The sequence below is a fragment of the Bartonella sp. MR168JLCBS genome (assembly GCF_042194175.1).
In genome coordinates this window covers 57,672-99,632 of the sequence record NZ_JBHIMP010000007.1, presented here as the reverse complement: position 1 = coordinate 99,632, position 41,961 = coordinate 57,672, and the positions used below count along the sequence as shown (strand labels likewise).

The following is a 41,961-nucleotide window of genomic DNA, read 5'->3' as shown; positions in this document are numbered from 1 at the left end:
GTTTTGCTATTCGTGAAGGTGGTCGTACTGTTGGTGCCGGTATCGTCTCTAAGATCATTGAATAAATAATGCTTGTTAAAGGGATGTTAAAAGTGTTTTAGTTTTGAGAGTTAGGGGTATAGCTCAGTTGGTAGAGCGGCGGTCTCCAAAACCGCAGGTCGCGGGTTCAAGTCCTGCTGCCCCTGCCAAAGGGGAATAGAATTTTACATATAAGGGAGTGGATTTTGCTGCCTTTTTCGCTTTTTTTGATATAGGGCTTGTTTTTTTGTGTATGAAACGGTATTGAATAAGAAGTGAGGAAATTGCATAAGTCTGAAAGTTGGCTTTTGCATTTCTTTCTGTTTATTTTTTTGTATAAAACACAATAGGGCTAGAGAGAGTATAGTGTGACGATGGCATCTAAAACCAATCCGATTACCTTTTTGAAGCAGGTTTATGCAGAAACAATTAAAGTGAAATGGCCTACACGTCGTGAGACGGTTATTTCTACTGTTATGGTTTTGTTGGTAACTGCGTTGGCTTCAGCTTTCTTTTTTATTGTGGATCAGGTTATGAATTTTGGTGTTTGGCGGGTTATTGATCTTCTGAAATATCTTTTTAGTTGAGAATGTAAGGAAGTGTGACTGTGGCAGCTCGTTGGTATATTGTTCAGGCATATTCAAATTTTGAAAAGAAAGTAGCGGAAGCTATTGATAAGGAAGCAAAGCAAAAAGGACTTGATCATCTTTTTGAAAAGATTTTTGTTCCAACAGAGCGTGTTGTAGAGGTTCGTCGTGGACGTAAAGTTGATGCTGAGCGGAAATTTTTTCCTGGTTATGTTCTTGTTCGTGCTGAGTTAACAGATGAAGTTTATCATCTTATTAAGAATACGCCTAAAGTGACAGGTTTTTTAGGATCGGATTCGCGTCCTGTTCCCATTTCTGATCGAGAGGTTGAGCAAATTCTCAAACAAGTTCAAGAAAGGGTTGAGTCTCCAAAGTCTTCTGTATTGTTTGAGGTTGGAGAGCAGGTTCGTGTTGCTGATGGTCCTTTTGTTTCGTTTAATGGAATTGTTCAAGAGGTTGAAGAAGAGCGCTCTCGTCTTAAGGTTGAAGTGCTTATTTTTGGGCGTCCTACGCCTGTTGATTTGGAATTTGGTCAGGTTGAAAAACTCTGATTAAACTTAGAGTAGTTTTAATTACTTTAAGGAAGGAGTGGGAGGTGATTTATGGCTTTTGTCGGCTTAATGATCCGAACCACGTGACTGCGGCGGGTAATGGGCAAGATAAATTGTCAGTATACCAGTGAAATTAAAGGCAGATTGTTATGGCAAAAAAAAGTATAGGTCAGCTTAAGTTGCAGGTTCCTGCAGGAGCTGCTACTCCATCTCCACCGATTGGTCCAGCTCTTGGGCAACGCGGTATTAATATCATGGAATTTTGTAAGGCGTTTAATGCAGCTACACAAGAAATGGAAAAGGGGGCACCGATTCCAGTTGTTATTACGTATTACCAAGATAAGTCTTTCACATTTTCTCTCAAGACGCCTCCTGTATCATTCTTTTTAAAGAAGGAAGCAAACCTGAAATCTGGTTCAAAAGAGCCTGGTAAAGTGTCTGTAGGAAGCATTTCTCGCGATAAAATTCGTTCGATTGCGGAATCAAAAATGAAAGATCTTAATGCGAATGACATTGAGGCAGCAATGCGTATGGTTGAAGGTTCTGCTCGCTCGATGGGCTTGGAAGTGGTGGGCTAATATTATGGCAAAAGTAGCAAAAAGAATAAAAAATATCCGAAAAGATATTGATTTTAATGAACTTTACGCTTTAAAAGATGCCGTTTCAATGGTTAAGGAGCGTGCAGTTGCTAAGTTTGATGAAACAATCGAAATTTCAATGAACTTGGGTGTTGATCCTCGTCATGCTGATCAAATGGTTCGAGGAGTTGCTCATTTGCCTAATGGAACAGGAAGAAATATTCGTGTTGCCGTTTTTGCTCGTGGGGATAAGGCTGAGGAAGCTAAGGCGGCAGGAGCTGATATTGTAGGGGCTGAAGATTTGTTTGAAAGCATTAATGGAGGGACTATAGACTTCGATCGTTGTATTGCAACACCAGACATGATGCCTCTTGTTGGTCGTCTTGGTAAGATTCTTGGTCCGCGGAGTTTGATGCCGAATCCGAAAGTTGGTACTGTAACACTTGATGTTGCCGGTGCTGTCAAAGCTTCTAAAGGTGGTGCTGTTGAGTTTCGTGTGGAAAAAGCTGGTATTGTGCATGCTGGTATTGGTAAGGCTTCTTTTGGTGTTGAAAAAATCGTAGAAAATATAAAGGCCTTTGCAAGTGCAGTTATTAAAGCCAAACCGCAAGGTGCAAAAGGTGAGTATATTAAGCGCGTTGCTGTTTCTTCGACTATGGGAATTGGTGTTAAAGTTGATCCAGCAACGGTTCGTTCAGAGCTAGTGTAAGCTGATTTATAATTTTATTTTGGGGTATGTGAATATCAAAATTGTATTTAAAATGCTGGTTTTGATCAGCATTTAGCTATCTAAGCTTTATAGGGCTTAGGTTATACCGGAAGAAATTCCGGAATATCCTGTCCGAGATTGTAGGTGATGCTTTTAAGTATCTTAATCAAAAAAACCTGCATGAGACTGGGGTAAAAACTGAGAGTTAAAAGACTTAAAGGGTTTGAGCCAAGGTTGCCTTTGATCGTTATGCGTGAAAAAGGGGACAGGATCCTCATCGGTGACATGAAGTATTTTATGTTATCAAAGGTAACCAACAGGTTTGTTTTAAGCAAATCTGTTAAATGGAGAGAGACAGTGAATAGAGCGGAGAAACGCGAATTTGTTACATGGCTTAACGAGGCTTTTCGAAAGTCTGGTTCTGTTGTTGTTGCACATTATTCCGGTCTGACAGTTTCACAGATGAATGATCTACGTTCGAAAATGGGTGAAGCTGGCGGTGCCGTTAAAGTCGCCAAAAACCGTCTTGCTAAAATCGCTCTTCAGGGCACGGAATCTGAATCGATAGTGGGTTTGTTTACTGGACAAACACTTATTGCTTATTCAGAAGATCCAATCACAGCACCGAAAGTTGCTGTTGATTTTGCGAAAAGCAATGACAAATTTGTCATCCTTGGCGGTTCAATGGGTGCAACAAGTTTAACTGTAGATGCTGTGAAGTCATTGGCTTCATTGCCTTCATTAAACGAGTTGCGTGCAAAACTTGTGGGTATGATTTCTACCCCTGCGACCCGTATTGCACAGGTTGTTAATGCTCCTGCTGGTCAGGTTGCACGTGTCATTGGAGCATATGCCCAGAAGGATAAGGCGGCTTAAGGCTGTTTGTATTCACGTTTATGGAAGGGCTTTAATGCTTTTCTGTTTTTTTGGATAAGATTTAATAATGGTTCAAATCTTTTAATTGAAGGAATTTAAAAATGGCTGATCTAGAGAAGATCGTAGAAGACCTTTCTAATCTAACCCTTTTGGAAGCCGCTGAGCTTTCTAAGTTACTTGAAGAGAAGTGGGGAGTTTCGGCTGCTGCTCCTGTAGCTGTCGCTGCTGTTGCTGGTGCTGCTGCTCCAGCTGCTGAAGAAAAAACAGAATTTGATGTTATTCTTGTTGAAGGTGGCGCGCAAAAAATTAATGTTATTAAGGAAGTTCGTGCTCTTACTGGACTTGGTCTTAAAGAAGCTAAAGATCTGGTTGAAGGGGCACCTAAGCCTATTAAAGAGGGTGCTTCTAAAGAAGAAGCAGAAAAAATTAAATCTCAACTTGAAGCTGCTGGTGCTAAAGTAGAACTTAAGTAAATTTAATTTTATCGGCGGGCATTTATGTTCGCCGATTTTCTTTCTCTTAATACAAAGAGGAAAAATAATGAGTAAAAAAACCTTTTCCCAACGGTTTCGTAACAATAATGGGATAGGTTTGCACTATCCGTCCCTTCATCATAGAGTCAAAAAGATAAATGGCTTATGTTGATGGGGAAAGTTAAAGATGCTCAATATTGAGTATCAAGTGAACTGGTCTGCATATGCAGGTTAATGATATAAGGCTTTCAAGGTTGGTCTACCTTGAAGAGTAAAGATCAAGGAGCGACGATGGCTCAGACTCACGCAATGATGTCTCAATTCAATGGTCGTAAGCGCGTACGCAAATTTTTTGGTAAGATTCCTGAAGTAGCAGAAATGCCGAATCTTATTGAGGTTCAAAAAGCGTCATACGATCAGTTTCTCATGGTTGAGGAACCGAAAGGTGGACGACCAGATGAAGGTTTGCAAGCTGTTTTTAAATCGGTTTTTCCTATTTCAGATTTTTCCGGTACAGCTATGCTTGAGTTTGTTGGTTATGAATTTGATTTACCGAAATTTGATGTTGAGGAGTGCCGTCAACGTGATTTAACTTATGCTGCCCCATTAAAGGTCATATTACGTTTGATTGTTTTTGATGTTGATGAGGATACTGGCTCCAAAGATATCAAAGACATTAAAGAGCAAGGCGTTTATATGGGCGATATGCCTTTAATGACGACGAATGGTACCTTTATTGTTAATGGTACGGAACGTGTTATTGTTTCGCAGATGCATCGTTCTCCTGGTGTCTTTTTTGACCATGATAAAGGAAAGTCCCATTCATCAGGAAAGCTTCTTTTTGCTGCTCGTGTTATTCCGTATCGTGGTTCTTGGCTTGATATTGAGTTTGATGCTAAGGACATCATTTATGCACGTATTGATCGACGGCGCAAGATTCCTGTTACTAGTCTTTTGATGGCACTGGGTATGGATGCGTCAGATATTTTATCGACGTTTTATGATAAAGTGCCTTATGAGCGTGATGGAGAAGGATGGCGAGTTCCTTATTCTGTTGATCGCTTTAAAGGAATGAAGCTCATTTCTGACCTTATAGATGCAGATAGTGGTGAAGTCGTCGCGGAGGCTGGTAAAAAATTAACAGTTCGTACTGCGAAGTCTTTGGCAGAAAAAGGACTTAAAGCGGTTAAAGTTAGTGAAGATGATTTATTAGGTTGTTATCTAGCCGAAGATATCGTCAATTACGAAACAGGTGAAATTTACCTTGAAGCTGGTGATGAAATTGACGAAAAAGTATTAAAAGTTTTGCTTGATGTTAGTGCTGATCAAATCAATATCCTTGATATTGATCACATGAATATTGGCGCTTATATCCGCAATACTTTAAAGGTGGATAAAAATGAAAGTCGGCAGGATGCGTTATTTGATATTTACCGAGTGATGCGTCCAGGTGAGCCCCCAACAATCGATACAGCAGAAGCAATGTTCCATTCATTGTTTTTTGATCCAGAGCGTTATGATCTTTCAGCCGTTGGGCGTGTTAAGATGAATTTGCGTATGGATCTTGATTGTCCAGATACAGTTCGCATTTTACGCCAAGAGGATATTCTCGCTGTTGTTAAGATGTTGGTTGAATTGCGTGATGGTCGTGGCGAAATTGATGATATTGATAATCTTGGCAACCGTCGCGTTCGTTCCGTTGGGGAGTTAATGGAAAATCAATATCGCATTGGTCTTCTTCGTATGGAGCGTGCGATAAAAGAGCGTATGTCATCGGTTGAAATTGATACAGTTATGCCACAGGATTTGATCAATGCAAAGCCTGCTGCAGCAGCAGTTCGTGAGTTTTTTGGGTCTTCGCAATTGTCGCAGTTTATGGATCAAACTAATCCATTGTCGGAGATTACCCATAAGCGCCGTCTTTCTGCTCTTGGTCCAGGTGGTTTGACTCGTGAACGTGCGGGTTTTGAAGTCCGTGACGTACATCCTACGCATTATGGTCGTATTTGTCCCATTGAAACACCAGAAGGCCCCAATATTGGTCTGATTAACTCCTTAGCAACATTTGCGCGAGTTAACAAATATGGCTTTATTGAAAGCCCATATCGAAAAATTGTTGATGGAAAAGTCACAAAAGAAGTTATTTATCTTTCAGCGATGGAAGAAGCAAAGCATTATGTCGCTCAAGCTAATTCGTCATTAGATAGTGAAGGTCGTTTTACAGAAGAGTTTGTTGTTTGCCGTCATGCTGGTGAAGTTTTAATGGCGCCGCGTGATCATGTTGATTTGATGGATGTTTCACCAAAACAGTTGGTTTCAGTTGCAGCAGCGCTTATTCCTTTTTTGGAAAATGATGATGCGAATCGTGCGCTTATGGGATCGAACATGCAGCGTCAGGCAGTTCCTCTTGTACGTGCTGAAGCGCCATTTGTTGGGACGGGAATGGAAGCCATTGTTGCGCGCGATTCAGGAGCTGCTGTGAGTGCAAAACGTAGTGGTGTTGTTGATCAAGTCGATGCTACCCGTATTGTTATCCGTGCAACAGAAGATTTAGATCCTTCAAAATCAGGCGTTGATATTTACCGCCTACAGAAATTTCAGCGTTCTAATCAGTCCACTTGTATTAATCAGCGTCCTCTTGTACATGTCGGTGATAGGGTAGAGAAAGGTGATATCATTGCAGATGGTCCATCCACGGATCTTGGTGATTTAGCTCTTGGGCGGAATGTTCTCGTAGCCTTTATGCCTTGGAATGGATACAATTATGAAGATTCTATTTTGTTATCCGAGCGCATTGTTGCTGATGATGTTTTTACTTCAATTCATATTGAGGAATTTGAAGTTGCAGCACGCGATACAAAACTTGGGCCTGAGGAAATTACGCGCGACATTCCTAATGTTGCGGAAGAAGCGTTAAGAAATCTTGATGAAGCTGGCATTATTTATATTGGTGCTGAAGTTCAACCAGGTGATATTTTAGTTGGAAAGATTACCCCAAAAGGTGAAAGTCCCATGACGCCGGAAGAAAAGCTTCTGCGTGCAATTTTTGGGGAAAAGGCATCCGATGTTCGTGATACTTCTATGCGTATGCCTCCTGGAACTTTTGGTACTGTTGTTGAAGTTCGCGTTTTTAATCGCCATGGCGTGGAAAAAGATGAACGTGCGATGGCAATTGAGCGTGAAGAAATTGAGCGTTTAGCAAAAGACCGTGATGATGAGCAGTCTATTCTTGATCGCAATGTTTATGCGCGCCTTACTGATATGTTGACAGGTAAAGTTGCTGTAGAAGGTCCGAAAGGCTTTTCGGGCAGCAAAAAGCTTGATAGTACAGTAATGGGGCATTATCCACGATCCCAGTGGTGGCAATTTGCTGTTGAGGATGAAAAGCTTCAAAATGAAATTGAAGCTTTGCGCAAGCAATATGATGAATCAAAAGAAGCATTACAACGTCGCTTTATGGATAAAGTTGAAAAGGTCCAAAGAGGTGATGAAATGCCTCCTGGTGTCATGAAAATGGTGAAGGTTTTTGTGGCTGTGAAGCGCAAAATCCAACCAGGTGATAAGATGGCAGGACGTCACGGGAATAAGGGTGTTGTTTCACGTATTCTTCCCGTAGAAGATATGCCATTTCTTGAAGATGGGACTCATGCTGATATCGTCTTGAATCCGCTTGGTGTGCCTAGTCGTATGAATGTTGGACAAATTCTTGAGACGCATCTTGGTTGGGCATGTGCGGGGATGGGCAAGAAGATTGGTGATTTGTTAGAATTGTATCAAGAGACTGGGGATATATTGCCGTTGCGTCAGCGTATTGAAAATCTTATGCCTGATGATAATCAAAATGAACCAGTCCGTCAGTATGATAATGAAAGCCTTTACAAATTGGCATTACAGATGAAGAAAGGGGTTTCAATTGCAACGCCTGTTTTTGATGGAGCACATGAGTCTGATATTAACATGATGCTGGAGGACGCAGGCTTAGATAGTTCAGGGCAGGTTACGCTTTATGATGGTCGTACTGGAGAGCCTTTTGATCGTCCAGTAACGGTAGGATATATTTACATGTTGAAATTGCATCACCTTGTTGATGATAAGATTCATGCACGTTCTATTGGTCCCTATTCACTTGTTACGCAGCAGCCATTAGGAGGTAAGGCACAGTTTGGTGGTCAGCGTTTTGGTGAAATGGAGGTTTGGGCACTTGAAGCTTATGGTGCTGCATATACTTTGCAGGAGATGCTAACAGTAAAATCAGATGATGTGGCTGGTCGAACGAAAGTCTATGAGGCAATTGTGCGTGGTGATGATACATTTGAGGCGGGTATACCCGAAAGCTTTAATGTGTTGGTAAAAGAAATGCGCTCACTTGCTCTTAATGTGGAGCTTGATGATGCGCGCGAATTTATTGCACAGCGGGCATTGTCTGATACAGCAGAATAATAATTCAAGGAGCGCAGTAGAAAAAGACTGCGCTCTGATTGCTTTAAGAGTTTCAATAACCTTATTAAGGTTATACAGGTCATTTTTAAAAGTAAATGTATTTTAAAGAAGATCTGTTATAAAAAAATGAGATATTACAACAGGTTCTAAGAATCTTTGAAGGAGAACAGCATGAACCACGAGGTCATGAATCTTTTCAATCCTCAAGCGCCAGCGCAGACATTTGACTCTATTCGCATTTCTATTGCGAGTCCTGAGAAAATTTTGTCCTGGTCGTATGGTGAGATTAAGAAGCCTGAGACTATTAATTATAGGACTTTTAAACCAGAGCGTGATGGTCTTTTTTGTGCACGTATATTTGGCCCTATTAAAGACTATGAATGTCTATGTGGCAAATATAAACGCATGAAGTATAAGGGCATTATTTGTGAAAAATGCGGTGTAGAGGTTACTCTTTCGCGCGTACGTCGTGAGCGTATGGGGCATATTGAACTTGCGGCACCTGTTGCGCATATATGGTTTCTTAAATCATTACCAGGTCGTATTTCTACACTTTTAGATTTAACTTTAAAAGATATTGAGCGGGTTCTTTATTTTGAGAATTATATTGTAACCGAACCAGGATTGACATCTCTTAAGCTCCATCAGCTTCTTTCTGAAGAAGAATATATGCTTGCTATTGATGAGTTTGGAGAAGATCAGTTTACAGCTATGATTGGCGCTGAAGCTATTTACGAGCTTTTAGCTGGTATGGAGTTAAATAAAATCGCCAATGATTTGCGTCTCGAATTAGCTGAAACAACTTCAGAGTTAAAGCAGAAAAAACTGATTAAACGACTTAAAATCGTTGAAAATTTTCTTGAATCTGGAAATAAGCCAGAGTGGATGATTATGAAAACAATTCCGGTTATTCCACCGGATTTGCGTCCATTGGTTCCGCTTGATGGTGGGCGTTTTGCGACATCAGATCTGAATGATCTTTATCGGCGGGTTATTAATCGTAATAACCGCTTGAAACGGCTGATTGAATTGCGTGCTCCTGGAATTATCGTGCGCAATGAAAAGCGTATGGTACAAGAAGCTGTTGATGCATTGTTTGATAATGGACGGCGTGGGCGTGTGATTACTGGAGCCAATAAACGTCCTCTCAAGTCCCTATCAGATATGTTGAAGGGTAAGCAAGGACGTTTTCGTCAGAACTTACTTGGGAAGCGTGTTGATTACTCGGGGCGTTCTGTTATCGTGACGGGTCCTGAATTAAAATTGCATCAATGTGGTCTTCCCAAAAAAATGGCTCTTGAATTGTTTAAGCCTTTTATTTATGCGCGGCTTGATGCAAAAGGCTATTCATCAACGGTAAAGCAGGCAAAGAAGCTTGTTGAAAAAGAACATCCAGAAGTTTGGGATATCTTGGATGAGGTTATTCGTGAACACCCTGTTTTACTCAACCGTGCGCCAACATTGCACCGTTTGGGGATTCAGGCTTTTGAACCTATCTTAATTGAAGGCAAAGCTATTCAACTTCATCCACTGGTGTGTACTGCTTTTAATGCGGATTTTGATGGAGATCAGATGGCGGTTCACGTTCCGCTTTCTCTTGAAGCACAGCTTGAAGCTCGTGTTTTGATGATGTCGACCAATAATATTCTTCATCCGGCCAATGGTGCCCCAATTATTGTTCCCTCACAGGATATGGTCCTTGGTCTTTATTATCTTTCAATTGTTTCTGAAAAAGAACCAGGTGAAGGAATGGCTTTTTCTGACATAGGTGAGCTTCATTATGCCTTGGAAAATAAGGTTGTAACGCTTCATACGAAGATTAAAGGCCGTGTTAAGAATATGGGGAAGGATGGAAAAGAAGTTTCTAAACTTTATGATACGACACCTGGTCGTTTGATTATCGGTGAGCTTTTGCCAAGAAATTCGGATATCTCATTTGATATTGTCAATCAAGAAATGACGAAAAAGAATATTTCTAAAATGATTGATCATGTTTATCGGCACTGTGGACAAAAAGAGACGGTTATTTTTTGCGACCGTATTATGCAGCTTGGCTTTTCTTATGCTTGTCGTGCAGGAATTTCATTCGGTAAGGATGATATGGTTATTCCTGATAGTAAGTCGCGTTTAGTTGCAGAGACAGAAGCTTTGGCTAAGGAGTATGAACAGCAATATAATGATGGTTTGATTACACAAGGTGAAAAATACAATAAGGTTGTAGATGCTTGGGGTAAATGTACAGATCGCGTTGCAGATGAAATGATGAAACGTATTCAAGCCGTCGATTTTGATCCTAAAACAGGTCGTCAACGGCCGATGAATTCGATCTATATGATGTCGCATTCTGGGGCACGTGGTTCTGCTAACCAGATGAGACAATTGGCCGGTATGCGTGGATTAATGGCAAAACCATCGGGTGAAATTATTGAAACCCCCATTATTTCAAATTTTAAAGAAGGTCTAACTGTTAATGAATACTTCAATTCCACGCATGGTGCACGTAAAGGACTTGCTGATACTGCGTTAAAGACGGCGAACTCTGGTTATTTAACACGGCGTCTTGTTGATGTTGCACAGGATGCTATTATTTCAGCAGTTGATTGTGGTACCGCAAAAGGGCTTACCATGCAGCCAATTGTTGATGCAGGACAAATTGTTGCCTCCCTTGGGCAAAGGATTCTTGGTCGTACAGCGCTTGTTGATATTCTACATCCTGTCTCTGGAGAGGTTATCCTTGAAGGTGGAGCGATGATTGAGGAAGCTGATGTCGCGAAGATTGAAGAAGCTGGAATTCAATCTGTTCAAATTCGTTCTGCTTTAACATGTGAAACACGTCTTGGTGTTTGTGCAAAATGCTATGGTCGTGATTTGGCGCGTGGAACACCTGTTAATCAGGGAGAAGCCGTTGGTGTTATTGCTGCTCAATCCATTGGTGAACCGGGAACACAGCTTACTATGCGTACTTTCCACTTAGGAGGAACTGCGCAGGTTGTTGATTCATCTTATTTAGAGGCATCTTATGAAGGTAAGGTGGAGATTCGTAATCGTAATGTGGTTCGTAACTCTGAAGGACATTTGGTGGTGATGGGGCGTAATATGGCTATCCTTATCAAGGATGAGTTAGGAAAAGAGCGCGTTGTACATCGTGTTAGCTATGGTGCCCATATTTTTGTTGATGATGGTGATATGGTTAAACGTGGCCAACGTATAGCAGAATGGGATCCTTACACACGTCCAATTTTAACGGAAGTTGAAGGCTATGTGGGTTTTGAAGATATGATTGATGGTTTATCTGTCACTGAAACAGCTGATGAATCTACGGGTATTACGAAGCGTTTGGTGATTGATTGGCGCGCTAATCCACGTGGTGCGGATCTTAAACCAGCCATTATTATCCATGCAGATAAAGAAGGTGAATCCATTGCTAAATTGTATAAGGGAGGTGAAGCGCGTTATATGATGTCAGTGGAAACTATTCTTTCTGTTGAGCTTGGTGCTCATGTTAAGGCTGGTGATGTTATTGCTCGTTTGCCAATGGAAAGTGCCAAGACGAAAGATATTACGGGTGGTTTACCACGTGTGGCTGAGCTTTTTGAAGCGCGTCGTCCAAAGGATCATGCGATTATTGCTGAAGTAAGTGGTACGATTCGATTCGGCCGTGGTTATAAGAATAAACGTCGTATCATTATTGAACCAAATGATGAAACTCTTGAGGCAGTAGAATATTTGATTCCAAAAGGTAAGTTGTTTCACTTCCAAGAAGGTGATCAAATTGAAAAGGGAGATTATATCCTTGATGGTAATCCAGCACCTCATGATATCTTGGCGATTAAGGGGGTTGAAGCTTTGGCATCTTATCTTGTTAATGAGATTCAGGAGGTTTATCGTTTGCAGGGAGTTCTTATTAATGACAAGCACATTGAAGTGATTGTTCGTCAAATGTTGCAAAAAGTTGAAATTACTGAATCTGGAGATTCTGGTTATATTCCAGGTGATAATGTTGATCGTATTGAACTTGATGAAATCAATGATAATTTGATTGCAGAAGGGAAGAAACCTGCCTCTGGTAATCCCATTCTTCTTGGAATTACAAAAGCTTCTCTTCAAACGCCTTCTTTCATTTCGGCGGCATCGTTTCAGGAAACAACACGTGTTCTTACTGAAGCAGCAGTTTCTGGTAAAATTGATACTTTGCAAGGACTTAAAGAGAACGTTATTGTCGGTCGTCTTATTCCAGCAGGTACGGGTGGTACGATTTCTCAAATCCGTCGTATTGCTGCAGTTCGTGATGATTTGATTGTAGATGAGCAGCGTAAGTCTAGTAATAACGAAGTGGCTAAGGCTATGTTGACAAATATGACAACCCAAGCAGTTGCTGAATAATTTAAATATAACATCACATAATAAAAAAACGTCTGAACTTTCTATTCAGACGTTTTTTTATTTCGAAATGCAGAAGTTGCATATTTTCCTGAAAAATATCAAAAATTATAAGGCAATAGTTATTTTAAACATCTTTAGTAGCTTATTGTTTTGTAATTATGTGAAACTCAAAAGCCATATTCAAGGAAAAGAGTTGGTTATCTACAAATCAAATAATGATTGATTTTGAATTTTAGGAAAATTGTTGATTGATATCTTTTATAAAGATTTTAAAGGACTTATAATGAAAGATCGATAGTCTTTTTTATAATCTAAAAAATAATTGATTCTCTACTATACAATACTTGTATGACAAGAATGTATCTTCTTCTAAATTAGAATGCAGGAGAGTAGAGATTAGGGTGCTCACTAAGTATTATAAAAAATAGACATATTTCTTATCACAATGTGATCTATGAAGACAGAATAAAAAAATGCACGAATATTATTCAATTGGAAAATTAACACGTGAGTTTTCAATAACAGCTCGGACTTTGCGTTATTATGAAGAAGAGGGACTTCTTATTCCTTTTCGGCGTGGAAATACACGGCTTTATACACAAACGGATCGTCATAAGTTAAAACAAATTCTGCGTGCTAAAAGAGTTAAATTTTCGTTTTCTGAAATATCTGATATGTTGACAATGGTTGGAAAACCACCTGATGATGAGAAAAAGCTTAAGAAATTAATTGCAGGAATTCATAAAAAACGAGCTGATTTAAAGCAGATGCAGAATGATATTGATGATCTTCTACAGGATTTAGAACGAATTGAGGAGAGTTTTTTTGAGAGCTTAGCGGAGTTGGGGGTTAATCATTGATTATAAAATTTATTTCATCTGCTTTTAGACAATTTTTTTCTATTAAAAGAGATGTGTTATACTATCTCTAAGGGGAATCTTTAACACTACGTGAAATGTGTAAGTTATTTAAAGAAATAGAGTGTTCGAAAAAAGCTGCGAAGGTATTTTCGCAATATATTGTCCTTGATAAGTAAAAAATTATTTTTCATAAAGAAAGTAAAAACAATGGCAGTCTCTCCTATGAGTGTTTTTCAATCTATTTTATCACGAAAGTCAATTCGCGCTTTTACTGATCAGCCAGTTAGTTTGGAAACAATCAAAGAAATCTTAAAACTTGCAGCACGTGCACCATCTGGAACAAATATTCAGCCATGGCAAGTGATTGTGCTTACAGGAAGTGTATTACAGAAAGTAGGGCAAGAGCTTTCACAACTTGTGCTTTCAGGTGTAAAAGGAGAGCGTGAGTATAGTTATTATCCACGTCAGTGGCGTGAGCCTTATATTTCAAGGCGTCGAAAAGTTGGTTTGGATCTTTATCAGAGTCTTGGAATTCAAAAAGGTGATGAAGAAAAAGTACTTCATCAAAAGGCGCGAAATTTTTTATTTTTTGATGCACCTGTAGGACTCTTATTTACAATGGATCATGACATGGAAATGGGGAGTTGGCTTGATTTGGGTATGTTTATGCAGACCATTATGTTAGCTGCACGTGGATTTGGATTAGATACCTGTCCTCAAGCTGCTTTTGCTGATTATCATAAACAGATTCGTACGCTTTTATCTATTCCTTCTGATCGCCATATTATCTGTGGTATGGCACTTGGTTATCGCGATATGAGTGCTCCAGAAAACAATTTTGAGACAGAACGCGAACCGTTAGAAAACTTTGTACGTTTCATTGAAACATACCCATAAAATATTTTATATAATTAAGCATACGTTTTGAAGAACTTGGTGCATTATAAAAAATATTTCCGATAAGAATTTCGCATCCTTATTGAATTTTAATATTGCATATTAACACTTATTTTACTACGTTTGAAACATTAAGAGCGGTGGCTCTAGGGGCATTGTCCGTTTTTTGAAGGTGAGTCTAATGGAAAACACTATAGAGAGAAAGTGTTGGGTGGTAGCAAGACGAGCGACATTCGTGTTTATTGCTGTCATTTTTTTAGTTTATCTCGCAGTTTGATTTTAAACGGGACAAACGTTATGAAAAAGCATATATGCTCAAGCTGTACTATAGTTTTGAGGTGATACGTGTTTCTATCTGTTTTTGAACTTTTTAAAATTGGGATTGGTCCTTCTAGCTCACATACGATGGGACCGATGACAGCTGCTAATATGTTTTTGCAAAAGATAGGAGATTTTTCTCAGTCGTCTGATATTCAAGTTTCTCGTATACGTGTTTATCTTTATGGTTCTTTAGCTTTCACGGGTATTGGTCATGCAACAGATAGGGCTATCATATTAGGACTTTTAGGAGAAAAAGCTTCTACTGTTGATCCTGATAGCATGGGAGGGTTGTTAGAAAAAGTTATACGTGAAAAAAAAGTGCAACCAGAAGGCCATCTCGCTTATCAGTTTGATGTGCAGCGTGATCTTATTTTTGAACGAAAGAAAATTCTCCCAGGACATACAAATGGACTAGCCTTTGAAGGACTTAATACTGATGGGAATGTTCTGTTGCGGCAGATTTATTATTCTATCGGTGGTGGCTTTGTTGTGACTGAGGATGAATTAAGCCATATGAATGATAATATACAACCAGAAACATTAGAGGTGCCATATCCATTTGATTCTGCTGGTGCAATGTTATCAATGGCAGAAAAATCAGGACTTTCAATTGCTGAAATGAAGCGCTTAAATGAAGAAACAAAGATAGAGCGTTCTTCTCTTGATACAGGGCTTGATGAAATTTTTTCAGCGATGACAAATTGCATTGATAGAGGTCTTTCACAAGAAGGTGAGTTGCCTGGTGGATTGCGTGTTCTAAGGCGTGCTAAAAAGCTGCATGAAACGCTTTTGGAAAATCAAAAGAAAAATCGCAATTATCCACTTTGGGCAAATGATTGGCTTTCGGTATATGCTATAGCAGTCAATGAGGAAAATGCAGCAGGTGGTCGTGTTGTTACAGCTCCAACAAATGGGGCAGCTGGAGTTGTCCCAGCAGTTTTGCGTTATTATCTTCAATTTAATGATGATTCAGATCGAGAGGGAATACATAATTTTCTATTAACGGCAGCAGCTATAGGCGGTGTTATCAAACATAATGCCTCTATTTCTGGTGCAGAAGTTGGGTGTCAAGGTGAAGTTGGAACGGCATCTTCAATGGCCGCAGCAGGGTTGACCGCAGCGTTAGGTGGAACGCCAGCTCAAATTGAAAATGCGGCAGAAATTGCGCTTGAACATCATTTGGGAATGACATGTGATCCTGTTGCAGGTCTTGTACAAGTTCCTTGTATTGAGCGTAATGCAATGGGAGCTGTTAAGGCGGTAACGGCTTCTTCTCTTGCATTATATGGTAATGGAGATCATTTTGTTTCTCTTGATGCTTGTATAGAAACAATGCGCCAGACTGGTCATGATATGAGTGAACGCTATAAAGAGACAAGTAAAGGTGGTCTTGCAGTCAATACAATATCTTGTTAGGAGCTGAAACATTTTTCAATCCATAACTGGAATTTTTGGGAGGGGGATCGTATTTCCTGATAAAGCTTATGTTTTTTTGTTACTTATAAATCAAAATTCCACTTTAATGAAACAGCAGCTTGAAATAAATTTGAGATGATTCAGTGTTTTCTTAACGAATAGTAGCTTTGGCATGCAAGTTTGGAGGGGGAGTAGTATCAGTATCTATCTGATTTGTCTCTAAAATGGGAAAAAAGTCTAATTTAGAAAAAATAAAAAAGCGTAAAGTAAAATTAGTGATCAGTCTGCCATTATTTTTTAGCTGGGTTTTATGGCTTTTAAAAGTTTCCATAGCCATATCTTTTAAGTAATGGAAGATTATGCCTGAGTATCCAAGGAAAATTTGTGTTAAATCTGAATAATTATGATGAGGAGAGAGAATTTTAAAGATTTTAATTTTTAGAAGTGAAGATCTTTTGATACCTAGTATGGTAAAAAATACCTTGAAAAGAAATGCTAATTTACAATAATTAAGAGATATATTGGAAATATCTTTTTTATTTATAAATTCTGTACCGTCAAAAAAACTAAAATAAATAATAGCATATACATTAAAAAATATTTATCAAAATTCTCATGAGAATAGAATGCACACGATAGAACATTATCGTGTTACTCATTCATGAGTTTGCTTTAAAGAAATATCTCTCAACGCTCCCAAACTCATTTCGCGATGGCACCTGTGAATGGTATAACAGTAAATCCATTGAGCTATCCCCATCTTTATGCTTAATAAAAAGAGTATGCTGGCACGATTATACACTTTACCAGCCCCCCCTTGTATGGGGACCAAAGCCCTTGGCATTTGAAACGGTTCATTATAGGCATTTTGAGTTTTTTTGGTGCGGTCTCACGCCACACACTAATCTCGCTCGTAATATGCAAGAGAACGGTTTGGATTGATTCAACATAAACAAATTTCAAATGAGAGAATCTTACGATATTCGAGATTTTTATCTAACATGCAAAATAATGAACTATCTTTATAAATCAGTATCTTACATATGAATAGTATAATGTAAGTTTTCCATGAATGGTATAAAACCTATAGAGTATTAGCATCTTTATTTATAGAGGGAGAAAACCAGCACTATCATCCTTTTTTATAGTTTAATGCCAATCTTGCTCGTGATGAGCAAGCGAACGATTTTGACTGATTGAATATAAGAAGGAAAATAAGAGAATTTTACGAAAACCTCTTATTCAATATGCAAAAAATAAATTATAAATTAAAATCTTATGGAAATCGTTATCATGATATTTAATCTGATAATTTCTTTTACGTTTTTTCATCGATAGTATTTGTTGTATTTTCCAATTTTCTTTGTCTGTTGAAAGAAATAAAAGTAAGAGGAGTTAGATTATTTTTTACAGCGTTTATGTTGTAAGGGGGACCGTTATTAAGAGGGACTTCCTTTATTGAACTTTTACAATAATCCCTAAAATGATAAGTTTTCATCCAATGAAGCTATTCATTTTTTCCAAAAAGATATCAAGGATAATTTTTATATTAAATCCAAAAGTGAAAAAATATTGGGTGTTTTTTTATGTCTTTAATAATGGTTTTATTGAAAGCTTGGAGGTATTGGATAGTTGGAAAAGCTGTCAGCACAATTCCATAATAAGAAAAAAGTATGTTTATCAAAGGAGTTTCTAAGGCTGTAGATAATGGTTAATAATAAAATAATTTTTTAGAGATGGTCTGTAGAATTAAATATTTGTTGCTCCTAGACGGATTTTGATAGGCACATTACCAGTTTGGCTAGCAACGCGTAAATGAATGCGTACAGGAGGCATTATGAGACGACGGTTGCGTATTGTTTGGCAAATGAGAAGGTTAACAAGAGATTGTGTATCTAATGCCGTCGAATTATATTTTAAACCAGTAAGTTTTGCGGCAGCATCGTGAAGAGAACGCAATGAAAGGAGGGATGATTGCTTCAATAAAATTTCTTTTTTATGGAATGAAGCAAAAGCATTATCTGTCATAATACTATCCTTAACGCAGAATTCAAAAATTTTTAGTAGGCTACAGTATAGCAGTTAAAATTTGCTTTCTTTAATGTAGAGCAAGCATCAAATGCAGCTTTTTTTGATTGAAACCCTGTAAAGCGCGCTCGGTAATAACGCTGCCCATTTTTTTCAAACAGTTGCATGTGTGAAGATGCGTGCTTTAAAGTAGAAAAAGCTATATTTTTTGCTTTTAAAAGTAAAGTTTTTGCTTGTTCTTCACTAGGAAGAGAACCAATTTGGATAGCCCATCCGGCATTTGTGGACAAAGAGGCTGTTACAATTTTATGAGTCTCAACCGGTATAGTTTTTTGAGGGTTTGGTATTGGTATAATTACCTTATTTACAGCCGTTATTGCGGTATTGGAGTTTTTAGGTTGTTCTGCAAATGCTGTCAACATAGTCGAAATTTCATCATCAAAATTACTTGAATCAGCTTTAATAGTCGGTATAGGAGTATTGGCGCCAGTCGGTAAGTGATAGCGTACAGAAGCCATTAAACGTTCACCACTTTTCATTTGGCTTGCTTTGGGCAAATATTGATTCAATAGGCTAGCCATATGCTCGTCACGTGCAGTAGATGATTTCCCTCCCATAACAACAGCGACAACAGAGCGCCCATCAAGACGCATTGAAGTTGCTAAATTAGAACCTGACATTTGTGTGTATCCTGTTTTAATTCCATCGACACCTTTCATTATTTTAACGAGTTTATTGTGGCTGTTAATTTTATGCCCACGGAAATTAAAACTTTTTGTTTTGAACAATTTATATTGTTTTGGAAAATGTTTACGTAAAGCTAATGACAAAGTCGCTATATCTCGTGCTGTAGAATAATTGTGCACATCCGGAAGTCCTGAAGCATTTGCGAAATGTGTATGTTTCATGCCAAGTTTACGAGCTTTTACAGTCATCATTTGAGCGAATTTTTTTTCACTACCTCCAAGATATTCTGCAATGGCAGCAGCAACATCATTTGCGGATCTTGTAATGAGTGCTTTAGCTGCTGATTCTGCAGAAATTGTTTGGCCTGCTTTAAACCCAATTTTTGTCGGTGGACGCATTGCTGCATAATGTGAAACGGGAATTGGTGTATTTGGTGTCACACGACGCATCTGCATAGCTTCAAAGAGTAAGTACAATGTCATCATCTTTGTTAAAGAAGCAGGATAACGTTTCAGTGTTGCATTGGCTTGAAATAGAGTTTTTCCCGTAGTAGCATCTATAACAATAGCCGCATACTTATCAGGATAGGCTCCTTGAGGTGTAGCTGATGCCCAACAGTAAGAAAAAGCTAACACAACAAAAGAAATTGCTATTGTTTTACAGTAGCGCATAATTTTTTGATAATTAATATACACTTGCAGTATCCTATTTCTCCATTTATCCTGAAAAACTTCTATAAAGCTTCCTTTTCTGTAATTTGTTGATGCAGTTTAGACGAATGGTATTACTAATTTGTTTACAGAAGTTATTTTATGAGTGAGTGATTGAAGTCTAACCATAGAGGGAATCTTTTTCTAATACATACAGGTATTGCAATAGTCATGAAAGAATTTAAAATTAATAAAAAATGTGCTGCATGGAAAACGATAATGGGACAGATCCTCATAATAAACTCTATAGCTCATATTATGCATAATGAAAAGGGCAAGAATTGGGATGAAGTTAGGCATGGTGCGGTTATAATACCTAAGGCTAGAGCAAAACTCGAAAAACCTAAATTATGTCGAGTTTTTTTGCTTAATGATGATTACACACCTATGGATTTTGTTGTTTTCGTTTTGAAGAACTTTTTTAAAAAAAGTTTCGAAGAGGCAACGCGAATAATGTTAAATGTTCATCACAGTGGGATAGGAGAATGTGGAACTTATACTTATGAAGTGGCTGAAATGAAAATATTACAAGTGAGGGAATGTGCACGTCAAAATGAACATCCGTTACAATGTGTAATGGAATGGAAGTGAGGAATTATGCCATCTTTTACACCTAGTCTTGAAGAGGTTTTGCATCGTGCATTAACAATTGCTACTCAAGCACGGCATGAATACGCAACATTAGAGCATCTTCTACTTGCGCTATTAGATGATGCCGATGCAAATTCCGTTATTCAGGCTTGCCAGGTAGATGTAGAGGAATTGCGAGAGCGCTTAACCAATTATCTTCGCTCAGAGTTAGATGAACAGATTAGAGCTGATGAGGATACAAAGCCTACAGCTTTTTTCCAGCGTGTTATCCAACGTGCGGTGATTCATGCACAATCAGCTGGAAAAGATGAAGTGTCGGGGGCAAATGTTCTTGTTGCAATTTTTTCTGAACGTGAAAGCCATGCAGCATATTTTCTTCAAGAAATGGGAATGACACGCTATGATGCTGTACGTTTTATTTCGCATGGTATCACACGTGATGATGGGTTATCCATGTTACTTGAAGGACTTGAAGAGCAATTAGATCAGCAGATTTCGGATAATGGTGAAAGAGGAACAAGTGCTTTAACGAATTATTGTGTTGACCTCAATTGTAAAGCACTTAATGGAAAAATTGATTTATTAATTGGCCGTGAAATAGAAATTTCACGCATGATTCAGATTTTATGTCGAAGGTCAAAAAACAATCCGCTTTTGGTTGGTGATCCTGGAGTGGGGAAAACCGCTATAATTGAGGGATTAGCAAAGCGCATTGTTGATGGGCAAGTGCCTGAAGTTTTATCAAATGCAACAATATTTTCTCTTGATATGGGGGGACTTGTTGCTGGTACACGTTATCGCGGTGATTTTGAAGAACGCTTAAAGCAAGTTATTAAAGAGTTTGAGCTGTATCCAGATGCTATTTTATTTATTGATGAAATTCATACCTTAATTGGAGCAGGAGCGACATTAGGGGGAAATATGGATGCAGCAAATCTTTTAAAACCTGTATTATCTTCTGGAACTATGCGATGTATTGGTTCGACGACTTACAGAGAATATCGCAAATTCTTTGAACAAGATCGTGCTTTAGAGCGTCGTTTTCAGAAGATTGATATTAATGAACCTTCTGTTACAGATGCGATTAAGATTTTGCAGGGGATGAAGCCTTACTTTGAAGATTTTCATCAGATTAAATATACAGATCAGGCGATGAAGGCATCCGTAGAATTATCTTCACGTTATATAATTGACCGTAGGTTACCTGACAAAGCAATTGATATTATTGATGAAAGTGGCGCAGCGCAAAAGCTTTTGCCACAAAAACAACGCAAGAAGAGTATAGGTGTTAAAGAAATTGAGGCTACTGTTGCTACAATTGCAAGAATTCCACCAAAAACAGTTTCTCGGAATGATCAGAAGATATTGAGTAAGCTTGAAAGAGAACTCAAACATGTTGTTTATGGGCAAGATCAGGCAATTTCCGTCTTAGTTTCATCCATAAAATTGGCGCGAGCAGGTTTACGCGAACCGGATAAACCAATAGGAAGTTATTTATTTTCAGGACCAACAGGTGTAGGAAAAACTGAAGTTGCAAAACAGCTTGCATCATCTTTAGGCATTGAATTATTGCGTTTTGATATGTCAGAATATATGGAACGGCATACGGTAGCACGTTTAATCGGAGCTCCTCCAGGTTATATAGGGTTTGATCAAGGAGGTCTTCTTACAGATGCTGTTGATCAGAAGCCTCACGCAGTCCTATTGCTAGATGAGATTGAGAAAGCACATCCAGAGTTATTTAATATTTTATTGCAGGTAATGGATTATGGTAGATTAACAGATCATAATGGTAAGAAAATTGATTTCCGCAATGTTATTTTGATTATGACAACCAATGCTGGTGCTTCAGATATGGCAAAATCAGCTATTGGATTTGGGAAGGTACATCGTGATGGTGAGGATATAGAAGCAATCAATCGGTTATTTACACCAGAGTTTCGTAATCGGTTAGATGCAATTATTCCGTTTGCACCTTTATCTCATTTAATCATCAAGCAGATAGTGCAAAAATTTATTTTTCAGCTTGAAGCACAATTAGCTGATAGGGGAATTTGTTTTGAATTAAGCCCTTCTGCAACTTTATGGCTTTCCAATAAGGGATACGATTCTCAGATGGGAGCACGCCCATTAGGGCGTGTTATACAAGAATATATTAAAAAGCCATTAGCTGATGAAATTTTATTTGGAAAGTTACGCAACGGTGGCATTGTTCGCGTATTGACACAAAAATCAAATGGCAAAAAAGAAAGCTTACAGTTAGAAATTTCATCTTCCGATATATCTGCAAGTTCAAAGAAAAGTAAAATGGAAAATTTTACAAAAAAACGTGTAGGAAAAAAAAGCACAACAACTTAAGAGTGTGTTATAAGGCTGCACGGATTTTCTTTGCATTCTCTTCAAGTATTTCTGTAGGCGTTATTATATTATTATGAGGGGTAAGTTCTATTCCCTCCATACGTGGTATAATATGGAAATGGAGGTGATAAACGGTTTGTTGACTAGCTGCTTCATTAAATTGCATGACAGTTATGCCATCTGCTTGAAAGGCTTTTTTGACGGCATTTGCAATTTTTTGAACAGCTTTAATAACAGGAAATAATGTTTCAGTATCTGCATCAAGTAAGTTTCTAGAGCCTTTTTTAGGAATGACCAGCGTATGACCTGGTGCCTGTGGCATGATATCCATAAATCCAATAACATCATCATCTTCGTAGACACGAACAGAAGGGATTTCATTGCGAATCAATTTAGCAAAAATATTGTTATTATCATAAGCTTGTTTCATACAAATATTTCCTTTTATTGTAAGTTTAAGATTTTAATTAAAAACGAAAAAATACAAATTTTATCAGAGTGTAAGACAAAGAAGTATTTTGACTTTAGTTATATTTAGGATGGTGCACTGTATTATATAAAGGCTTAGATTTCTATGATGGCTTCAACTTCTACAGGAACATCCATAGGAAGAGAGGCAACACCAATAGCAGAACGGGCGTGTTTTCCAATTTCACCAAGAATATTGACGAATAAATTAGAAGCTCCATTGGCAACAAAAGGAATATCGGTAAAATGAGAATCTACAGCCACAAAAACAGTAATTTTTACCACACGTTTTATTTTATTTAAGTCACCCAGAGTTGCCTTGAGTTGAGCGAGAATATTGAGAGCGCAAGCTTCGGATGCTTTTTGGGCTTGTTCGGTATTCACAGTTGCACCAACTTTACCGATGGCTATTGGTTTTCCATTAATAAGAGGGAGTTGTCCAGAAATAAAGAGTTGATTGCCACTTTGTGAAGTGGTGATGTAATTGGCAAGGGGGGAGATTACTTCAGGAAGAGTGATTCCGAATTTCTCTAAGTTTTTTTCAATCATATTGGTCATAATTTAAACTCCATAGCTGCTCTATAATACATTCATTGTATAATCTATTTTTTGATTTAAGGAAATGTGTGGTTAATTGAGAAATTAGCCTTTTTTGCCTTATTGTATGATGTTATGCAACGGGGATAAAGTTTGGAATTTGGGAATGATTAGATCATTATTTATAATAATTTTATATATTGTTTTTTTATGTACAGCGAGAGCTGAAGAGCCTATTTTTATTGTGCCTCATCGAGCAATTTATGATTTTCATCTCGATAGCGTTTCTCATGACATGACAATTTCTGCGATGTCAGGGCGAATGGTTTACGAGCTTACTGGTTCGGCATGCCAAGGCTATAGCACACGTTTTCGTTTTATTAGTCGTGTTCACATTGAAGATATGCCGGTACGTTTAACGGATCAACAGACGACGAGTTATGAAACAGGAGATAGCCGTACATTTCGTTTTAATATTACAGATCAAGAGGGAGAAGAGGTTGCGCATCGTGCTGAGGGGGTCGCGGAGCGTACTCAAGATGGTATTACAGTTACCTTAAAAAAGCCAAAGGAAAAAGAGTATAAGCTTGCAATGGCTGAATTTCCAATGATGCAACTAAAAAATATTATCCGCCATGCAAAAGCAGGGCATCATTTTTACAATGCTACTGTATTTGATGGGACAAATAAAGCAGATAAAGTTATAAAAGAAAGTATCATCATAGGGGAAAAGAAGGCGCTTTTATCTGATAGCAAAACGGAAAAAGTGAGAAAATTGGATGAAGACGAATATTGGCCTGTTACAATTTCTTATTTTGATGATGGAGAAAATAAAGATGGTTTGCCGGTTTATCGTAGCAGTTTTCTCTTAAATGAGAATGGTATCATGCGTGATCTTCATATAGATTATGGAACTTTTTCAGTGCGTGCAAAATTGAACAGTCTCGAATTCTTGGAACTTGGAAAAGATCTTAATCAATGTGAAAATGCAAATATTAAATGATTAAAGAAAATGACTTGAAAAAGAATCAAATATTAGTATGTTTGCGCTATTCCACACGCGGAGTTTGGGTGTTTGCAAATAATTTGTGAGAAAATTCTAGCAAGCATCCGCCGGTAGTAGGTTTTCCTGCTTTTTCCGCGGAGGTTGAACCGGAAAGGATAAGATTTATGGCACTACCCGATTTTACTATGCACCAGCTTTTAGAAGCAGGTGTTCATTTTGGTCACCAGACTCATCGTTGGAATCCCAAAATGACTCCCTATATTTATGGTCAGCGTAATAATATCCATATTATTGACCTTGCTCAGACCGTTCCGCTTTTACACCAAGCGCTTAAACTTGTTTCAGATACTGTTGCGCGTGGTGGTCGTATTCTCTTTGTTGGTACGAAACGGCAAGCATCTGACATTATCGCTGATGCGGCGAATCGTTCTGCCCAGTATTACGTTAATGCACGCTGGCTTGGCGGCATGCTCACAAACTGGAAAACGATTTCCAATTCGATACATCGTTTGCGAAAGCTTGACAAAATTCTTGCTGCTGAGGCGCAAGGTTTTACCAAAAAAGAACGTTTAAATCTTGAACGTGACCGTGAAAAGCTTAATCGTGCGCTTGGTGGTATTAAAGATATGGGATCTGTTCCAGATCTTATATTTGTCATCGATACGAATAAAGAAAATATTGCCCTTCAGGAAGCAAAACGTTTAGGCATTCCTGTTATTGCTATTATTGATACAAATTGCGATCCTGATGATGTAACGCATCCGATACCAGGTAATGATGATGCTTCACGTGCAATTTCTCTTTATTGCGATCTTTTTGCTCGTGCCGCCCTTGATGGTATTGCACGCCAGCAAGGAGCAATGGGTATCGATTTAGGAGCTCAAGTTGATGCGCCTGTGGAGCCTATTTTGGAAGAAAATGCGGTTGCAGAAGTTTCTGAATAATATAAAACGCCTAATTAAGGTACTTTTATTGTCTAAAGAAGAAGTTATAGGCGTGCAGAGGGGTTTTGCACGCTTTCACTATTACAAAATAAAGAGGCAAATATGAGCATTACTGCTGCACAAGTAAAAGAACTTCGAGAACTATCTGGCGCTGGTATGATGGACTGTAAAGCCGCTCTAGCTGAAACCAGTGGTGATATGGAAGCTGCTGTTGATTGGCTTCGTAAAAAAGGAATAGCTAAAGCAGATAAAAAGGCCGGTCGTACAGCGGCTGAAGGATTAATCGGAGTCGTATCAAAAGATTTAAATGCGGTTTTGGTTGAGATTAATTCTGAAACAGATTTTGTTGCACGCAATGCCGGATTCCAAGATATCGTGCGCAATGTAGCAACTGCTGCTTTAGATACGCCAGGTGATGTTGAATCTGTTTCTGTTTCTCTTTATCCAGGTTCTGAGAAGACTGTAGAGCTTACGATTAAAGATGCAATTGGTACAATTGGCGAAAATATGACATTTCGTCGTTCCGCTAAATTGTCTGTTGAGAATGGTGTTGTTGCGACTTATATACACAATAGTGTAGCTGATGGTCTTGGTAAGCTTGGTGTTTTGGTTGCGATTGAAACAACAGGAAATAAAGGGGCTGCTCTTGCTTTTGGTCGGCAGGTTGCGATGCATATTGCAGCAACCAATCCCTTAGCGCTTACAGCACAAGATGTTGATGCTGCTGCTGTTGAACGTGAAAAAGCAATTTTTTCAGATCAAGCACGTCAGTCTGGAAAGCCTGAAAATATCATTGAAAAAATGGTAGAAGGACGTATGCGTAAGTTTTTTGAAGAGGTTGTTTTGCTTTCTCAAGCTTTCGTTATGAATCCTGATATGACTGTTGAGGCAGCTTTAAAGGATGCTGAAAAATCAATTGGCGCACCAGCAAAAATTACAGGCTTTATTCGTTTTGCATTGGGTGAAGGTGTGGAAAAAGAGGAGTCTGATTTTGCTGCAGAGGTTGCTGCTGCTGTAAAAGGCTAGTTATTGCAAACTCTTGATCAGAGATTTAAAATCATATCGTTGGTTGTAGAATCTCTGATGGGAGCAATGTAATTGTTGAGAGGGCGTCACGTGAAAAAAGTGGTGCCCTTCGTGATGTCAAAAGCAAAAAGTCAATGTGCTTTTGGGGAGATTATTAATGGCATTAGCACTTCCGTATAAACGTATTCTTTTAAAGGCTTCTGGTGAAGCTCTTATGGGGGGGCAGAGTTTTGGCATTGATGTTTCTGTTGTAGACCGTATTGCCGCTGATATTGCAGAAGTGCGCACAATGGGGGTAGAAGTTGCGGTTGTTATCGGTGGGGGAAATATTTTTCGTGGCGTTGCTGTTGCTTCGCGTGGTGGGGACCGAGTGACAGGGGATCATATGGGAATGCTTGCAACTGCTATTAACTCTTTAGCATTGCGAACATCTTTGACAAAATTAGGGGTTGAAACTGTTGTACTCTCTGCGATTGCTATGCCACAAATTTGTGAAAGTTTCTCGCAACGTAAAGCAATAGCTTATATGAATCAGGGAAAAGTTGTTATTTTTGCGGGTGGTACAGGAAACCCATTTTTTACCACTGATTCTGCTGCTACTTTACGTGCAGCAGAGATTGGTGCGGATGTCCTTCTTAAAGGAACACAAGTTGATGGTATTTATTCAGCAGATCCAAAGATAGACCCTACGGCTAAGCGTTTTGACCAATTAACACATGTTGAAGTTTTACAATGGGGGTTATCTGTTATGGATTCAACGGCGGTCACTTTAGCACGTGAGAACAATGTACCGATTATTGTGTATTCCATTCATGAAAAAGGCGGTTTGGCTAAGGTCTTGAATGGAACAGGACGCTTTACAATAGTATCGGAATAAGGGTAAGCTTCAAAGGACAATTGAAGGAGACAGAAATATGAATGTTACATCAATTATGGATGATCTGAAACGTCGCATGGATGGTGCTATTGCGGCTTTTAAACATGAATTAGGTGGTTTGCGGACTGGACGTGCATCGGCCAGTTTATTAGAACCGTTGACCGTTGAATCTTATGGTTCTGTTGTGCACATAAATCAGGTTGCTAATATTTCTGTTCCCGAACCTCGGATGCTTTCTGTTTCTGTATGGGATAAAACGATGGTAGGAGCTGTAGAGCGCGCTATTCGCGATTCTGGTCTTGGTTTAAATCCCATAACTGATGGTACGAATTTACGTATTCCTTTGCCTGAGTTGAATGAAGAGCGCCGTAAAGAACTTGTAAAAATTGCACATCACTATGCAGAGCAAGCGCGTGTTGCTACACGTCATGTTCGTCGGGATGGTATGGACAATTTGAAAAAGTTAGAAAAAGATGGTGAAATTGGACAAGATGAAGCCCATAGTTTGTCTGAAAAAGTTCAAAAACTCACAGATGAAACGATTGCTGATATTGATAAAATTTTAGCCGTAAAAGAATCTGAAATTATGCACGTTTAAGACGGTTTTGTCGCTAGAGAAAGATGTTATACTTCCAGCCTGTAAATTGTTTCTATGGATAATAGTAGGAAGTAGAGTGCTCTGTGATAGCAAGGTGTGATGCAGGAAGGTATTTTATCGTTTTATCATCTTGATATGGGAGGGATTGATTTGAAAGGGCAGATGTTTTTATTTTTTAATCTGCATGGTAAATCAAGCTCTTTGCAGGAAGACACTATTGAGCAGCATGGTGAGGGCTTTTAGTTTAGCATGTCTTTGTTAAACTACATAATGAAAGTATTATTAGAAATTATTCAAATATTCTAAGATGAGGGTTGGGGAAAGAATATAACGCAAAAAATAAGCCTAACCTTTCTCTTATTTTCCCATTATAAAACATGTGAGTATAATCGATCAAGCAGATGTTATGTGGCGTAATTCGTTTTTCAATGACGAATAGTTGATAGAGAAGTGTTGTTATACGAAAGCTATATTAGTTAATTCATATGGGAGATAGATAGCTGCTTTTTCATTTTATATTTGAGAAAATATTAAAAAAAATATTTTAGGATTAATCCTGACGGAGATTTTTGAAGTTGGTTTCATTGATTATTGGTCTCAAAAGCGCTATCTTTGTAGACTGAATTATTTATGATAAATTATAAGAGAAATTTATACAAGTATGAAATAAAAATACTGCGTAGGGAAGTTTTTCTTGCGTCAATTTTAGAGCTTGTATTTTCTATTTTTATTGTTTGGATGTTGTTTTGTCTAATTTGGTTTATCGTGTTCTGACAGCTTTTGTGTTTGGCGTTATTGCGTTGTATCTAACATGGTTGGGAGGAATCTTCTTTTTTTTATTTGTATGGTGTATTGGCGGTTTTGTTCTTTATGAGTGGATGAGTATTACTAAAGAGAAATGGTGTATTTTACAAAAAATATTAGCAAGTACCTTTTATTTGATCTTTGGCTTTTTTTTAGTGTTGAGTGTATCTGCTTCATTGATTTTTTGTGTTTTAATCGTTTTGGCTGCGGTGTTGGCTATTATATCTATAAAAAAGAGTGGTTGGGTTTTTTGTGGTTTTTTATATGCATCTTTTCCTGTTGTTGCTTTATGCTTTCTACGGGATCATGAAATGTTGGGGTTCCAAGTTGTTATTTTCTTATTTACGATAGTGTGGGGAACAGATATTGGTGGGTATTTTATCGGACGTGCATTAGGGGGACCTAAATTAGCACCACAATTTTCTCCTAATAAAACATGGTCAGGAGCACTTGGTGGTACATTTGTCGGAGTTTTCGGTGGTATATGGGTTTCTTTTGGATTTTTTGATATAAATTTAGCAAGTTTTTTTGTGCCACTTCTTACACTTGTTTTGTCAATTGTTTCACAATTGAGTGATTTAGGGCAATCATGGCTCAAAAGACGGTTTTCTGTTAAAGATTCTAGTTCTTTATTGCCTGGACATGGTGGTTTTATGGATCGTATAGATGGATTGGTAGGGGCAGCTTTTCTTCTTTATTTAATTGGTTCATTTATGTCTGATATGGATGCACCTTTTAATCTTTTTAGTATGATCTAATTGGGAGAAGGTAGTTTGGGACTTTTAAATTATATCGTCACTATGGGTGATTTTCTTTTAAGAAGTTTGAGTATTCTTTTCATCATTATGATTATCATTTTTGTGCACGAATTTGGGCATTATCTCATTGGTCGGTGGTGTGGTATTAAGGCGTTAGTTTTTTCGCTTGGATTTGGGCCAGAAATAGCGAGTTATACAGATAAGCATGGCACGAAGTGGCGCTTAGCACTTATCCCCGTAGGAGGGTATGTAAAGTTTGTTGGGGATGAGGAAAAAATCGATATGGTATCATCCCAATCATCTCTGATTGTTGATGGTTCATTTGCTAGTGCGCATGCTTGGAAAAAAGCAGCAACTGTTTTTGCCGGTCCTTTTTTCAATGCCCTTTTTACTGTTGTTATTCTAACATTTTTTTTCTTTATCTATGGTCGTGTAGCCATTGAGCCCGTTGTTGGTTCTTTGGTAAAAGATAGCCCTGCTCTTCAGTCCGGTTTGGAGTTAGGTGATCGTTTTGTTGAAATGGATGGACGACGGGTTGAAAGTTTTGAAGATTTGATGAATTATGTAGCTTTTCACGGAAGAGAACCCATAGAGTTTAAAATAGAACGCATGGGGCGATTCTTTACAACGGTGATTACCCCGAAAATCGTTGAGCGAGATGATGGATTTGGTAATCGAACACGAAGTGCTATGATAGGTGTAGGTGTTCCTATTGATTTAAATAATCCTGCACATTTAGATCCAACTTATATAAAACATATTCGCTATGGTTTTGTAACAGCTGTAAGAGAAGCGTCAGATCGTACTGTGTTTATCGTCACTCAAACCGTTCTTTTTATGAGTCGTTTAATAGGAGGAAAAGAGGACCGTTGTCGGCTAAGTGGACCTTCTAAAACCGTTAAAATTGCTTGGAAAGTGAGCGAGACAGGTTTTGTTTCTTTGTTGAATTTGGCAGCTTTTCTTTCAATAAGTGTTGGGCTTATTAACCTTTTTCCGATTCTACCGCTTGATGGTGGGCATCTTTTATTGCATGTCATTGAGGTCATTACTAGGAGGAAAATATCTGCTAAAATTCAGGGAATTATTTTTCGTTTAGGTTTTTCCATTCTTCTCCTTTTTATGATCTTTGTCTTTTTTAATGATTATTTTTGTTGGTTTAGCTAATTAAATTATGGAAAACGCTTTATAAATTGAGTAATAATAGCGAAAACAAATTGAAGGTTGTTTACCATGTCTGCAAAATGTTGTGGCGTCGTACATTATAATGAGTAATTAAGGAATGAAAAGTCTCGCTGTAAAAAGGTTGTTATGGCAGTTAGCTTTTTAAGGCATCATGTCCAAGGAACAAGAGTAAGGTAAAAAAGCCAATGACTACAAATTCAAAGTTTTTAAATGCAGCATCTGTATTGGTGTTAAAGATGGGGATGATTGCCCCGGCAACGGTTTTTATGTCAATTGCTGCGGTTGGAGAAATGCAAGCGTCTGTAGTCCGTTCTATTGAGGTTCGTGGGAATAAGTTTGTAAGTTCTCAGGCGATTCGAGACAATATGGGGATTAAGGCTGGACAAGGGGTTTCCAGTGCTGATGTTGATAATGCTGTGAAGAATCTTTTCGAATTGGGTTTATTTTATGATGTTAAAATAAATCCGGTAGGTGATAAATTGGTTGTATTCGTAAAAGAATATGAGGTTGTCAATCAGATATTGTTTCAGGGAAATAAATCTTTTAAAGACCCAGATCTTAAGCGGTTTATTTCTTTAAAACCGAATGAGCCTTTTAATTCTGCTAAGCTTTCTGCTGATATAAATACAATTCGTGAAGCTTATAAAACTCTTGGTCGTAATAATATCACTGTCAACGTTCAAACGATTAACCTTGGAAAAGGGCGAGTTAATGTAGTATTTAATGTTGTTGAAGGGCAAAAAACAAAGATTGGTGATATCACTTTTAAGGGGAATAGTGTCTTTGGAAGTCGTCGTTTGCGTGATGTGATTTCAACAAAAACTTCAGGAATTTTTTCGAAGTTATTGGGAGGTGATGTTTACAGTGAAGAGCGTCTCGCTGCTGATGAAGAAGCTTTACGTCGCTTTTATTATAATCGTGGTTATGCAGATTTTCGTGTAGTCTCTTCTAAAGCGACTTTTGATGCAGCAAGCAATACATATAAAATTTCTTTCGTTCTTGATGAGGGTGTGCGCTATAAAATTAGTGATATTCAGGTTGAAAGTGATGTTGATGGAATTGACGTTCAATCTGTGAAAAGGGTGCTTAAAACCCAGCCAGGTGATGTTTATAGCGCAGAAGATATTGAACAGTCTGTTGCAATTATTAATAACAAGGTTGCTGATTCGGGATATGCTTTTGCTAAAGTTGAGCCGCGGGGAAATCGTAATTTAGCAAATCATACAATTTCAATTTTATATAATATTGAACAGGGTACACGTGCTTATATTCAGCGTATTGATATACGTGGCAATGAGAAAACGCGTGATTACGTCATTCGCCGTGAGATTGATTTAAACGAAGGGGATGCTTACAATCAAACTTTATTACAGCGGGCAAAACGTCGTCTAGAAAGTTTAGGTTTCTTCAAAGCCGTTAATATTTCAATGGTGCCCACAGATCAATCTGACCAAGTTATTTTGGTAATAGATGTCGTTGAAGCTTCAACAGGAGATCTCTCTCTTTCTGGAGGATATACAACAGGGGGAACAAGTCCTGGTATGTCACTTGAAGTTTCTGTTACCGAACGTAATCTTGGGGGACGTGGTCAATATGTTCGTTTAGGATTAGGTGCGGGGCAAGAAAAATCTCGTAATTATAATTTATCATTTGTTGATCCTTATTTCTTAGGGTATCGTTTATCTGCTGGCGTTGATGTTTTTCGTAGTACTTACCGTGCTGATAAGGCCTATGATGTACGACAGACAGGTGGATCGCTACGGTTTTCATTACCTATTAATAATCAATTATCTGCTAATGTAGCTTATTCTTATGTACAGGAAGAATATGATTTTGGCGGAGAGTACGATTTTGACAAAGAGAGTGACGTAATAGAATTATATGGGAAATATTCTGGTGCGATTGTTCAAGCTGCAAAACAAAGCCCTTGGAAACGTTCATCAATTAGTTATGGTTTCACCTATAATACGATTGATGATATGAGATCCCCCCATGATGGATGGTACGTGCATCTTCTTCAGGAATATGCAGGGCTTGGTGGAAGTGCAAAGTTCTTGAAGACCACGGGTAAGGCGATGATGTACAAGACTCTTTCTGACCAGAAGGATATTGTTGGTTTGCTTTCCTTTGGGGGTGGTTATATCCACGGAATGGGCCGAGATGGTGTTCGTATTTTCGATATGTTTAAAGCGAATACTGATATGATTCGAGGGTTCAAATATAATGGAATAGGTCCGCGTCAGGTTTCCAGTAAGGGTGAGGTTTATTTCTTGGGGGGAACAACATATATGAATGCGACTGCTGAAGTACAGTTTCCTATCCCTGTTGTGCCTGAAGGGTTCGGGTTGCGCGGTGCTTTATTTGCGGATATTGCCACGCTTTATGGCAATAATTATAAAGCCGTTTTTAAGGGTGAACCGTCTGTTACCAATACCAAAAGTGCTTGGCGTTCATCTGCAGGTGTGAGTTTGATGTGGGATTCTCCGTTTGGTCCTTTGCGTTTTGATTATGCTTGGCCAATAACGAAGCAGGAAGGTGATCGTTTGCAACAATTGAATTTTGGTATTTCTACGAAGTTCTGATTTGAGTGATTTTAAGAAGGAAAAACTTGAAGAGAATAGCTTAAGCTGGGAGAGAAAGTGTTTTGATGGCGGATACATTTTTTTTTACGCCGTCCCGGCAATTGACAGTTGCAAATGTTGCTGAGTTGACGGGTGCAAAGCTTCTTAATCCAGAGTTTTCTCATAAAGTTATCAATACTCTTTCTTCACTTGAGAGTGCTGTGGAAGGTTCTCTTGTTTTTGTAGAGCATCGGAAGTTTTCTGATGCTTTACTGGACAGTTCCGCTGTTGCTGTTTTTTGTACGAATGAGATTGTTTTTAAAGTTCCCGAAACTATGGCAATTTTGGTAACATCCACACCACAGCGTGACTTTGCTCAGATTGGTCGTATTTTGTTTCCAGATTCTGTCAAGCCAATGCCTTGGTTAGGATCGAAGGGGATTTCATCGCATGCGCATATTCATCCAACGGCTAAGTTGGCACATGATGTGTGTATTGAAGCGGGAGCTGTTATTGGTAGAAATGTTGAGATTGGTGCAGGAACTCTCATTTCATCCACAGCTGTTATCGGTGAAAATTGCCGTATTGGATGTGACTGCTATATTGCTCCTAAGGTAACAGTTCAGTGTTCTATAATAGGTGATAAGGTTCAGCTTTATCCTGGTGTTTGTATTGGGCAAGATGGTTTTGGTTATGTTGGGGGCGTTTCTGGAATCGAGAAAATTCCACAGCTTGGTCGCGTTATTATTGAGGATGGTGTAGAAGTTGGTGCGAACACGACAATTGATCGTGGGACATTTCAAGATACTGTTATTGGTGAAGGAAGCAAGATTGATAATCTTGTACAAATTGCCCACAATGTAAAAATTGGCCGCTATTGTCTTATTGCTGCTCAATGTGGCGTTGCGGGAAGTACATCGATAGGGGATATGTCTCAGCTTGGCGGGGGTGTTGGAGTAGCCGATCACATCATAATAGGTAAATGTGTTCAGATTGCTGCTCGTAGTGGTGTTATGAATGACATTCCGGATGGCGAAAAATGGGGAGGTAGTCCAGCGCGACCATTTAAACAATGGTTTCGTGAAGTAGCGACGTTGCGCAGTATGGGAAAAGTTAAAAAGGAGAAACGCTGATATGATCAGCAGTGAAAAGACTAAAAACTTAGAGGCTGTCGATATTGAAAAACTATTATCAATATTACCGCACCGTTATCCGTTTTTATTAATCGATCGTATAGTTGATATTGATGGTGAACAAGGAGCTATTGGTATTAAAAATATAACGATTAATGAGCCGCATTTTACGGGACATTTTCCCGCAAAGCCTGTTATGCCTGGAGTTTTGATTTTAGAAGCTATGGCACAAACGGCAGGAGCAATAGCACTTTTAAATTTAGGCAATAAGCAAACAAATTTAGTTTACCTTATGACGGTTGATAATGCGAAATTTCGTAAGCCGGTTATGCCTGGTGATCAGCTCAAGATTCATGTTCAGCTTTTGAAAAAAAGATCTGGTATGAGACGTTTTTCGTGCGTTGCAAAAGTAGAAGATGTCCGCGTCGCTGAAGCAGAAATTGCTGCGATGATTGTCGAAGAAGAATAAACGATATTTGATGGGAATTTAAAAATGTCCGGTACAAAAATCCATCCAACTGCTCTTGTGGAGAAGGGAGCGCAGCTTGGTGAGAATGTACAAGTTGGACCGTTTTGTCATATTAGTTCAGATGCTGTTATTGGTGATGGATGCAGTTTGATGAGTCATGTTGTGATAATGGGGAAGACAACGTTAGGAGCCAAGAGTAAAGTATTTTCTCATGCAGTTTTGGGGGGAGATCCGCAAAATAATAAACATAAGGGAGAGGCTACGACTCTTTCGATTGGTAAAAACTGTACGATTCGTGAAGGCGTAACAATGCATAGGGGTTCCGATTCGAGTGTAGGAATGACAGTTGTTGGTGATAATTGCCAATTTTTTTGTTATGCGCATATCGCTCATGATTGTCATGTAGGGAATCATGTAACATTCGCAAATAATGCGATGATAGCTGGTCATGTTATTATTGGTGATTATGTTATTATTGGTGGGGGTGCTGCTGTGCATCAATTTGTTCGTGTTGGGCATCATGCATTTATTGGTGGTGTATCGGCATTGGTTGGTGATCTCATTCCCTATGGAACAGCTGTTGGGGTACAGGCAAAACTTGCTGGCCTCAATATTATTGGCATGAAGCGTGCAGGACTTGAGCGTCAAGATATTCATGCACTCCGTCATGCGGTTGCCATGCTTTTTGATCATAGCAAACCATTTAAAGAGCGTGTCAGTGATGTTGCTTCTTTCTATTCTTCTTCTCAGTCTGTTCTTGATATAGTTAATTTTATTAAGGAAGAAGGAAAACGTTTTTATTGTACACCAAAATTTGAAGGTGATAGAATAAAAGAATATAAGGATTAAAAATGCCTATTTGGGGAGCCAGAGGTTTTCTTTCCGGCCGTACTGCTATTATAGCAGGAAATGGTGTTCTGCCGATTACTGTTGCGCAGGCTCTTGAGAAGAATGGAGAGAATCCTTTTCTTGTGCTTTTGCGTGGTGAGGCAGATTCTGTTCTTTCTCGCTATGAGCATTGCGAGCTATCAATTGTAGAGTTAGCGCGACTCATTAAAATCTTAAAAGAGGCTAGAGTTTATAATGTTGTTTTGGCAGGTGGTGTGAAAAAGCGCCCACTTCTTAAGCAATTGCGACTGGACTGGACAACATTTTTAGCTCTTCCTAAGTTAATCGGAGCTTTGAAGAGAGGGGATGATGCGTTATTAAAAGCTTTTATACGGATTATTGAAACGTATGGTTTTCGTGTTGTTGGTGCTCACGAGATAGTCGCAGATCTTTTAGCTCCTATAGAGTTTGATTTAACAGTGCGGCGTGCTACGCAAAAAGAGAAAAAAGATATTTTTTTAGCAGCAGAAGCAGCAAAGCTTTTAGGTCAATTAGATATCGGGCAAGCCGTTGTTGTTGTCCAAGGAAGGGTGGTTGCACTGGAGGGCGCTGAGGGAACTGATAATATGTTATGGCGTGTTTGTGAAATGCGAGAAAGAGGGCAAATTCCCCTTAAAGGTGGCGTTCTTGTAAAATGTGCAAAACCACAACAGGATAATCGCGTTGATTTACCATCAATTGGGCCCGCGACAATAATGAATATTGCAAAAAGTGGTTTATCTGGTGTTGCAGTGGAGGCAAATAGAAGTCTAATATTATCGGTGAAAACAACAATAGAAAAAGCCAATAAATATTCTCTATTTATAGAGACATTTGAAAAGTTTGCTCATGAATAATTGTTTCTTAAAGATTGCTGTGGTTTCAGGGGAGGAATCTGGTGATTTACTTGCGTCCGATTTAATTTCTTGTTTATCACAACAAACAGGATGCAATATTCATTTGATTGGTGTTGGGGGGAGGCATTTAAAGGCATTAGGTTTAAAAAGCTTTTTTGATTCCCATGATATTGCTTTAATAGGTTTAAAGGAGGTGTTGAAAAAACTACCATTATTGTTGCTACATATTCGCAATTTATCCAAATTTATTGCACAAGAACAACCTGATTGCCTCATTATTATTGATAGTCCTGATTTCACGCATCGTGTTGCAAAAAAGGTGCGCGTTTTAGCGCCTTCTATTCCTATCATTAAATATGTTGCACCAACCGTTTGGGCATGGCGTCCAGAGCGCGCTAAAGCTATGCGCAAGTTTGTTGACCATGTTTTAGCGGTTTTTCCTTTTGAAGAAAAGATTATGCAAGATTTGGGTGGTCCTCCCACGACTTATGTTGGACATCGTCTTTTGACATATCCTCCCCTTTTGATAGTTCAGTCAGAAAAAAAATGCCAATTAGAACAAAGAAATTTGAGCGATACACAAACATCATCGCCTACATTAGTTATTTTGCCAGGATCACGCAATTTAGAAATTCGTTCTTTAATGCCTATTTTTCGAGAAACAGTAGAGATTCTTGTACAACGGATTCCTCATTTACGTATTATTTTACCAACATTACCACGTTTAGCGGATAAAATTCGTGATTTTGTACAAGGCTGGAAAAGCAAAGTGGAAATTATAGTTGGTGAAGATGCAAAATGGCGTGCTTTTGCACAAGCAGATGTTGCACTTGCAGCATCTGGAACGGTTTCACTTGAATTAGCATTAGCTAAAATTCCAACAGTCCTTTGCTATAAACTTGATCGTTTTTCTAAATTCTTTATTTTCCCTAAAATAATTTTATGGAGTGCAGCTCTTCCCAATATTATTTCTGATAAGCCTATTGTACCGGAATATTTTGATGAATTTTTACGCCCAGGTATGTTAGCAAGACAAGTAGAACAACTTTTGTTTAATCCTTTAATACGACAGGCACAACTCGATGCCTTTGAGATGGTAGAACAGAAAATGAAAACTGAAGTACCATCGGGGGTTGTTAGCGCACAAATAATTATCACTCTTTTAAAAAGCAGGAATAAAATTGTATAAATAAAGCAATATGTTAATGATTAATATTTAATTTTAGCAAGAAAATTACAAGCACGTTGGCTTTTAGGATTAGTAAAAAATTCTTCAGAGGCTGTATCTTCAACAATTTTTCCATTTTCTAGAAAGAGTATTCTTTCTGAGACTTTACGTGCGAAGCCCATTTCATGGGTAACACAAAGCATTGCGATCCCTGTATCGGCCAATCGAGCCATCACGTCTAAAACTTCTCCCACACTTTCTGGATCAAGAGCAGAGGTTGGTTCATCAAAAAGCATGACTTCAGGTTCCATACAAAGTGCACGGGCAATTGCAACACGTTGCTGTTGCCCACCAGAAAGTTGTAAAGGATATTTTTCACAGTGTTTTTCAATACCAACATGCGTTAAGTAGCGAATTGCCCGTTCTTGTGCTTGTTGTTTGGAAAGTCCTTGAACTGTCATAGGTGCTAAAATACAATTTTGTATAACGCTCATGTGGGGAAATAAATTAAAGTTCTGAAAGACCATTCCTATCTTACGAAGAACATTTTTTTGCTGTTGTATAGGAGCGGTATGGATATCAACATTATGGATACAGATTGAACCCTTTTGTGCTTGTTCTAATTGATTAATACAACGGATTAACGTTGATTTTCCTGATCCCGATGGTCCACAAATAACGATATGTTCACCAGCTTGAACATTAAAGTTGATATCATGTAGGACCTGAAAGTTTCCATACCATTTATTTAGATTTCGAATAGAGATCACAGGGTTTTTACAGGGAGAGATCGATTTATTATTTTTCAAATTCATCTTATTTTATTCTTTCATTGATGAATAACTTGATTAATTCAACATTTTTGTTTGTAAAGTTTTTTATGATCATTTTATTTACCGTAAATATCGAGTGAGGCGCTGTTCGATAAAAACAATAAAACGATGAATGAGTTCAACGATAAAGAGATAGATAAGAGCAGCCCAAACGTAAACTTGAAAATCGAAAGTCCGTGAATAAGTGAGTTTAGCAACCCCCATTAAATCATAAACAGTAATAAGTGAGGCAAGAGCACTGGATTTAATCATTAAAGTCAACTCATTTCCTAGGGGGCGTAATGCTACAATCATTGCTTGTGGAAGAATAACTCTAAAAAATGTGACAGAGTTGCTTAGACCTAAAGCTTTTGATGCTTCACGTTGCCCAGTTGTTACGGATAGAAAACTTCCTTTAAAGATCTCAGATTGATAGGCAGCAGAATTGAGAGTAAAAATAAAAAGACAACAATACCACGCGTTTTTAAAAAACCACCACAAACCAACCTGCTGCCAGAAGTCATTCATTGAACCAAGTCCATAATAAAAAAGGAAGAGTTGAACTAATAAAGGAGAGCCACGGAAAAAATAGACATAAGCATTTGCACAATACTGTAAAAATGTATTTTTTGATAAACGTGCAAAAGCGATAAGCATACCAAGAAAAAAACCAAGAGAACAAGAAATAGAAACAAGCTCAACAGTAACAATAAAGCCATTAATAAATTTTGGTCCATAATGGCTTAAAAGATCAGGATTGAAAAGGAAATAAAGCCACTCAGGAATCATTGACGTAGCACCTTTTTATCGCCTATTTGAGTGTATGTTTCCAAATGGCGTAAGATTGCAGTAAAAACCGCTGAAAATAACAAATAGAGTAAGCATGCTACAAGATAAAATAGCATGGGTTTATTGGTAGCAGCGACAGCTAAGTTCGTTTGTCGCATGAGGTCAACAAGTGCGATGGTTGAAACAAGGGATGTATCTTTCAGTAAAGTAAGCCAATTATTAGAAAGTCCTGGCAAGGCATTTCGGATGAGCTGAGGGAAGACAATACGAAAAAATGTGGTTGACCGTGAAAGGCCTAAAGCTTTAGCCGCTTCATATTGGCCTTTATCAAAAATATTAAATGCTCCAAGCCAAACTTCACAAGAAAAAGCTGCAAGAACCATACTAAGCGCAAGAACACCAGCAACAAAAGCATTGATACTGAACATGATTTCAAAATTAAAATAGTCCAAGACATTTTGAATAAGGCTTTGTAACCCGTAGTAAACTAAAAACAAAGTTAAAAGCTCTGGTAGTCCACGAAATACCGTTGAAAAGAGGCGTGCCATCGCTTTGGCCATCTTAATATTGGATCGAATCATCACTGCATTTAGAAGACCTAGAGGAAGTCCTAGAAGTCCACAACATAATGCCAATGACAATGTCATTCCTGCACTAGAAAGTATAACCGCTCCCCATCCACCATTGCTAAATGATAGCAATGCTAAATTTTCAATCATTCTTGTGTTCCTCATGAAAGAGTTAGATAATATTTTTTAGAAATAACTAGCGGGTTTTATTTAAACATCATATTGATATTTAATAGATATCACTTGTAAAATATTTTCTCATAATTTTCTCATAAGTTCCATCTAAACGGATTTCTTTTAGCGCCTTATTGAACTTATTTTTAAGATCATTATTATTTTGACGCAGTGCAATTGCAACAGGAAATTTTGTTTCTTCTAGAGTTCCTAGGAGGAGACAGCAATCTTTTCCTTCATTTTTAAGCCAATTTAATGCTTGTAATTTATCAACAATAATCACATCGAGTCGATGATTTAAAAGGTCACGATTCACTTCTATTGTGGAAGGGTAGAGTTTAATTTTCACCTCTTCAGAAGCATAATGATCTTCTGCATAGAAAGCTTGTGTTGTATTTGATTGTACACCAAGATTTTTACCTCTAAAGTCTTGTGTTGAGATTTCTTTAATTCCCGAAGCTTTGGTAACAATAACAGCCAGTGCTGTATCGTAGTAAGGATCTGTGAAGTCAATTTTTTGTAAGCGCTCTTGTGTAAGAGAGAGGGAGGCAATGATAGCATCATATTTTTTTGCAATAAGTCCAGGAATCATTCCCTCGAAGTCTTGTGTGACAACAGTACACTCAACATTCATTTTTTTACAAAGTGCATAAGATATATCAATATCAAGTCCCTGCAATTTATTATTTGAGTCAATATAACTAAAGGGAGGGTAGGTGCCTTCACTCGCAATTTTTAATGTTTTCGCATCAGCCAATTGGGTGAATAGTGCGGCGCTTATTATAAGAGCTCCTGCTAATAGTTTCATGATGTTCTCCTATTGGATAAGCGGGCAAATATGAAATCACTATGTTTTTATAATCTGTAAGCTTTTTGGGAGCAATTCAAAAATTTATTGATGTTTATTTTAGATCATTATGTTGGACATTATTATCAAAAAAATTATCTTTTTTATTGATAAAAAAAGAATAAATATCTTATTGCTTGTATGATAGGTTAATTTTCACGAAATGATAGATTTGAATCATTTCATGAGTAAAAACTAAGGATTTTTCTTGAAAGTAAGGCTATTCAATTTGAACATAAAGAAAAAATTAGATTTTGATACGATAAAAATACAACCTTATTGTTGTCATTATATTCTATAAAATGTTTAGATATCGAGGAACAATTAAAAACTATTTTGATAAATGTAAATTTTCTTATAAAACTGCCGAATTTCCAATTATCTTTGCATGTCCAATAAAGAGTTAAAAAATACTCCTTAAATATAAAAACTGAATTTTAATTCATAGTGATATCTAATCGATATTGAAAGTAAAATATTTTTTCATAATTTTTTCATAGGTTCCATCGGCGCGGATTTCTTCTATTGCTTTATTAAAACTGTTTTTAAGATCGTTATTATTTTGACGGAGTGCAATTGCAACAGGAAATTTTGTTTCTTCTAGAGTTCCTAGGAGGATACAGCAATCTTTTCCTTCATTTTCAAGCCAATTTAATGCTTTTAATTTATCAAAGATAATGATATCAAGCCGATGGCTTAAAAGATCACGATTAGCTTCTATTGCTGTAGGATAAAGTTTGATATTCACTCTTTCAGAGGCATAATGATCTTCCGCATATGCAGCTTGTGTTGTATTCGATTGTACTCCAAGATTTTTACCTCTAAAGTTTTGTGTTGAGATTTCTTTAATTCCCGAATTTTTGGTAACGATAACAGCGAGTACAGTATTGTAGTAAGGATCTGTAAAATCAATTTTTTGTAAGCGCTCTTTTGTAGGAGAAAGGGAAGAAACGATAGCATCGTATTTTTTGGCAAGAAGACCAGGAATCATCCCCTCGAAGTCTTGTGTGACAATAGTACATTCAACATTCA

General features: G+C 38.0%; 35 protein-coding genes, 1 tRNA gene and 1 pseudogene (1 of these 37 cut by a window edge). 28 read left to right on the top strand and 9 right to left on the bottom strand.

Going from position 1 to position 41,961, the window contains the following annotated elements; all coding sequences use genetic code 11:
* The 13 genes and pseudogenes from ACFIK8_RS06125 to ACFIK8_RS06065 form a co-directional block, all read left to right on the top strand.
* Positions 1-65, top strand: a pseudogene (locus ACFIK8_RS06125) (elongation factor Tu); the annotation flags it as partial.
* Between the two features lie 47 nt (positions 66-112).
* Positions 113-188 (top strand) — tRNA-Trp (locus ACFIK8_RS06120).
* Positions 189-392: 204 nt separating this feature from the next.
* Positions 393-605 carry a preprotein translocase subunit SecE gene (secE, locus tag ACFIK8_RS06115; protein WP_375636240.1) on the top strand — a complete coding sequence of 71 codons (213 nt, stop codon included), beginning with the start codon at positions 393-395 and terminating at the stop codon, positions 603-605.
* Between the two features lie 20 nt (positions 606-625).
* On the top strand, positions 626-1,156 hold the full coding sequence (gene nusG, locus ACFIK8_RS06110; RefSeq protein WP_375647382.1) for a transcription termination/antitermination protein NusG: 531 nt from the start codon (positions 626-628) through the stop codon (positions 1,154-1,156).
* Between the two features lie 149 nt (positions 1,157-1,305).
* Positions 1,306-1,734, top strand: a complete 429-nt coding sequence (rplK, locus tag ACFIK8_RS06105; RefSeq protein WP_273723157.1) for a 50S ribosomal protein L11 — start codon at positions 1,306-1,308, stop codon at positions 1,732-1,734.
* 4 nt (positions 1,735-1,738) lie between these two features.
* Positions 1,739-2,443, top strand: a complete 705-nt coding sequence (rplA, locus tag ACFIK8_RS06100; RefSeq protein ID WP_375636241.1) for a 50S ribosomal protein L1 — start codon at positions 1,739-1,741, stop codon at positions 2,441-2,443.
* 357 nt (positions 2,444-2,800) lie between these two features.
* A complete protein-coding gene (gene rplJ, locus ACFIK8_RS06095; protein ID WP_375636243.1) occupies positions 2,801-3,319 on the top strand; it encodes a 50S ribosomal protein L10 in 519 nt (172 codons plus the stop codon).
* A gap of 101 nt (positions 3,320-3,420) precedes the next feature.
* A complete protein-coding gene (gene rplL / locus ACFIK8_RS06090; protein WP_012755028.1) occupies positions 3,421-3,792 on the top strand; it encodes a 50S ribosomal protein L7/L12 in 372 nt (123 codons plus the stop codon).
* Positions 3,793-4,083: 291 nt separating this feature from the next.
* A complete protein-coding gene (gene rpoB / locus ACFIK8_RS06085) occupies positions 4,084-8,232 on the top strand; it encodes a DNA-directed RNA polymerase subunit beta (protein WP_375636245.1) in 4,149 nt (1,382 codons plus the stop codon).
* 171 nt (positions 8,233-8,403) lie between these two features.
* The gene (gene rpoC, locus ACFIK8_RS06080) at positions 8,404-12,615 is read left to right on the top strand and encodes a DNA-directed RNA polymerase subunit beta' (RefSeq protein ID WP_375636247.1); all 4,212 of its coding nucleotides are present in this window, start codon (positions 8,404-8,406) and stop codon (positions 12,613-12,615) included.
* A 473-nt stretch (positions 12,616-13,088) separates the two neighbouring features.
* Positions 13,089-13,475 carry a MerR family DNA-binding transcriptional regulator gene (locus ACFIK8_RS06075; protein WP_375636248.1) on the top strand — a complete coding sequence of 129 codons (387 nt, stop codon included), beginning with the start codon at positions 13,089-13,091 and terminating at the stop codon, positions 13,473-13,475.
* Between the two features lie 207 nt (positions 13,476-13,682).
* Positions 13,683-14,372, top strand: a complete 690-nt coding sequence (locus ACFIK8_RS06070; protein WP_375636250.1) for a nitroreductase — start codon at positions 13,683-13,685, stop codon at positions 14,370-14,372.
* Between the two features lie 345 nt (positions 14,373-14,717).
* Positions 14,718-16,109 carry an L-serine ammonia-lyase gene (locus ACFIK8_RS06065; RefSeq protein ID WP_375636252.1) on the top strand — a complete coding sequence of 464 codons (1,392 nt, stop codon included), beginning with the start codon at positions 14,718-14,720 and terminating at the stop codon, positions 16,107-16,109.
* 1,749 nt (positions 16,110-17,858) lie between these two features.
* Here the strand turns inward: ACFIK8_RS06065 and ACFIK8_RS06060 are convergent.
* Both ACFIK8_RS06060 and ACFIK8_RS06055 read right to left on the bottom strand, forming a co-directional pair.
* Positions 17,859-18,137, bottom strand: coding sequence for a hypothetical protein (locus ACFIK8_RS06060; protein ID WP_375626277.1), 279 nt, complete (start codon positions 18,135-18,137; stop codon positions 17,859-17,861).
* A gap of 32 nt (positions 18,138-18,169) precedes the next feature.
* Positions 18,170-19,519, bottom strand: coding sequence for a D-alanyl-D-alanine carboxypeptidase (locus tag ACFIK8_RS06055; RefSeq protein ID WP_375636254.1), 1,350 nt, complete (start codon positions 19,517-19,519; stop codon positions 18,170-18,172).
* 234 nt (positions 19,520-19,753) lie between these two features.
* Here ACFIK8_RS06055 and clpS point away from each other — a divergent pair, with 234 nt between their 5' ends.
* Both clpS and clpA read left to right on the top strand, forming a co-directional pair.
* Positions 19,754-20,125, top strand: coding sequence for an ATP-dependent Clp protease adapter ClpS (clpS, locus tag ACFIK8_RS06050; protein WP_375636340.1), 372 nt, complete (start codon positions 19,754-19,756; stop codon positions 20,123-20,125).
* Positions 20,126-20,131: 6 nt separating this feature from the next.
* Positions 20,132-22,483 (top strand): ATP-dependent Clp protease ATP-binding subunit ClpA, encoded by a 2,352-nt coding sequence (gene clpA, locus ACFIK8_RS06045; RefSeq protein WP_375636256.1) that lies wholly within the window; start codon positions 20,132-20,134, stop codon positions 22,481-22,483.
* 7 nt (positions 22,484-22,490) lie between these two features.
* On the opposite strand, the gene ACFIK8_RS06040 is transcribed toward clpA, so the two are convergent.
* Together ACFIK8_RS06040 and ACFIK8_RS06035 are read right to left on the bottom strand one after the other, a co-directional pair.
* On the bottom strand, positions 22,491-22,913 hold the full coding sequence (locus ACFIK8_RS06040) for an HIT family protein (RefSeq protein ID WP_012755038.1): 423 nt from the start codon (positions 22,911-22,913) through the stop codon (positions 22,491-22,493).
* A gap of 134 nt (positions 22,914-23,047) precedes the next feature.
* Positions 23,048-23,509: a RidA family protein gene (locus ACFIK8_RS06035; protein WP_375607219.1), complete on the bottom strand. Its 462-nt coding sequence runs from the start codon at positions 23,507-23,509 to the stop codon at positions 23,048-23,050.
* A gap of 145 nt (positions 23,510-23,654) precedes the next feature.
* Here ACFIK8_RS06035 and ACFIK8_RS06030 point away from each other — a divergent pair, with 145 nt between their 5' ends.
* The 13 genes from ACFIK8_RS06030 (at position 23,655) to lpxB (ending at position 37,759) form a co-directional block, all read left to right on the top strand.
* Positions 23,655-24,491 carry a cell envelope integrity EipB family protein gene (locus ACFIK8_RS06030; protein WP_375636258.1) on the top strand — a complete coding sequence of 279 codons (837 nt, stop codon included), beginning with the start codon at positions 23,655-23,657 and terminating at the stop codon, positions 24,489-24,491.
* A gap of 167 nt (positions 24,492-24,658) precedes the next feature.
* Entirely contained in the window at positions 24,659-25,438 is a 780-nt protein-coding gene (gene rpsB, locus ACFIK8_RS06025; protein WP_012755041.1) for a 30S ribosomal protein S2, read from the top strand.
* A 102-nt stretch (positions 25,439-25,540) separates the two neighbouring features.
* Positions 25,541-26,464 carry a translation elongation factor Ts gene (tsf, locus tag ACFIK8_RS06020; RefSeq protein ID WP_375636260.1) on the top strand — a complete coding sequence of 308 codons (924 nt, stop codon included), beginning with the start codon at positions 25,541-25,543 and terminating at the stop codon, positions 26,462-26,464.
* A gap of 157 nt (positions 26,465-26,621) precedes the next feature.
* Positions 26,622-27,341: a UMP kinase gene (pyrH, locus tag ACFIK8_RS06015; protein WP_375636262.1), complete on the top strand. Its 720-nt coding sequence runs from the start codon at positions 26,622-26,624 to the stop codon at positions 27,339-27,341.
* Between the two features lie 37 nt (positions 27,342-27,378).
* Positions 27,379-27,939, top strand: coding sequence for a ribosome recycling factor (gene frr / locus ACFIK8_RS06010; protein WP_375636264.1), 561 nt, complete (start codon positions 27,379-27,381; stop codon positions 27,937-27,939).
* 746 nt (positions 27,940-28,685) lie between these two features.
* Positions 28,686-29,501 (top strand): phosphatidate cytidylyltransferase, encoded by an 816-nt coding sequence (locus ACFIK8_RS06005; RefSeq protein ID WP_375636267.1) that lies wholly within the window; start codon positions 28,686-28,688, stop codon positions 29,499-29,501.
* Positions 29,502-29,516: 15 nt separating this feature from the next.
* Positions 29,517-30,665, top strand: a complete 1,149-nt coding sequence (locus ACFIK8_RS06000) for an RIP metalloprotease (RefSeq protein ID WP_375647390.1) — start codon at positions 29,517-29,519, stop codon at positions 30,663-30,665.
* 203 nt (positions 30,666-30,868) lie between these two features.
* Positions 30,869-33,265 carry an outer membrane protein assembly factor BamA gene (bamA, locus tag ACFIK8_RS05995; protein WP_375636271.1) on the top strand — a complete coding sequence of 799 codons (2,397 nt, stop codon included), beginning with the start codon at positions 30,869-30,871 and terminating at the stop codon, positions 33,263-33,265.
* A gap of 65 nt (positions 33,266-33,330) precedes the next feature.
* Positions 33,331-34,377: a UDP-3-O-(3-hydroxymyristoyl)glucosamine N-acyltransferase gene (gene lpxD / locus ACFIK8_RS05990; RefSeq protein ID WP_375661541.1), complete on the top strand. Its 1,047-nt coding sequence runs from the start codon at positions 33,331-33,333 to the stop codon at positions 34,375-34,377.
* Between the two features lies 1 nt (position 34,378).
* Complete coding sequence (gene fabZ, locus ACFIK8_RS05985) at positions 34,379-34,846, top strand: 3-hydroxyacyl-ACP dehydratase FabZ (protein ID WP_375626256.1); 468 nt, start codon at positions 34,379-34,381, stop codon at positions 34,844-34,846.
* A gap of 24 nt (positions 34,847-34,870) precedes the next feature.
* Entirely contained in the window at positions 34,871-35,695 is an 825-nt protein-coding gene (lpxA, locus tag ACFIK8_RS05980; RefSeq protein ID WP_375636274.1) for an acyl-ACP--UDP-N-acetylglucosamine O-acyltransferase, read from the top strand.
* A gap of 2 nt (positions 35,696-35,697) precedes the next feature.
* The gene (locus ACFIK8_RS05975) at positions 35,698-36,570 is read left to right on the top strand and encodes an LpxI family protein (RefSeq protein ID WP_375636276.1); all 873 of its coding nucleotides are present in this window, start codon (positions 35,698-35,700) and stop codon (positions 36,568-36,570) included.
* Complete coding sequence (lpxB, locus tag ACFIK8_RS05970) at positions 36,563-37,759, top strand: lipid-A-disaccharide synthase (protein ID WP_375636278.1); 1,197 nt, start codon at positions 36,563-36,565, stop codon at positions 37,757-37,759. Before ACFIK8_RS05975 ends, lpxB begins: the two co-directional genes overlap by 8 nt.
* A gap of 20 nt (positions 37,760-37,779) precedes the next feature.
* Here the strand turns inward: lpxB and ACFIK8_RS05965 are convergent, their stop codons facing one another.
* The 5 genes from ACFIK8_RS05965 to ACFIK8_RS05945 all read right to left on the bottom strand — a co-directional run.
* Positions 37,780-38,553: an amino acid ABC transporter ATP-binding protein gene (locus ACFIK8_RS05965; RefSeq protein ID WP_375636280.1), complete on the bottom strand. Its 774-nt coding sequence runs from the start codon at positions 38,551-38,553 to the stop codon at positions 37,780-37,782.
* Positions 38,554-38,631: 78 nt separating this feature from the next.
* Positions 38,632-39,339, bottom strand: a complete 708-nt coding sequence (locus ACFIK8_RS05960; protein WP_375636281.1) for an ABC transporter permease — start codon at positions 39,337-39,339, stop codon at positions 38,632-38,634.
* Positions 39,336-40,058, bottom strand: a complete 723-nt coding sequence (locus tag ACFIK8_RS05955) for an ABC transporter permease (protein ID WP_375636283.1) — start codon at positions 40,056-40,058, stop codon at positions 39,336-39,338. Before ACFIK8_RS05955 ends, ACFIK8_RS05960 begins: the two co-directional genes overlap by 4 nt.
* A gap of 79 nt (positions 40,059-40,137) precedes the next feature.
* Complete coding sequence (locus ACFIK8_RS05950) at positions 40,138-40,890, bottom strand: transporter substrate-binding domain-containing protein (protein ID WP_012755056.1); 753 nt, start codon at positions 40,888-40,890, stop codon at positions 40,138-40,140.
* Positions 40,891-41,383: 493 nt separating this feature from the next.
* Positions 41,384-41,961, bottom strand: partial view of a transporter substrate-binding domain-containing protein gene (locus tag ACFIK8_RS05945; protein ID WP_012755057.1) — the 3' portion only. 175 nt of this gene lie beyond the right edge of the window; 578 of the gene's 753 nt are visible here — the last part of the coding sequence; its start codon lies beyond the right edge, outside the window; it ends in the stop codon at positions 41,384-41,386.

Excerpts from the sequence above, each read along its gene's own strand:
- ACFIK8_RS05960 (WP_375636281.1), bottom strand. The coding sequence starts at position 39,339 with ATGATTCCTGAGTGGCTTTATTTCCTTTTCAATCCTGATCTTTTAAGC.
- lpxB (WP_375636278.1), top strand. The coding sequence starts at position 36,563 with ATGAATAATTGTTTCTTAAAGATTGCTGTGGTTTCAGGGGAGGAATCT.
- rplK (WP_273723157.1), top strand. The coding sequence starts at position 1,306 with ATGGCAAAAAAAAGTATAGGTCAGCTTAAGTTGCAGGTTCCTGCAGGA.
- rplL (WP_012755028.1), top strand. The coding sequence starts at position 3,421 with ATGGCTGATCTAGAGAAGATCGTAGAAGACCTTTCTAATCTAACCCTT.
- bamA (WP_375636271.1), top strand. The coding sequence starts at position 30,869 with ATGACTACAAATTCAAAGTTTTTAAATGCAGCATCTGTATTGGTGTTA.
- ACFIK8_RS05955 (WP_375636283.1), bottom strand. The coding sequence starts at position 40,058 with ATGATTGAAAATTTAGCATTGCTATCATTTAGCAATGGTGGATGGGGA.
- ACFIK8_RS06035 (WP_375607219.1), bottom strand. The coding sequence starts at position 23,509 with ATGACCAATATGATTGAAAAAAACTTAGAGAAATTCGGAATCACTCTT.
- pyrH (WP_375636262.1), top strand. The coding sequence starts at position 26,622 with ATGGCATTAGCACTTCCGTATAAACGTATTCTTTTAAAGGCTTCTGGT.
- ACFIK8_RS06075 (WP_375636248.1), top strand. The coding sequence starts at position 13,089 with ATGCACGAATATTATTCAATTGGAAAATTAACACGTGAGTTTTCAATA.
- rpsB (WP_012755041.1), top strand. The coding sequence starts at position 24,659 with ATGGCACTACCCGATTTTACTATGCACCAGCTTTTAGAAGCAGGTGTT.
- rpoB (WP_375636245.1), top strand. The coding sequence starts at position 4,084 with ATGGCTCAGACTCACGCAATGATGTCTCAATTCAATGGTCGTAAGCGC.
- rplA (WP_375636241.1), top strand. The coding sequence starts at position 1,739 with ATGGCAAAAGTAGCAAAAAGAATAAAAAATATCCGAAAAGATATTGAT.
- ACFIK8_RS05975 (WP_375636276.1), top strand. The coding sequence starts at position 35,698 with ATGCCTATTTGGGGAGCCAGAGGTTTTCTTTCCGGCCGTACTGCTATT.
- rpoC (WP_375636247.1), top strand. The coding sequence starts at position 8,404 with ATGAACCACGAGGTCATGAATCTTTTCAATCCTCAAGCGCCAGCGCAG.
- frr (WP_375636264.1), top strand. The coding sequence starts at position 27,379 with ATGAATGTTACATCAATTATGGATGATCTGAAACGTCGCATGGATGGT.
- secE (WP_375636240.1), top strand. The coding sequence starts at position 393 with ATGGCATCTAAAACCAATCCGATTACCTTTTTGAAGCAGGTTTATGCA.
- fabZ (WP_375626256.1), top strand. The coding sequence starts at position 34,379 with ATGATCAGCAGTGAAAAGACTAAAAACTTAGAGGCTGTCGATATTGAA.
- lpxD (WP_375661541.1), top strand. The coding sequence starts at position 33,331 with ATGGCGGATACATTTTTTTTTACGCCGTCCCGGCAATTGACAGTTGCA.
- ACFIK8_RS05950 (WP_012755056.1), bottom strand. The coding sequence starts at position 40,890 with ATGAAACTATTAGCAGGAGCTCTTATAATAAGCGCCGCACTATTCACC.
- ACFIK8_RS06070 (WP_375636250.1), top strand. The coding sequence starts at position 13,683 with ATGGCAGTCTCTCCTATGAGTGTTTTTCAATCTATTTTATCACGAAAG.
- ACFIK8_RS05965 (WP_375636280.1), bottom strand. The coding sequence starts at position 38,553 with ATGAATTTGAAAAATAATAAATCGATCTCTCCCTGTAAAAACCCTGTG.
- ACFIK8_RS06040 (WP_012755038.1), bottom strand. The coding sequence starts at position 22,913 with ATGAAACAAGCTTATGATAATAACAATATTTTTGCTAAATTGATTCGC.
- clpS (WP_375636340.1), top strand. The coding sequence starts at position 19,754 with ATGGGACAGATCCTCATAATAAACTCTATAGCTCATATTATGCATAAT.
- ACFIK8_RS06060 (WP_375626277.1), bottom strand. The coding sequence starts at position 18,137 with ATGACAGATAATGCTTTTGCTTCATTCCATAAAAAAGAAATTTTATTG.
- tsf (WP_375636260.1), top strand. The coding sequence starts at position 25,541 with ATGAGCATTACTGCTGCACAAGTAAAAGAACTTCGAGAACTATCTGGC.
- ACFIK8_RS06030 (WP_375636258.1), top strand. The coding sequence starts at position 23,655 with ATGATTAGATCATTATTTATAATAATTTTATATATTGTTTTTTTATGT.
- lpxA (WP_375636274.1), top strand. The coding sequence starts at position 34,871 with ATGTCCGGTACAAAAATCCATCCAACTGCTCTTGTGGAGAAGGGAGCG.
- clpA (WP_375636256.1), top strand. The coding sequence starts at position 20,132 with ATGCCATCTTTTACACCTAGTCTTGAAGAGGTTTTGCATCGTGCATTA.